Below are 56,951 nucleotides of genomic sequence, written 5' to 3'. Positions count from 1 at the left end.
GCGTGGCGGCGCCACCGGCGGCGGCGGTGCATCGGCCGCATTGATGGAGACCATGTTCTCGCCATCACTGGCCGGCGCCCGCGTCGCCTTGTCGGCGGCGGTCACGTTGCCAGGGTTCTCCAGCTGGCTGCAGCCCGCCAGGGCCAGGCACAACAGGGGCAACCAGCGGAATCTGACGGACATCGGGCAACCGGTTTTCATGGAAACGAGGCCCCCAGTCTACCCGTCCCCGGCGCGTATTCAGCGCGCGCCACTGAACCCCCTCTGACCCCGGGGAAAGCGTGTCGACCAACGGTCGACACCTACCAACAGCAGAGCAGAAGCGTGCCGACCAACGGTCGGCACCCACCAACAGCAGCGACCAACTGTCAGAGGCGGGGCGGTGTGGGCTGGCAGGACCGTTGGCGCCATGGATGGCGCCATCGAGCCCCCATGGACGGGTTTACGGCGTGTCCTGGCAGCCCACACCGCCCCGCCATCCCACGGATAAGCAGCTGTTGACTTGGACGTTGACGTTGAACTCGCGGGTGCAGGGCTGCAAGCCCTGCCAATAACCCCCTCCAACATCCATGTCCGAATCCGGCGAGTATCTGCCCCCGCCCCGCCCTAGACTGGCGCCATGGACACCGCCCCCACCCTCGACCCCGCCGCCTGCGACCGTGCCCGCCTGGCCCGTGACGCGCGCTTCGACGGTGTGTTCTTCACCGCCGTGCGCAGCACCGGCATCTATTGCCGCCCGGTCTGCCCCGCACCGCCGCCGAAGCCGCGCAACATCACCTACTACCCCACGGCCGCTGCGGCCGCCGCCGCGGGCTACCGGCCATGCCTGCGCTGCCGCCCGGAGCTGGCACCGCAGGCGCAGCAGGCGCTGGCCGGGCAGACCGTGCAGCGCGCGCTGGCACTCATCCACGCCGGCTACCTGCAGGAACAGGCCGTGGCCGAACTGGCCGCGAAGCTCGGCCTGAGCGCGCGCCAGCTGCAACGCCTGTTCGTGGACCACCTGGGCGCCACGCCGGGGCAGATCCATGCCACCCATCGCCTGCTGCTGGCCAAGCAGCTGCTGACCGAAACCACCCTGCCGGTGACCGACGTTGCACTGGCCGCCGGCTACAACAGCCTGCGCCGCTTCAACACCGCTTTCCTGCAGGGCTGCGGCATGGCGCCAACCGCGCTGCGCCGCCAGCATGCCCCGTCGGCAGCCGATGACGGCAGCCTGGTGCTGCGCCTGGGCTACCGCCCGCCGCTGGATTTCCCGTGCATGCTCGCCTTCCTGCGCAAGCGCAGCCTGCCGGGCATCGAACTGATCGGCGAAGACAGCTACCAGCGGGTGCTGGGCACGCCCGAGCGCCCCACCCTGCTGCGGGTCACTGCGGACCCGAAGCGCCCCGAACTGCGCCTGCAGCTGGGCGCGGTCGATCCACGGCTGATTCCGGACATCGTGCGCCGCGTGCGCCGCGTGTTCGATCTGGATGCGGACCTGCAGCAGGTACACGCCGCACTGGCCGAAGAGCCGCTGCTGGCTCGCGGCATCGCCGAACGGCCAGGCCTGCGCGTGCCGGGCGGCTGGGATGGTTTTGAAGTGGCCGTGCGCGCAGTGCTGGGCCAGCAGGTGACCGTCGCCGCTGCCACCACGTTCGCGCGCCGCCTGGTGGATGCGTGGGGTGCGCACCTGCCGGGCATGCCGGCCGAGTTCGACCGCCAGTTCCCGGCACCGGAGGTACTGGCCGACGCGCCGCTGGAATCCATCGGCCTGCCGCGTACCCGCGCAGCCACCGTGCGTGCCCTGGCCGCGGCGTGCGCCAGCGGCGAACTGGACTTCGGCCCGGGCCAGGCCCTGGACGATTTCGTCGCCCGCTGCGTGGCCCTGCCCGGCATCGGCCCGTGGACGGCGCAGTACATCGCGCTGCGCGGGCTGGGCCAGCCCGATGCATTCCCCGCCGGCGATCTGGTGCTGCAGCAGGTACTGGGCCACGCCCAGGGCCAGCGCCTGAGCGAACGTGCCACCGAGACGCGCTCGCAGCCATGGCGCCCCTGGCGGGCCTATGCAGTGCTGCACCTGTGGCATCTGTCCGGCACCTTTGTTGGAGAACCGACATGACCTTGTTATTCGATCGTTTCGACAGCCCTATCGGCGAGCTGACCATCGCCGGTGACGAGCATGGCCTGGCCCATGTGCTGTTCCCTGAAAACCGCCACCCGGCACGTGGCCGTGGCGACTGGCGGTACGCACCGGGCGCGTTGCCGGAGGCACGCGCGCAGCTGCTGCAGTTCCTGCACGGCGAGCGCAGCACGTTCGATCTGCAGCTGGCGCCGCACGGCACGCCGTTCCAGCTGCGGGTGTGGCATGCGCTGGCGCTGATCCCGTTCGGGCAGACCTGGAGCTACCTGCAGCTGGCGCAGCATCTGGGCCAGCCGACGGCGACGCGTGCGGTGGGCGCGGCGAATGGGCGCAATCCGTTGCCGATCATCCTGCCGTGCCATCGCGTGATTGGCAGCAACGGCGCGCTGACCGGGTTTGGCGGCGGGCTGGAAACCAAGGCTGCACTGTTGCGGCTGGAGCAGCGGCAGGCACCGCTGTTTGCCTGAGGGTTGGGTTTTCCGGCAGGGCTGCGCCCTGCACCCGCCGAGGCGAAAGCACAAGCAACTGCAACAGCAACAGCGGGCTATCCGTGGGTTGGCGGGGCGGTGTCGGATTGCGGGGACGCCGCAAGTACGTCCTTGTAGGCTTGGCCGCGGCATCCATGCCGCGGACACCCCGCAATCCGACACCGCCCCGCCTTCGACAGGTTCACGCGGCTGTTGGTGGGTGCCGACCGTTGGTCGGCACATCTGTCGCGGCCGTTGGTAGGTGTCGACCTTGGTCGACACGCGCTTTCGCGCGCCGTGTCTTGGGCACGTCATTGCTGCGGCTTATGATTGCCGGATGACTTCCGTACGCCTGACCTGCTCGCTGGCATTGCTGCTGCCCCTGGCGGCCTGCACGACCACGCCTCCTTCGTCCGCGCCGGTCGCGCGCGCCGACGCGCCGCCGCCGAAACTGCTGCTGGTTTCCATCGATGGCCTGCGCGCCGATGCGCTGGACCGGGGGATCACCCCGAACCTGCAGCGCATCATCGATACCGGCGTGCGTGCGCGCTGGATGACCCCGTCCTATCCGTCGCTCACCTTCCCCAACCACTACACCATCGTCACCGGCCTGCGCCCGGACCACCACGGCATCGTCAACAACAGCATGGACGATGCACAGCTCGGCCGCTTCAGCCTGGGCGACCGCGATGCGGTGACCAACAGCGCCTGGTGGGGCGGCGAACCGATCTGGGTCGGCGCCGAGAAAGTGGGCGTGCGTACCGCGACCACGTCGTGGCCGGGCAGCGAGGCCGAGATCGATGGCACCCGCCCCAGCCAGTGGCAGGTCTACAACAGCAAGGAACCGCTGCAGCAGCGCGCGCGCACCGTGCTGGAATGGCTGGCGCAGACCGATGCCGATGCGCCGCAGCTGACCACGCTGTACATGGAAAACGTCGACAAGGCCGGCCACAACCATGGCCCCGATTCGACCGAATACCGCGATGCGATCATGCAGGCCGACCAGATCATCGGCCAGGTGCTCGATGGCCTGGATGCCGGCGGGATGGCAGCCAGCACCAACGTCATCGTGGTCTCCGACCACGGCATGGCCAGCGTCGCCGAAGGCCATGTGGTGTCCACCGAATCGATGGTCGATCCCTCCATCGCGCGCAACGTCAGCCAGGGCCAGTCGGTCGGTTTCGCGCCGGTGGCCGGCCGCGAGGCACAGGCCGAGCGCGCCCTGCTGGGCCGCCACGCGCACTACGAATGCTGGAAGAAGGAATCGCTGCCGGCGCGCTGGCAGTACGGTTCGCACCCGCGCGTGCCGCCCATCGTCTGCCAGATGGATGAAGGCTGGGACGCACTGCACGCCGAGCGGATCGCCAAGCGCGACCACCAGGATCGTGGTTCGCACGGCTATGACAATGCCCTGCCGTCGATGCGCGCGGTGTTCGTGGCGCGCGGCCCCTCGTTCCAGCAGGGGCTGGTGATCGATGGCTTCGACAACGTCGATGTCTACCCGCTGCTGGCCCATCTGCTGCAGGTGCCGGCCGCGCCCAACGATGGCAACGCCGAAACGTTGCAGAAGGCGCTGCGCTGAACCACAACGGCCGCCGGGCATGGCCCGGCGCTACTGCGGTGGGTGGCCGCCCGGGCATGGCCCGGCGCTACCGGCAGGCCCGAAGGTAGCGCCGGGCCCTGCCCGGCGAGCGCAGCGGCACCAAGGCCGGGCACAAAAAAAACGCGGCGCCAGGCGCCGCGTTTTTCTTTGGACCTCTACCCGGCCGGATCAGGCCTTGGCAGCAGCCTTCTTCGCCACGGCCTTCTTGGCCGGAGCCTTGGCCACGGTCTTCTTGGCAACCGGGGCACCGGCGCCTACAGCGACCTTGCTCGCGGTGTGCGAACGGGCGTTGCCGTAGCTGGCGTTGTAGCGCTTGCCCTTGGCGGTCTTGCGGTCACCCTTACCCATGTCTTCAACTCCTAAAGTGTGAAATCTGGTTACCCCGTGCTGACACGGGTTCGGCGGGGCCGTCTTGCTGGACGCCCCCGCGCACGATCGGAAAGCCTAACACGACGCGCCTAGTGCGCGCAGCTGGCGTCATGGACGTGGACGTGGTTCAGGCGCAGGTTGACCAGGTGGGCCACGCCCACCAGCAGGCCGCCGAGGGTCATCACCACCGCGTGCGGCACCGCATTGTGATGCAGCGCGTCGACCAGCACGCCCGCCCACAGGGCGACCAGGCCCGGCAGCAGGAAGCCCAGCGCGCGCAGCGCACCATGGCGGCGGTAGCCCATGACCAGGCTGAACAGCCCGAGCAGGGTGACGAACACCACCAGGGTCATTTCCACCCCGTCGCTCAGCCAGAACGAAAGGCCCAGCGAGGGAGCGATCGCCAGCAGCACCGGGATCACCGCGCAGTGCACGGCGCACAGCATCGAACCAGTGGCGCCGAAGCGGTCGAGCAGGCGGCGGAAGGAGGAGGACAGGGACATGACTTCCAGCAGGGTCGGCGAATCGTTGTGGAATAATATAACATTCGTTCCCGACCCGCACGGTTTCCCTCCCCCTGTCCCACGACGGGATACGTGCGCCACCCGATTGATACAATGTAACAAAGGAAGCACCGGATGCCCTCTCACGCCCCTCGTTTCAAGCCACATTCGCTGGCCATCGCCCTCGCCGCCCTGCTGCCGTCGGCCGCTTTTGCCGCCGCCGACCAGGACACCCATCGTGACCGCCACCTGACCGAGCTGTCGTCAGTGCAGGTCACCGCCTCCCCGCTGCAGGGCGATGCCGAGTCGCTGGCGCGCCCGGTGGACGTGCTGGCCGGCGAGCGCCTGGACGAGCAGAAGGCCGGCACCCTGGGTGACACCGTGGCCAAGCTGCCCGGCGTGCAGAGCACCTTCTTCGGCCCCGGCGTCGGCCGCCCGATCATCCGCGGCCAGGAAGGCCCGCGCGTGGCCGTGCTGTCCAACGGCATGGGCAACATGGATGCCTCCACCGTCAGCGCCGACCACGCCACCAGTATCGAACCGTTCCTGGCTGATCAGATCGAAGTGCTGAAGGGCCCGGCCACCCTGCTGTTCGGCAGCGGCGCCATCGGCGGCGCGGTGAACGTGGTCGACGGCCGCATCGCCCGCGAACTGCCGGACCGCCCGCTGAGCGGCCGCGCCGAACTGCGTGGCAACTCGGTCAACGACGAGCGCAGCGGCATGTTCCGCCTCGACGGTGTCAGCGGCAATGTCGTGCTGCACGTCGATGGCCTGGTGCGCAACGGCGATGACTACCGCATCCCCGGCTACGCGGTGATCGACAGCCTGGAAGACCACCACGAAGACCATGACCACGACCACGCGGGCGAGGAAGGCGAAGAGCCGCGCCGCGGCCGCCTGGACAACAGCTCCATCCGCACCCGTGCCGGTGGCGTCGGTGCCACCTGGCTGGGCGAAGGCGGTTACTTCGGCGTGTCGGCCAGCACGTACCGCACCAACTACGGCATCCCCAACGGCGCCCACGTGCATGCCGATGGCGATGACCACGACCATGACCATGACCACGACCATGGCGACGAGGAGGAGGAAGGCGACGAGCACGACGTCCGCATCGACATGGTGCAGAACCGCTTCGAGACCAAGGCCGGCATCTACAACCCGGTGTCGTTCCTGAAGAACGTCAACGCGCGCGTGGCCTACACCGATTACGAGCACGTGGAACTGGAGGCCGGCACACCGTCCACCCGCTTCACCAACCGTGGCATCGAGACGCGCGTGGAAGCCGTGCAGCAGCAGATCGGCGGCTGGGACGGCGCCTTCGGCCTGCAGTTCGGCAACAGCGATTTCGGCGCCAAGGGTGAAGAAGCCTTCGTGCCGGACACCAACACGAAGAACGTCGGCCTGTTCGTGCTGCAGGAAAAGCAGTTCGGCCCGTTCAAGCTGGAACTGGGTGGCCGCCACGACCAGGTCAAGCTGGACCCGACCGGTGACTACCGCCGCCGCAAGTTCGACGCCACCAACCTGTCCGCCGCCGGCATCTGGAAGCTCAACGATGCGGTCGACCTGCGTATCGGCGTGGACAGCTCCGAGCGTGCGCCGACCAACGAAGAGCTGTATGCCGCCGGTGCGCATATCGCGACCCGCTCGCTGGAAATCGGCGACGCAGACCTGAAGACCGAGCGCGGCCAGCGTGTCGAGCTGGGCATCCACACCCACAGCGATCGCCTGGACTTCTCTGCGGCGATCTACCAGACGAAGTTCAAGGACTTCATCTACCTGGCCGACACCGGCATCACCGAAGGCCTGCCGGTGCGCACCTGGACGCAGCAGGATGCGGTGTTCAAGGGTGCCGAGGCCGAGGCGCTGGTGCACCTGTTTGAAGGCAACGCCGGCGACTGGGACCTGCGCGTGTTCGGTGACTACGTGCAGGCCAAGCTGGACGGCAACGGCAGCCGTACGCTGGACATCGCGGTGCCGCATGGCGACCACAACCACAACTACAGCGTGGACCTGGCCAACACCGGCTACCTGCCGCGCATCGCCCCGGCCCGTGTCGGCGCGGACCTGCGCTGGGCGAAGGACGGCTGGCGCGCGTCGGTCGGCGCGGTGCGTTACAGCCGGCAGAAGGACGTGGCCCAGAACGAGGAGCCGAGCAACGGCTACACCCTGGTCGATGCGCACTTCGCCTACCGCTGGGACCGCAGCGACAGCAACAGCTACGAGGTGTTCCTGGATGGCAGCAACCTGACCAACCGCGAAGTGCGTCCGCATACCTCGCTGCTGCGTGACTACTCGCCGCTGCCGGGCCGTGGTGTCGCCTTCGGCATCCGCGCGTACTTCTGATCGGTCATCCACGCATGGCTTGGATCTACTGACCCCAGCAAGCATTTCCTGGCGACGTCCATCGCCGTTCTCTCCCGGGGGCCTTCATGGCCCCCGTTTTTTATGTGCGCGCTCCCGGCACCTCGATCTTCACGCCGCATTTACAAAGATGTGCGTAGAGCAACAAACGGACAATCCCGTCACTCAACGTCTCGCCACCCGGACATGTTTGTCCGATACTGAAGCCATGACCACCCAACGTGCTGATGCTGCTGCCCGCCGTGCCCTCATCCTCGATGCCGCCGACCATGTGTTCGGCCAACACGGCGTTACCGCGCCACTGGACCTGGTGGTTGAACGCGCCCAGGTGGGCCGCGCGACCCTGTACCGCAACTTCCCCGACCGCACCGCCCTGATCCAGGCGCTGCTGCAGCGGACCGTCGACCGCATCCGCCGCCAGGTGGAACAACTGGGCGACCGCGATGACGCCCTGTTCGAGGTCTTCGAAGGCATGGCCCAGCGCATCATCGACTCGCCGGCGCTGGCCGATTACTGGCGCGCGGTGGATTCGGACGTGGCGGCCATGCGCATCGCCCGCGAAACGGTGCGCGACCTGCTGGAAGCCCCCATCGCTCGCGCCAAGGCCGCCGGCCTGTGCCGGCCCGACCTGGAAAAGACGGATATTTCACTGATCTCGGGCATGCTGGGCGCAGCCCTGCGTGGCAAGACCCGCGAGGAGCGCGCCCACCTGGCCGGGCGCGCCCTGCAGCTGCTGCGTGGCGGCCTCCAGGGAGCAGCCAACCAGGGGCGCTGATGGTCCAGCCGTATCTCAAGCCGGTTCCGGACTGGGAGGAGCACGAGAAGCCGACCATGCCCGGTTCGGCCTCGATGCCCTGGCATCCTCCGTACCGCCGCGCGGCCTACGCGCTGGTGTCACTGCTGGTGGCCATCACCGGTGGCCTGGGCAATGCGCTGGTCACCGCCAACCTGCCCTTCCTGCAGGGCCAGCTCGCGCTGACGCCCACCCAGGGCAGCTGGCTGGTGGCCGCCTACGCCATGGTCAATGTCACCGCCAACCTGCTGGCCTTCAAGTTCCGCCAGCAGTACGGCATCCGCCTCTTCGCCGAGATCGGCCTGGGCCTGTATGCGGCACTGGCGGTGCTGCACCTGTTCGTGGGCAGTTTCGAAACCACGATGCTGACCCGCGCCGCCAGCGGCTTTGCCGGTGCGGCCTGCTCGACGCTGGGCACGCTGTACATGCTGCAGGCGCTGCCGCGGCGCTTCACCGGCAACCTGCTGGTGATCGGCGTGGGCCTGTCGCAGCTGGCGGTGCCGATCGCCTGGATCGTCTCGCCGGCGCTGGTCGATACCGGCCAATGGCACCAGCTGTATTCGTTCGAGGCGGGCCTGGCGCTGTGCGCGTTCGCCGCCGTGGTGCTGCTGAAGCTGCCGCCGGGCGTGCAGATCAAGGCCTTCGAGCCGCTGGATTTCCTCACCTTCGCCCTGCTGGCACCTGCCGTTGCGCTGCTGGTGGTGGTACTGGCGCAGGGCTACACGCGCTGGTGGTTGAACACGCCGTGGCTGGGCTGGGCGCTGGTGGCCTCGATCGCGCTGGCCACCACGGCACTGGTCATCGAGCACTACCGGCGCAATCCGCTGCTGCAGATCCGCTGGCTGTCGACGTTGCCGGTGCTGCACTTCATCGTCGGCGCGTTCCTGCTGCGCTTCCTCACCACCGAACAGTCCTACGGCGTGGTCAACCTGATGCGCACGCTGGGCATGGGCCCGGACCAGATGCGGCCGCTGTTCGTGGTGATCCTGGCCGGGGTGGTCGTCGGCATCGCCGGTGCCTCGCTCACCTTCGGGCCGAAGCGGCTGATCGCACAGCTGCTGATGGCCATCCTGCTGCTGGGCACCGCCGCGTTCTTCGACCAGAGCCGTACCAGCCTGGACCGGCCGCACGACTTCTACATCAGCCAGTTCCTGGCCTCGATCGGTGCCGGCATGTTCATGGGCCCGCTGATCATGCTCGGCATCTCCGCCGCGCTGAAGCAGGGCGTGGACCACATGATCACCTTCCTGGTCACGCTGTCGATCACCCAGACCCTGGGTGGCCTGGCCGGTTCGGCCGTGTTGGGTACGTTCCAGCTGCATCGCGAGCAGCTCTATTCAAGCGCCATCACCAGCCAGCTCGACCCCGCCGACCCGGTGGTCGCGCAGCGCCTGCGCATCCAGCAGCAGATCTACGCCGCGCAGATCACCGATCCGGTGCTGCGCAGCGCACAGGGCACTGCGCAGCTGGCACAGACCGCGCGCCGCGAAGCCAACGTGCGCGGCTTCAATGATGTGTTCACCCTGAGCGGTTGGCTGGCCATCGGCTTCCTGTGCTGGTTGCTGCTGCTGTCGCTGCGTACCGCCATCCTCAAGCAATGGCACAAGCGCCATCCGTCACCGCCCGTTGCGGCCCACGCCGCCCCGCCCCACTGAGCCCGCCGCCATGTCCCCGCTACCGCCCCGCTCCGACAGCGACGCCCCCGACAATGTCAGCCCGCCACCGCCGACCGACGCGGCACCGGCGCCCACGCCCGCCGCACCGGCGGCGGCACCGAAGTACCTCAAGCCCAGCGCGCGCAGCGTGGTGGTGATGGTGGTGGTGGCACTGCTGGGCATCGCGCTGATCCTGCGCGCCTGGAGCCTGTGGCCGTTCACCAGCAGCGTGATGGTCACCGACAACGCCTATGTGCGCGGGCAGATCACAGTGATGGCGCCGCAGGTGGCCGGCTATGTCACCGAGGTGCTGGTGAAGGACTTCCAGCACGTGAAGAAGGGCGAGCCGCTGCTGCGCATCGACGACCGCATCTACGCGCAGAAGGTGGCGCAGGCCGAAGCGGCGCTGGACAGCGCGCGCGCGGCGCTGGCCAACTCGGACCAGTCGCAGGCGCAGAACCGCGCGCAGATCGCCTCGGCGCGCGCCACCCTGTCGTCCGGCCAGGCCGAGCTGCAGCGCTCGCGCAACGAGGCCAAGCGTTACGAAGAGCTGGCGGCGCAGCAGCTGGTCTCGATCAACGACCGCGACAAGTTCCGCACCACCCAGGCCTCGGCACAGGCCAGCGTGCAGCAGTCGCAGGCACAGATCCGCATCGCCGAAGAGACGCTGGTATCGACCCAGGTCGCGCGCAAGAGCCTTGAAGCGCAGGTCGAGAGCGCACAGGCGCAGCTTGAACTGGCACGCATCGACCTGGCCAACACGGTCATCCACGCCCCGCGCGACGGGCAGATCAGCGAGGCCAGCGTGCGCGTCGGCCAGTACGTGGCGGCCGGCTCGCAACTGCTGTTCCTGGTGCCGGAGGCGCTGTGGGTGGTGGCCAATTTCAAGGAAGGCCAGACCTGGCAGATGCGTATCGGCCAGCCGGTGACGTTCTCGGTGGATGCGTTCAAGGGCGAGCGCCTGCACGGGCACGTGGAGCAGATCGCGCCGGCCACCGGTTCGGAGTTCAGCGTGCTGCGCCCTGACAATGCGAGCGGCAACTTCACCAAGGTGGTGCAGCGGTTGCCGATCCGGATTTCGATTGATCCGGGGCAGGAACTGGCGGCGCGGCTGCGGCCGGGGATGTCGGTGATCGCGCGGGTGGATACCGCGGCGGAGCCTGCGGCGACACCGGCACCGGAACCGGCGCGGTAGAGTCGACTGTCAGTCGACTGCTCTGCTGCCCGCCGAACCGCGCGGCTTCGCCGGAGGCTGCGAACGGCGGAGCCCCTCGTGGCTGATCGTTGCGGTTGGATTGCTGGATGGGCCGGGTGGGTGGGGCAGTCGGGACACGCCGTGAACCCATCCATGGGGGCTCGTAGGCGCCATCCATGGCGCCTGCGGTCCCGCCTGCCCCACCCACCCGGCCACGGACATTTTCCGTGCGCGTCAGCCACGCGGATCAAAGGAATAGAATCAAAAGCGGGGCCTGCGGCTCCGCTCTATTTGTAGAGTCGAGCCATGCTCGACTGTTTTTGGTCAGGAACAATCACTCATCATGAAATTCAACGCGCTGGCCAAAAAGGCGGCCAAGGGCACTGCGCCGCTGGAGCATGGCGGCAACGTGGAAGTGGAGGACCTGATCCGCTTCGTGCTGGAGCACGGTGCCGAGGGCGCGGCCGAGATCGAGCGGCTGTGTGCGCTGTACCGCTGGCGCGAGGAATTCCAGTACAACGCCAATGGCACGCACTTCGCACCGATGGCACCGTGGGCGCAGGCGTGTGCGGCATTCGGCCACCAGGGCGTTGCAGGGCTGCTGCCGCTGCTGGAGGATCCGCGCCTGGTGACCTATGCGATCAGCGTGCTGGAGGACGTGCGCAGCGAGGCGTCGGTGGGGGCACTGCTGGCGTTCTGCGAACAGGCCGACTTCAGCCAGGACGATCCGCAGTCGCCACCCTCGCGGGCGCTGGCCGCGCTGAACTCGCTGCTGTCGTTCGACAAGGGCGTGGTGGTGCCAGTGGCCATGCAGCAGGCGCTGCTGCGCCTGGTGCAACGCGCGTGGCAGCAGGCGCCGTCAATGCGGGGCCGGAGCCTGGCGCTGTATGCCGCACGCGGTGCCTGCATGCCCGAGGCGCTGGACTGGGTGCAGTCGCTGGCGCTGCAGGACGACGAGCTGGCTGCTGCGCGCACGCCCGTGCTGAAGCGGCTCAAGGCCCGGGCGTCGCACTGAGGCTGCCGGCCAGCGGCCGGCACTACCGATCCGTTACCCGGCGCAGCGCGCGCAGAGACCGTGCACTTCCAGGGTCTGCGCCTGCGGCTGGAAGCCCAGCTCCTTGGCGCGCTTTTCCAGCTGGGTGACGATTTCGCGGTCTTCCAGTTCCACCGCGCTGTGGCAGCTGTTGCAGATCAGGAACGGCACCGAATGCGCCGCGCTGCTGGGATGGTGGCAGGCCACGAAGGCATTGACCGATTCCAGCTTGTGCACGAAGCCATTGGCCATCAGGAAATCGAGCGCGCGGTACACGGTGGGCGGGGCATCGGCGCCCACGCCCTTGCCGTTGCGCACCCACTCCAGCAGCTCGTAGGCCTTGACCGGCTTGCCGGCCTCGGCGATCAGCTTGAGCACGTTGGCGCGGATCGGGGTCAGGCGCAGCCCGCGCTCACGCGAGACGCGCTCGACCACCGCCACGAAATCCGATGCGTCGTGGACGTGGTGGTGCGGGGCGGTACAGGCAGAAGCTGGTTTGGCGGGCATGCGCGTTCTCCGGTTCAGGTCTGGGCGGCAGGGCTCAGGCCGTTGCTACCTTGGTGATGGCCACATCGATGCGTTTCAAGGCCTGTTCGCGGCCAGCCAGGTACACGGTATGGGAAATGTCAGGGCTGACCTGGGTGCCGGTGATGGCCACGCGCAGCGGCTGGGCGACCTTGCCCATGCCCATTTCCAGGGCGGCGGCAGCGTCGTGCAGGGCCACGCCCACGGCTTCGGCGGTCCATTCCGGCAGGGCGGCCAGCAGCTCGCGGGCCTTGCCCAGCGGCAGTTCGGCGCCGGCCTTGAAGTGCTTGGCCACGGCCGCGTCGTCGTACGCGGTCAGCGGCTGGTACCAGACCACGGCCTTCTCGGCCATTTCCTTCAGGGTCTGCACGCGCTCGCGCAGGGCAATCACCACGTCCACCGGGGCCGGGCCAGCGGCCACGTCCAGGCCCAGCTTTTCCAGCTGGTAGACCAGGTGCGGCACGATGCTGGCCGGCTCCTCGGTCTTGAGGAAGTGCTGGTTGACCCAGCCCAGCTTGGCCATGTCCAGGCGCGAGGCCTTGGAATTGCAGTTGGTCACGTCGAACAGCTCGACCAGTTCCTGGCGGCTGAACAGCTCCTGGTCACCGTGCGACCAGCCCAGGCGGGCCAGGTAGCTCAGCAGCGCGTCGGGCAGGTAGCCGGCGTCCTTGTACTGCATCACGTCGGCCGCGCCGGTGCGCTTGGACAGCTTGGCGCCCTGCTCGTCCAGGATCATCGGCATGTGGCCGAACTTCGGCACCGGCGCGCCGATGCCTTCGTACAGGTTGATCTGGCGCGGGGTGTTGTTGATGTGGTCGTCGCCGCGGATGACCTCGCTGATGCCCATGTCCCAGTCATCCACCACGACCGCGAAGTTGTAGGTGGGGTAGCCGTCCGGGCGGAAGATGACCATGTCATCCAGCTCGCTGTTGGCGATCTCGATGCGGCCCTTGATCAGGTCGTCGAACACCACGGTGCCGTCCAGCGGGTTCTTGAAGCGGATGACGCGGTTCGGGTCGTCCTTGCGCGGCAGGCCCAGTTCACGCGCGGCACCGTTGTAGCGCGGCTTTTCCTGCTTGGCCATGGCGGCCTCGCGCATCGCGTCCAGCTCTTCGCGGGTCTCGTAGGCGTAGTACGCCTTGCCGTCGGCCACCAGCTGCTCGGCCACTTCCAGGTAACGGGCGACGCGGTCGGTCTGGTAGATCGGGCCGACGTCGTAGTCCAGGCCCAGCCAGTCCATCGCCTCCAGGATCGCGTCGATCGCGCCCTGGGTGCTGCGTTCACGGTCGGTGTCCTCGATGCGCAGCACGAACTCGCCGCCGCGGTGGCGGGCCTCCAGCCAGCAGTACAGCGCGGTGCGGGCACCGCCGATGTGCAGGTAACCGGTGGGGCTGGGGGCGAAGCGGGTGCGGCAGATCATGGAGGGCTCGGGGAACGGGAATCCCCCGATTTTACCACCAGCCCCGGAAAGGCAAGGAGGGGCGGACGCAGCCAGCCCCTCCCGCCCGGTTTTTCAGGGCTGCGGTTCAGCCTTGCGCGGGAACGACTGCTCGCGCATCGCCGCGTTGTAGGCGAAGGAGGCGACGATGGCCGCGGCCTGCTTCAGGTCGTCCGGCTCGGCGTGGTCCCAGGTGTCCAGGTGGCTGTGGTGGACGTTGGTGAAGTAGTCCAGCCGGTCCTGGATGAACTGGAAGCCCGGCAGGCCGATGCGGTCGAAGCTGATGTGGTCGGTACTGCCGGTGTTGCGGGTGGCCACGGTGGTCGCGCCGACGTCATGGAACGGGGCCAGCCAGGCTTCGAAGATCGGCATCGCCGCCAGGTTTTCCTGGGCATAGATGCCACGGAAGCGGCCCGAGCCGTTGTCCATGTTGAAGTAGACCTGGAACTTGCCGTAGTCGCGGGTCTTCTGCAGGGCACCGGTCGGGTCGCGCAGCGACGCCGGCAGCGCCTTCTGTGCCGGGTCGGTGGGTTCCGGGAAACGACCGAAGTGCTTGGCCACGTAGGCCTGCGAGCCGACCAGGCCCTGCTCCTCGCCACTCCACAGGGCCACGCGGATCGTCCGCTTCGGCTTGGCGCCGGTGGCCTTGAGGATCCGCATGGCTTCCATCATCACCGCCACGCCGGCAGCGTTGTCGGCGGCGCCGGTGCCGCTATGCCAGGAATCCAGGTGGGCGCCGATCATCACCACTTCATCGGGCTTGCTGCTGCCACGGATCTCGGCCAGCGTGTTGTAGCCCGGCTGGTCGGCCTCATCGGTGAAGCGTGCGGCCACATCCACGCGCAGGCGCACCGGCTGCTTGGCATCCAGCGCGCGCACCAGCGGGTTGAAGTGCTCGGCGATCATCGCCAGTTCCGGGATGCCCACCGATTCGCCTGCCTTGCGCGAGCCGCCGCCGGCAACGCGGATGATGCCGTTGTCCCAGCTGCTGATGCTGATCGCGGCCAGCGCGCCCTCTTCCACGAAGAAGGCATTGACCTTGGCGGCCAGCTCCTGGCGTTCCTTGTATTCCTTCACCCGCTTGGCCCGCTCGGAGGCCACGTCCTTGGGCAGGGTGAATTCCTGCAGGCCCTCCAGCGAGGTCGCGTCGTGCCGGTGCGAATCCGGCTCGGTGCCGCGCTTGTACTCGCGCGCCTCGCCCAGCAGCAGGATCTTGCCGCGCAGCTTGCCGCGGTACGTCTCGATGTCGTCCAGCTTCTTGATGTCCACGTGCACCAGCTCGCCCTCGACCGGGCCGCGGGTGCCGGGCGTCCACGCCTTGGGCAGTGCGTGCAGCGGCAGCACGCGGTCGCCGAGCATTTCCACGCTGGCCGAAGTGAATTCCCAGCCACGGCCGAAGTCGTCGAACGCTTCGTCATGCACGTTGTCCAGCTTCCATTCGCTGAACTTGCCGCGCGTCCACGCATTGGCGCGGCCCATCGCCGGCGAGTTGGTCAGGCGCGGGCCGATGCGCTCGGTGAGGTAGCTGAAGGTATCCATCACCTGCGAACGGTGGAAGGCCTCCTGGCGGATGCGGCTGACCATGTCCAGGTCCACCGGTTCGCGCTGCTGCGCCATTGCATTGCCACCCATCGCCAGCGCTGTGGCCAGCACGCCCCACTTCAGCCCGTTCCACTTCAACACGCCACACCCCTGCCCTTCGGCTCGATCGTCAACCCATCGAGTCTAGCCAGCGGGGGCGCAGCGCCCCCGTCCCATCGGTCATGGACGGGCGCGTCGATCACCCACACCACCCCAGCCACAGCTGCGCCCGCCCTGGCAGCAACAGCAACCAGTGCCGCTGGTCCACGCTGCTGCAGCCATACACCGCCGCATGCGCCGGCCAGTCCGCCGGCAGCCCGTCGATGCCGATCTCCGACAGCGCCGCCGCGCCGGCCTTCCATGGCCGGTAGCGTGGCACCCGCCCGCCCAGCGCGCCGCGTCCCTGCCGCGCGCCGGCCAGCCATTCCAGCCCCTTGCGCTGCAATCCCTCGCAGGTCACCGCTGCCAGCTGGAAGCGGACCAGGCCGGGGGCGATCCGTGCCCCCGGCAGGGCCGCCAGCACACCATGTGCCTGCAGCAGTGCATCCACTTCCAGCAGGGCCGGTATGCCCTGACGTGCCCGTTGCCGCAATCCCTGGCGCCAGCCCATGGTGTGCTCCTTACTTCACGTCCGCGCCCAGCGCGTACCAGTCGACCCGGCGGGTCACCCACATCGCCAGTGCCAGGATCACGAACAGCAGCAACGACCCCATCAGCAGTGCGTTGTTTTCCGACACCAGCAGGCCATACAGCGCGCCGTACAACAGCGTCAGCATCGCGGCGAAGCCCAGGCCACGCTTCCAGTGGCCCAGCACGTGGGCCAGGTACACCGCCTGCAGGCCGATGCAGGCCACGGCCGACACCAGGTACGCCTTCCAGAAGGTGATGTGCTCGGACAGGCTGATCAGCAGCAGGAAGAAGATCGCCAGCGCCAGGCCGACCATCAGGTACTGCAGCGGGTGGATGCGCAGCGACTTGATCAGTTCGAACAGGATAAAGCCGACGAAGGTGAGCACCACGAACAGGATGCCGTACTTGGAAGCGCGGTCGGCCTGGGTGTAGGCATCGACCGGATCGACCAGCGATACGGTCACGGCCTGCGAATCGACTGCACCCTCGGCACGCAGCTGGGCCTGTGCATCGGAGGCCAGCGAGGACACCGCCCAGTGCGCGTTGAAGCCCTGCGCATCGACGCGCCGCTCGTTGGGAAGGAAGGCGCCGCTGAAGGACGGGTGCGGCCAGCGCGAGCGCAGCGCGATCTTCGTGTCATCGCCCACCGGCACCACCGACAGCGCGCGGCTGCCATCCAGGCGCAGCTGCAGGTCGATGCTGCTGCCGGCCAGGGTGCCGCCCTGGCTGTCGCTGAAACCGGCCACCGGCGCATGCAGGCCACGCCCCACCTGGCTGGCCACGCCGACCCCGGGCAGCAGCCGCACCGGCTTGCCGTCCACGCGCAGGTCCGGCGTGCCGACCAGGCCGCGGGCATCGGACACGCCCAGCACCACGTACGGCTGGCCGTAGCTGCGGCCGGGCTTCACCGGGTAATCGTCGGCGGCGAAGGTCGCCTTCAGCTGGCCGTTCCAGCTGTACACCGGCACCTTGAACAGGCCCACTTCACGCTGGCTGGGCAGCATCTCGCCGCCCACGTCCAGCGAGGCCGGCATCTGCAGCCAATGGCCTTCGGTCACCTGCACCTCGGTCTTCTTGTTGCCCTTGGCGTCCACCACCTCGACGTGCTGGCGCTCGACCCACGGCACCACCCGCACCGGGCCCACCAGGCGCTGCGCACCGGCGCGGCTGTCGGCCACCCGTGCGAACGCTTCGTCGCGGTACGCACTGCGCTCGTTGATGACGCCGCGGATCATCGTCAGCGGGATCAGCAGCAGCAGGATCAGTCCGCCGACGATGGCGAACCGCAACAGCATCTTCAGGGATTTCATCGTCCATCCTCGTTGGAGAGGGCTGCAGGATGGACGGCGGCGGTGAGCGGGGTTTGTGGCGAATTTGAAGCGGATGTGAAGTCAGCGGCGGGCGCGCTGCACCGGCCCACCCAGTGGCAGCCACAGGCTGGCCATGGTCCCGCCCGAGGGCCGCGGCTCGAGGCTGGCGCGGCCATCGTGCAGGCGGGCCACTTCCTGCACGAACGGCAGGCCCAGGCCGGAGCTGCGCCGGCCACTGCCCGGGCGGGCCAGCGAATAGAAGCGCTCGAACACCCGTTCGCGCGCGTATTCGGGCACGCCCGCGCCACGGTCAGCGACCTGCAGGCGCACGCCCTGGCCATCGGCAACCGCCTCCAGTTCGACCACGCTGCCGGCCGCCGAGAATGCCACGGCGTTGTCGATCAGGTTGTGCAGCGCCTGCCGCAGCAGATAGGCATCGCCGTGCACGCGCAGGTCCGGGACCGCGCCGATGCGCACTTCCACCCCGGCTGCCCGTGCGCGCACCTGGGCGGCAGCGGCGGCATCATCCAGCAGCGCGCCCAGCGCGATCGGATCGCGGGTCTGCAGCCAGCCGTGCTGTTCGACCTCGGCCAGCGCCAGCAGCTTGTCGATGGTTTCGGTCAGCCGCTCCTGCTGGTCGACGATGCTGCGCGCGAAGTGCGCGCGGTCGGCATCGGGCATCGGTTCCTGCAGCAGTTCGGCGGCACCGCGGATGGCGGCCAGCGGGCTCTTCATTTCGTGCGTCAACGACTGCACGTACTGCTCGACGTAGGCCTTGCCTTCCAGCTTGCGGCGCATGGTTTCCAGGGCCTGGCCGAGATCGCCGATCTCGTCGCGGCGGCGCCGTGGCGGCGGCACCGGCTCGCCGGCGGTGACCGCGCGTGCATAACGGCTGAGCTGGCCCAGGCCGGTGGTCAGCCACATCGTCACGAGTATGCCCACCAGCGCGGACAGGCCGATCAGCCACGCCCCGCGCTCCATGATGGCGCGCTGGCTGGCGGCGATGAACGGATCGATGCTGCGGTTGGGCTGGGCCAGGCTGAGCACGCCGATGAGGGTGTGGCCATCGGCGGGGTCGTAGACCGGCGCGGCCACGTGCATCACCGTGTCGCCCTCGCTGCCGGCGATCTCCGGGCTGGAGCGCGCGCCGTACTCGCCGCGCAGCGTGCGGTAGACATCATTCCAGCGCGAATTGTCGCGGCCCATGTCGCGGCCCAGCGAGTCGTAGATGACGATGCCGCGCGCATCGGTGATCGTCACCCGGTAATCCAGCGAGCGCTTCGGGAAGCGCCAGACCATCGCCTTCAGGTCGCGCTGGCGGGCCTTGGCCAGGCTGCGGGTGAAGCTGCCGCTGCCGATCGTGCCGGCCTTGACGTCGGCGGCGGCCATTTCGGCAAGCACGTTGGCCGCATCGACCAGGGTCGATTCCATCGCCTGGCGCACGCCCGGCTTCACCTCGTTGACGAACACCCGCATCACGAAGAACGCGGCGATGCCGGTGATCAGGAAGAAGCCCAGGAACAGCTTCAGTACCAGGCGCATGGCTCAGGTCTCCAGCGCGTAGCCCAGGCCACGGTGGGTGCGGATCGGGTCGTCGCTGGCACCGGCGGCGCGCAGCTTGGCGCGCAGCGTCTTGACGTGGGTATCGACGGTGCGGTCGGCACTGTCGGCACTGCTGTCCCAGCCGCGGTCCATCAGCTGCGCGCGGCTGAGGATGGCCCCGGGGCGCTGCAGCAGCGCCTCCAGCAGGGCGTATTCGTAGCGGGTCAGGTCCAGCGCATGGCCCTGGTAGCGGATGCGCCGGCCCTCGCGGTCGATGGCGAAGGCCCCGTGTTCGCGCCAGCCGGGCTCGACCACCGCCACGGCCGGGGCGGCGGGCGGCACGCGGCGCAGGCGGGCGCGCACCCGGGCCACCAGCTCGCGCGGCGAAAAGGGCTTGGCCATGTAATCGTCGGCCCCCAGTTCCAGGCCCAGCACGCGGTCCAGCTCATCGTTGCGGGCGGTCAGGAAGATCACCGGCACCTGCGCCTGCGGCCCCGGCAGGGCGCGCAGGCGGCGGCAGACCTCGAAGCCGCTCAGGTCGGGCAGGCCCACGTCCAGCACCACCACGTCCACATCGCCCTCCTGCAGGCGCTGCAGGGCTTCGCCACCCAGCAGGCAGTGGCTGGCCGCGTAGCCTTCGCTGCGCAGGGCGTACAGCACGGTTTCGGCGATGGCGGCTTCGTCCTCGACCACCAGGACTTGGGCAACAGGGTGTGTCATGGCGCGCAGCATAGCCGCTGCGGCCGCCGCCCCGTACACTGCCGCCCATGAACTATCGCCACGCCTTCCATGCCGGCAACCATGCCGATGTCCTCAAGCACATCGTGCAGCTGGCCCTGATCGACAGCTTCAAGCGCAAGGACAGCCCGTTCTTCGTGCTCGACACCCATGGCGGTGCCGGCCGCTACCTGCTGGCCAGCGTAGAGGGCCGCAAGACCCTGGAGGCCGAAGACGGGATCATGCGGCTGATGGCCCAGCCCAAGCTGCCGGAGGTGGTCGAGCGCTACCTGAAGGCCGTGCAGGCCGACAACCCGGTGGGCGCGATGATCACCTACCCCGGTTCGCCGCTGCTGAGCGCCCAGGCCATGCGCGCGCAGGACCGGATGGCCGTCTGCGAGCTGCAGGAAGACGAAGCGGCCTCGCTGAAGGCGCTGTTCGCCCACGACAGCCGCGTCGGCGTGCACCCCGGCGATGGCTATGCCCTGCTGCGCTCGCAGCTGCCGCCGAAGGCCAACGGCACCAAGATCGGCCGTGGCCTGGTCCTGATCGACCCGCCGTATGAAGCGCAGGATGCCGAGTACCAGGCCATCCTGGCCGCCCTGGCCGAGACCCTGGCCCGCTGGCCGCAGGCGACCTGCGCGGTCTGGTTCCCGATCAAGCAGCGCCGCACCATCCTGCATTTCCTGCGCAAGGCTGCCGCCCTGCCGGTGAAATCGGCCATGACCATCGAGTTCCTGGTGCGTCCGGACGATTCCCCGCTGCGCCTCAACGGCAGCGGCATGCTGCTGCTCAATGCCCCGTGGCAGTTCGACCGGGTGGTCGGCCCGGCCCTGCCGGCGCTGCGCCAGCACCTGGGCGAGCCGGGTGCCACGACCCGCCTGGATTGGCTGAAGGCGCCCGAATAGCCCACGCGCAAGCGACGATCAAGCGACGATCTGCCGTCTTCACGAGGCTGTACGCACGTGAGCCTTTCGTTCACGGAATGCAGCCCCGGTGATGCCACAATCGATGGACCACCAAGGAATCACCCGGTATGGCCACTCGCAACCGCATGCCGCCCTGGCATGAGATCTTCAAGGCTCCCAGCGGCCACGAGCTGCTGATCCGCCCCATCCGCCCGGAAGACGGCGCGCCGCTGCAGGCCGCCTTCAGCCTCTTCGGGCCGGAAGAAATCCGTGACCGTTTCCTGCAGTCGGTGACCGAGCTTTCGCCGGACACCACCCAGCGCCTGACCCATCCCAACCCCAAGACCGAAATCACCCTGGTGGCCGCCGAGTCGCTGCCCGCCGGTGAGGCGGTCGTGGGTGCGGTGGCCCGCGCCTCGATCATCCCCGGCACCCGTGAGGCCGAGTACGCGATCCTGATCAGCCGCTTCCTGATCGGCCAGGGCCTGGGCCGGCAGCTGATGCGCAAGCTGGTGAAGTGGGGCCGCGGCAAGTACCTGGACCGCCTGTATGGCGACGTGGCGGCCGAGAACGAGCCGATGAAGCAGCTGGCGGCCTCGCTGGGCTTCAAGCCGGTACCGCACCCCAACGGCGCCGACGGCCTGGTCCGCATGGTGCTGGAACTGGACAACTGAGGGTAGCGCCGGGCCACGCCCGGCGAGCGCAGCGGTGATGTGGCATCCGCCGGGCATGGCCCGGCGCTACCGGAAGTTGCGCACACGGTAGCGACACCCCCTTCTGCTAAGATCGGCGGTCCATGTCGCGTACCTCATACCCCGCCCCGCCGCTGCCGCGCGCCGGCCAGCTCCGCGCCTGGTGGCGCGCCCCCGCTTCGCCGACCGCCCTGGCCTGGTACCTGGCCCAGGCGGCGCGCGCGCATGACGCGCCGCTGCTGGTGATCGCCCGTGACAACCACGGCGCCAACCAGCTCGAAGCCGACCTGCAGACCCTGATCGGCAACGACCCGGACCTGCCGGTGGTCGCTTTCCCGGATTGGGAAACGCTGCCCTACGACCGCTTCAGCCCGCACCCGGACATCATTTCCCAGCGCCTGGCTGCCCTGCACCGCCTGCCCACGCTGAAGCGTGGCCTGGTGGTGGTGCCGGTACAGACGGTGCTGCAGCAGCTGGCCCCGCGCAGCTACGTCATCGGTGGCAGCTTCGACCTGAAGGTCGGCCAGCGCCTGGACCTGGAGACCGAGAAGCGCCGCCTGGAAAGCGCCGGCTACCGCAACGTGCCGCAGGTGATGGACCCGGGTGACTTCGCCGTGCGTGGCGGCCTGCTCGATGTGTTCCCGATGGGCGCCGACGAGCCGCTGCGGGTCGAGCTGCTGGACGAGGACATCGACTCGATCCGCGCCTTCGATCCGGAAAGCCAGCGTTCGCTGGACAAGGTCGAGTCGGTGCACATGCTGCCCGGCCGCGAAGTGCCGATGGACGATGCCAGCATCGCCCGCGTGCTGGGCACGCTGCGCGAGCGCTTCGATGTCGATACCCGGCGCAGCTCGCTGTACCAGGACCTGAAATCCGGGCTGGCCCCGGCCGGCATCGAGTACTACCTGCCGCTGTTCTTCGACCGCACCGCCACCCTGTTCGACTACCTGCCCGCCGGCAGCCTGCCGGTGGTGTGCACCGGTGCGGACGAAGCGGCCGTCGCGTTCTGGGCGCAGACCGGTGACCGTTACGAGCAGCGCCGCCACGATGTGGAACGGCCGCTGCTGCCGCCGTCGTCGCTGTACCTGTCGCCGGAACTGCTGCGCGAGCGCCTGAACGATGCCGCGCGCATCGAGGTGTGGGCGCCTGAGCATGCACGCATTGCCGATGCGCACGCGCTGGGCGACCAGCCGCTGCCGCCGCTGCCGGTGGCCGCGCGCGAGGCACCCGCCGGCGATGCACTGAAATCCTTCCTCGGCCACTACCCGGGCCGGGTGCTGATCGCCGCCGATTCACCGGGCCGCCGCGAAGCCCTGCTGGAAGTGCTGCAGGCCGCCGAACTGAAGCCGCCGGTGGTGGCCGACCTGCCCAGCTTCCTCGCCAGCGATGCGCGCTTTGCCATCACGGTGGCACCGCTGGAAGACGGCTTCGCGCTGGACGAACCGCGCATCGCGGTACTGACCGAGCGCCAGCTGTTCCCCGAGCGCGCCGGCAGCACCCGTCGCACGCGCCGTGCCGGCCGCGAGCCGGAGGCGATCATCCGTGATCTGGGCGAGCTGACCGAAGGCGCGCCGATCGTGCACGAAGACCATGGCGTCGGCCGCTACCGTGGCCTGATCGCGATGGACGTCGGCGGCATGCCCGGCGAGTTCCTGGAAATCGAATACGCCAAGGGCGACCGCCTGTACGTACCGGTGGCCCAGCTGCACCTGATCAGCCGCTATTCCGGCGCATCGGCGGAAACCGCGCCGCTGCATTCGCTGGGTGGCGAGCAGTGGACCAAGGCCAAGCGCAAAGCCGCCGAAAAGGTGCGCGACGTGGCCGCCGAGCTGCTGGAGATCCAGGCCCGCCGCCAGGCGCGTGCCGGCCTGGCGCTGCAGGTGGACCGCGCGATGTACGAACCGTTCGCGGCCGGCTTCCCGTTCGAGGAAACCCCGGACCAGCTGGCCGCCATCGACGCCACCCTGCGCGACCTGGCCAGCAGCCAGCCGATGGACCGCGTGGTCTGTGGCGACGTCGGCTTCGGCAAGACCGAAGTGGCCGTGCGCGCGGCGTTTGCCGCCGCCAGTGCCGGCAAGCAGGTGGCGGTGCTGGTGCCGACCACGCTGCTGGCCGAACAGCACTACCGCAATTTCCGCGACCGCTTCGCCGATTACCCGCTGAAGGTGGAAGTGCTCTCGCGCTTCAAGAGCACCAAGGAAATCAAGGCCGAACTGGAGAAGGTCGCCGCCGGCACCATCGACGTGATCGTCGGTACCCATCGCCTGCTGCAGCCGGACGTGAAGTTCAAGGACCTTGGCATGGTCATCGTCGACGAGGAGCAGCGTTTCGGCGTGCGCCAGAAGGAAGCCCTGAAGGCGCTGCGCGCCAACGTGCACCTGCTGACGCTGACCGCCACGCCGATCCCGCGTACCTTGAACATGGCCATGGCCGGCCTGCGCGACCTGTCGATCATCGCCACCCCGCCGCCGAACCGGCTGGCGGTGCAGACCTTCATCACCCAGTGGGACAACGCGCTGCTGCGCGAAGCGTTCCAGCGCGAGCTTGCGCGTGGTGGCCAGCTGTATTTCCTGCACAACGACGTGGAAAGCATCGGCCGCATGCAGCGCGAGCTGTCCGAGCTGGTACCCGAAGCGCGCATCGGCATCGCCCATGGGCAGATGCCCGAGCGCGAGCTGGAAAAGGTGATGCTGGATTTCCAGAAGCAGCGCTTCAACGTGCTGCTGTCGACCACGATCATCGAATCGGGCATCGACATCCCCAACGCCAACACCATCATCATCAACCGCGCCGACCGCTTCGGCCTGGCCCAGCTGCACCAGCTGCGCGGCCGCGTCGGCCGTTCGCACCACCGCGCGTACGCCTACCTGGTGGCGCCGGACCGTCGGTCGATCACCCCGGACGCGGAAAAGCGCCTGGAAGCGATCGCCTCGATGGACGAACTGGGCGCCGGCTTCACCCTGGCCACCCACGATCTGGAAATCCGCGGCGCCGGCGAACTGCTGGGCGAGGACCAGAGCGGGCAGATGGCCGAAGTGGGCTTCAGCCTCTACACCGAGCTGCTGGAACGTGCGGTGCGCAGCATCAAGCAGGGCAAGCTGCCTGACCTGGATGCCGGCGAGGAAGTGCGCGGCGCCGAGGTGGAGCTGCACGTGCCCGCGCTGATTCCGGAAGACTACCTGCCGGACGTGCACACCCGACTGACCCTGTACAAGCGCATTTCCAGCGCACGTGACAGCGATGCGCTGCGCGAGCTGCAGGTGGAGATGATCGATCGCTTCGGCCTGCTGCCGGATCCGGCCAAGCACCTGTTCGCCATCGCCGAGCTGAAGCTGCAGGCCAATACCCTGGGTATCCGCAAACTGGACCTGGGCGAGAACGGCGGCCGCATCGTGTTCGAATCCAAGCCGAACATCGACCCGATGGCGGTGATCCAGCTGATCCAGAAGCAGCCCAACCTGTATGCAATGGAAGGGCCGGACAAGCTGCGCATCAAGCACCCGCTGCCGTTGCCGGAAGACCGCTTCAATGCGGCCCGCGCGCTGCTGCTGACCCTGGCGGTGCGCTGACGCCACCGCGCACCACCGGTGCCAGCCCGTTACGGGCGATGGGCTGGCACCTACCGAACCTGCGCCCGAGACAAGGAGTGTTTGCGTGAATCGATTTGCCCCCCTTCTGCTGGCCACCAGCCTGGGCCTGCTGGCCGCCTGCAACAGCGGCATGAGCAATCGTGACTATCTGCTGGAGAACGTCGCCAGCTGGAACAGCATGGTGCATACCGTCGAGCAGTGGACCAGTGGCGCGCGTGGCGAAGCGTTCCATGCCGCCCTGCAGGACGGCAAGAGCCTGGAGCAGTACCGCTTCGGCCTGAAGAACGCGCACCAGGAAGCCACCAACCGCCTGACCCACATCGAACAGCTGCCCCACGGCAAGGATGCTGAGCCGCTGCACCAGAACCTGCGTGACTCGGTGCAGAGCACCGCTGCCATGTTCGCGGTGATGGAGCAGATCGCCGCTCTGCCCGACGGTTACAGCGAAGAACAGGTTGCACCGCTGCTGGAACAGCTGGACCAGGCCACGACGAAGATGGACAAGGACATGCAGGTGCTGAGCGATGCGCAGGACGCGTTCGCCAAGGCCAACCGCGTGACCCTGCAGACCAGCGGCTGATCGCCCTGCCCCTGCGCGACTGAACACAGCACCGCATGCCGTAGCCCACGGTACGCGCGTGGCCCTGCACGACGTGCCACGCGCGCTACCCTATGCGTCCCCCACCCATCCGGGCCCGCAGATGCGGGCCTTGTTGTTTCTGCATGCCAAGGCGGCGCCCCACCCCCATGCTCCATTCCAGTCCTCCCGACCTGCTGCACGCCGGTTCCTGCCTGATCGATGCCCTGTCGATGTCGCTGCAGATGCGTGATGCCTATACCCGCCACCACTGCGACCGCGTGGGCCTGCTTGCGCAGCGCCTGGCCCTCCACTGCGACATGGACAGCGAAGGCTGCGCACACACCGCGCTCGCCGCGCGCTTCCATGACATCGGCAAGATCGGCATTCCCGATGACGTACTGCTGAGCGCGCGCCGCCACACCGAAGAGGACCGCGCAGTGATGCGCGAGCACCCGGTGCGCGGCGAGCATATTTTCCTGGCCACCGGCCGCAGCGATGCGGTGGCGGTGGCGCGGCTGATCCGCGCCCACCACGAGGCACACGATGGCAGCGGCTATCCCGATGGCCTGCAGGGCGAGTCGATCCCGCTGGGCGCACGCATCCTCACCGTGGTCGACGCCTACGATGCCATGACCAGCGCACGCCCCTATCGCCAGGCGATGGAACATGAGGCGGTGCTGCGCATCCTTGATGACCAGGCCGGCGGCCTGATCGATCCATACGTGCTGGGCCGGTTCCGCGGCATGCTGGCCGGGTAGAGTCGACCGTTGGTCGACTGCCCTTCGCGCAGACCGCGAAAACCCCGCGCTGCGCGCGATAGTCGACCAGCGGTCGACTCTACCGGGTCACCGTTCCGCCAGACAGGTACAGTCGACCGTTGGTCGACTGCCCTTCGCGCAGACCGCGAAAACCCCGCGCTGCGCGCGATAGTCGACCAGCGGTCGACTCTACCGGGTCACCGTTCCGCCAGACAGGTAGAGTCGACCGTTGGTCGACTGCCCTTCGCACAGACCGCCAGAACCCCGCGCTGCGCGCGATGGTCGACCAGCGGTCGACTCTACCGGGTCACCGTTCCGCCAGACAGGTAGAGTCGACCGTTGGTCGACTGCTCTTCGCGCAGACCGCGAAAACCCCGCGCTGCGCGCGATAGTCGACCAACGGTCGACTCTACCGGGTCACCGTTCCGCCAGACAGGTAGAGTCGACCGTTGGTCGACTGCCCTTCGCGCAGACCGCGAAAACCCCGCGCTGCGCGCGATAGTCGGCCAACGGTCGACTCTACCGGGTCACCGTTCCGCCAGACAGGTAGAGTCGACCGTTGGTCGACTGCCCTTCGCGCAGACCGCCAAAACCGCGCGCTACGCGCGATAGTCGACCAACGGTCGACTCTACCGGGTCACCGTTCCGCCAGACAGGTAGAGTCGACCGTTGGTCGACTGCCCTTCGCGCAGACCGCCAAAACCGCGCGCTACGCGCGATAGTCGACCAACGGTCGACTCTACCGGGTCACCGTTCCGCCATGCAAAAGGCCCGGCTTTCGCCGGGCCTTCTGCATCACGCATCACGTGCGATCGATTACCAGATCACGACGCGCTTGTCGTCGGCGCGCACCATCGCATCACCTGCCTTGCACTGGAACGCAGCGGCGAAGGACGGCATGTTCGACGGCGCACCGTTGGCGCGGAAGTTGGCCGGTGCGTGCGGATCGGTGTTCAGGCGCACGCGCAGTTCGCCATCGGTGAAGTTGCGGCGCCACACGGTGGCCCAGTTCATGAAGAAGCGCTGGTCCTGGCTGTGGCCATCGACGTCGACATTCGCCTTCGGATCTTCCTTCAGGGCCATCTGCAGTGCGTCGTAGGCCACGGTCAGGCCGCCCAGGTCACCGATGTTCTCGCCCAGGGTCAGCTTGCCCTTCACGAACACGCCCGGCACCGACTCGTAGCCGTCGAACTGCGCGACCAGCTTGTCGGTACGCTCGGTGAAGGCCTTGCGGTCGCCGTCGGTCCACCAGTTGTCGAAGTTGCCGTTGGCGGCGAACTGGCTGCCCGAATCATCGTAGCCGTGCATCATCTCGTGGCCGATGACCGCACCGATGCCGCCGTAGTTCAGCGCCGGATCGGCCTTGGCGTCGAAGAACGGCGCCTGCAGGATCGCCGCCGGGAACACGATCTCGTTCTTGGTCGCGTTGTAGTAGGCGTTGACGGTCTGCGGGGTCATGCCCCACTCGGTCTTGTCCACCGGCTTGCCGATCTTGTCCAGCATGTAGCGGTAGTTGAACGCGCGTGCCGCCTGCATGTTGCCCAGGTAGCTGTCACCGTTGGTCTGCAGGCCGGCCCAGTCACGCCACTTGTCCGGGTAACCGATCTTCGGGGTGAAGCTGGCCCACTTTTCAATGGCCTTCTTCTTGGTTTCCTCGCCCATCCACGGCAGCTGCTCCAGGCGTGCCTTCAGCGCCTGCGACAGGTTCTCCACCAGGTGCTGCATGGCGACCTTCGATTCAGCCGGGAACACCGCATCGACGTACAGCTGGCCCAGGGCTTCACCCATGCCACCGTTCACCGATTCCAGCACGCGCTTCCAGCGCGGCTGCATTTCCTTCTGGCCACGCAGGGTGGTGCCGTAGAAATCGAAGTTGGCCTTCTCGAACTGGCTGCTCAGGTACGGCGAGGCGTCGTCGATGGTGTGGAAGCGCAGGTACGCCTGCCAGGTGCTGGCCGGCACGTCGGCCAGCATCTTGTCCATTTCACCGAAGAAGCCCGGCTGGGCCAGCGAGAACTTCTGCGCGGCCGGCACCTTCAGGGTGTCAAACAGCGCGGTCCAGCTGAAGTTCGGGGTCAGCTTGTCGGCGTCGGCGGCGCTGAGCGGGTTGTAGCGCTTGGCCGGGTCGCGCATTTCGATACGCGACATCGATGCCTTGGCCAGGCGGGTTTCAAAGGCCATCACGGCCTTGGCCTGCTCGGCGGCCTGCGCAGCGTCCATGCCCGACAGGGTCAGCACCTGGGCGATGTAGGCCACGTAGGCGTCACGGATCTTGGCCTGCGATTCGTCGAAGTAGTAGCCCTTTTCCGGCAGGCCCAGGCCGCCTTGGCCGACGTAGGCGATGACGTTGGCCGAATCCTTGTAGTCGGCGTTGCCGAACAGCGAGAACAGCACGCCCTTGCCTTCAGCCTGGCTGTCGCGCAGGTACTGGGTGATGGCGGCGGTGTCGTTCAGCGCGGCGATCTTGTCCAGCTGCGGCTGCAGCGGGGTCAGGCCGGCGGCCTCGATCTTGGCTTCGTCGTTGCCGGTCTTCCAGATGTCACCGATCTTGGCTTCCACCGAGCCGGCCTTGGCCTGGCTGGCGGCGGCCTGTTCGACCAGCGCGTGCTGCACTTCCAGCGAGCGCTCGCGCAGGATCTCGAAGCTGCCCCAGGTGGTCTGGTCGCCCGGCACCGGGTTGGCCTGCAGCCACTTGCTGTTGACGAAGCCGTTGAGGTCGGTACAGGCGGCGATGGACGGATCCAGGTCGGCGCTGTTGAGCGAGATCAGCGGGGTCTTGATCTGCGACTGATCGAAGGCCGGCTTGGCATCGGCGGTGGCGGCCGGCGCGGTTTCGTTCTTGCCACAGGCAGCCAGCGACGCAGCGATGGCGATGGTCAGGCCCAGCGGGACCAGGTTGCGGACGTTCATGGAGTCTCTCTCCGACGGCGAATCGTCCAGCGTAGCGGCCACGGCGGTGCGGGGGACCGGCCAAAGGTCACAGGGGCCGTGGCATCGCCAACCAACTGCATGCCGGTACTCTTGTCTTCCCGATCACCGGACCTCGCGCCCATGGACGAAGCTGCGCTGCTACAGGCCCTTGACACCTGCGATTATCTGTTCCTGACGGATATTGGCGAACCGGAGGTCAACTGTCTGCGGCTGGTCATCGAGGAGGGACGGGTGACAGGAGAACCCCGCCGCGTGAATTTCGGCCAGGGACATTGGATCGATGACGTGCGCGCGATAGAGATAACCTCCGATTCGCAGCGCTTCGAGCTGGTATGGGATGACTACATCAGCTATGTCGTGCACAACGAGTGTTACCAGAGCGGCGATGACTCCGAAGATTGGAGCGGCAACCGGTTCCGCCGCTACAGCCGGTCGAAGTTCCTCGATTATCTGGACCATGCCACCTTCGCCGACACCCGTTACCCCGGCCCATTCGCGCACTATCAAGTGATATGCCAGGACCACGTCATCGACATTGCTGGATTGCAGCCTCCGAGGGTGCGCCTGCTGGGTCCTTCGTAGCCGACGGATGCAGCCACCCATGGGGTGGCTCTACTGGGTTGCGACAGCGGCAGTCGAGCATGGCTCGACGCTACAAAAGGAAAGGCCGGCTTGCGCCGGCCTTGTGCTTTACTTTGCCTTGCCCTGGTTGGCCACGGCTTCAGCGGCCTTGCGGGCGGCTTCCGGGTCGCCCAGATAGCGGAACGACTTCACGGTCAGGTCGTCGTTCAGTTCGAACAGCAGCGGGATGCCGGTCGGGATGTTCAGCTCGAGGATCTCCTCGCGCGAGACGTTGTTGAGGTACTTGTACAGCGCGCGCAGCGAGTTGCCGTGGGCGGTGACCAGCACGGTCTTGCCCTCCTTCAGCTGCGGCGCGATGGCGTCATGCCAGTACGGCAGCACGCGGTCCAGCGTGGTCGCCAGCGATTCGGTACCCGGCAGCGCGTTGCGGTCCAGGCCGGCGTAGCGGCGGTCGTGGATCGGGTGGCCCGGGTCTTCCAGCTCCATCGGCGGCGGCGGGATGTCGTACGAACGACGCCACACCTTGACCTGCTCCTCGCCGTGCTTGGCGGCGGTCTCGGCCTTGTCCAGGCCCTGCAGGCCACCATAGTGGCGCTCGTTCAGGCGCCAGGACTTGTTGACCGGCAGCCAGTCCTGGCCCAGTTCGGCCAGCGCGCCCTGCAGGGTGTGGATGGCGCGCTTGAGCACCGAGGTGTGGGCGACGTCGAACTGCAGGCCCTCTTCGCGCATCAGGCGGCCGGCGTTGGCGGCCTCGCTGCGGCCCTGGTCGGTCAGGTCGACATCGACCCAGCCGGTGAAGCGGTTGTCCAGGTTCCACTGGCTCTGGCCGTGGCGCAACAGTACGAGTTTACGGGTCACTGCAGGATCTCCAACGCGAGGGTAGGCAGGCGGACATTGTAGCCCCGGCCACGCTCACCGCGCCGTGGCAGCGGTCATGCCATGCTCCGGGCCGATGAAGACCGTGATCGATCCGGGCCACTGGCAAGGCAGCGTCGCCGCCGCCCGCGCACACCAGGTGCAGCTGGCCAGCCGCGTCGAGCGCCAGGACCGGCTGCTGGCCGCGCCGCGCTGGCTGGCCGGGCTGGACGTGGGCTTCGAGGACAACGGGGCGACCACCCGCGCGGCCGCCGTGCTGCTTGATGCCACCACCCTGCAGCCGGTGGCGCAGGAAATCGCGCGCATTCCCACGGTGATGCCCTACATCCCCGGCCTGCTCAGCTTCCGCGAACTGCCGGCACTGCTGGCCGCGTTGGCGCAGCTGCCACGCACCCCGGACCTGGTGTTCGTCGATGGCCATGGCATCAGCCACCCGCGGCGCCTGGGCGTGGCCGCACACCTGGGCGTGGTGACCGACCTGCCGAGCATCGGCGTGGCCAAGTCGAAGCTGGTCGGCCAGTACGTCGAACCCGGCGCCGAGCCCGGCGCGCATGCGCCGCTGCTGCAGGGGGATGAACAGCTGGGCTGGGTGCTGCGCAGCAAGGCCCGCTGCAAGCCGTTGTTCGTGTCGGGCGGCCACCGGGTCAGCGCCGATACCGCGCTGGCCTGGGTGCAGCGCACGCTGCGCGGCTATCGCCTGCCCGAACCGACCCGCCTCGCCGACCGCCTGGCCTCGCGCCGCGATGAGGGTAGAGTCGACTGTTAGTCGACTACCGCGCGCAGCGCGGGGTTTTCGGGGTTTTCCGCCAAGAGCAGTCGACTAACAGTCGACTCTACCCAGTCGACTCTACCCAGCCGACGCGACCCAGTCGGGATCTGTCACCGGTGCACGTGGCCATGATGACCCTGCACATCATGGTCATGGTCATGGTCATGTTCGTGCCTGGCCGGCTCCCCGCACGCTTCGCCGCAGTGGTCAGCCTCGATCTGCAGGGTCACATGATCGATGCCGAACTCCTCGTGCAGGCGTGCGCCCAGTTCACGGCGCAGCGCGTCGGCGTCGGTGCCATCGCGCATCACCACGTGCGCGGTCAGCGCGGGGGTGCTTGATGCCAGTGCCCACACGTGCAGGTCGTGCACGTCCAGCACGGCGGCATGCGCACTCAAGCCTGCGCGCACCTTGGCCACATCGGTCCCCTTGGGCACGCCTTCCAGCAGCACGTTGATGGCTTCGCGCATCAGCACCCAGGTGCGCGGCAGCACCCACAGGCCGATCAGCACGGCAAGGATCGGATCGATCGGCTTCCAGCCGGTCCAGCGGATCAGCAGCGCGCCAACGATCACCGCCACCGAGCCCAGCATGTCCGCCCACACTTCCAGGTAGGCGCCTTTCACGTTGAGGCTTTCACCGCTGCCGGCCTGCAGCAGGCGCATCGAAATGAGGTTGATGACCAGGCCGATCGCTGCGATCACCAGCATGCCGGTCGATGCGATCTCCTGCGGCTGGCGGAAGCGCGCAATGGCTTCCCACAGGATGTAGCCGGCAACGACGAACAGCATCGCGCCATTGATCATCGCGCCCAGCGCTTCCAGCCGCGCATAGCCGTAAGTGCGTCGCGCATCCGGCGGGCGCCGGCTCAGCCGCACCGCCACCAGCGCGATCATCAGTGCCAACGTATCGGTGGCCATGTGCGCGGCATCGGACAGCAGGGCCAGGCTGTTGGTCCAGAACGCACCCACCACCTCCACCACCAGGAACGTGGTGGTCAGGCCGAGCGCCCACCACAACGGTTTCTCGTGGCGGATTTCCGATGGCAGGTGGTCGTGGTCGTGGCCCATGGCAAAGCTCCTGTGCAATGCGGTCAGGCTACGCGCGGTGGCCGCGGGAGACTATTACGCTGTTTATAACATTGCAGGCGTCGCCGCCCTGCCATCGATGCAGGCACGCTGCATGCCGCTTAAACTGCCGGCTCGCCCCCCATCAACCGTACACCCGCGCTGCCGATACCGGTGGTTTGCCGTACGCCGCTGGATACCGACGTGGACACACCCCAACTGGATGAGGCCAGCAAACCGCTGGCCGACGCCTGGCAGTACTGCCTGCTGCAGGCTGGCCCCGCAGCGACCGCGCTGCTGCGGCAGGTCGCGCAGGATGCACCGCCCGCGCTGGCACAGCGCTTCTACGACGTCCTGCTGCAGGATGCCCGTGCGCGCCGCTTCCTGTCCCACGAGCAGGTGAAGGATCGCCTGCAGCCCGCCATGCAGCGCTGGCTGAACCAGCTGCTGTGCACCGATGCCGGAGGCGTGGCCATGGCGGTGGCCGCGCAGCGTGTGATCGGCGATGTCCATGCACGGGTCGGCATTCCCGTGGACCTCGTCACCCGCGGTGCGCGCGTGCTCAAGCACGAACTGTTCGTGCGCCTGCGTGGCCTGGCCAGTGATGCGGATACGGCGTTCGCCGCCATCGATTGCCTCAGTGCAACCATGGACATCGCCATGGAAGGCATGACCCTGGCCTATACCCATGCCCGCGAGCGCTCATCGCGTACCGATGCGGCATATCGCCTGTTCTCGCTGGTGCAGAACGTGAGCACCGAACGCGAGCGCCAGCGTGCACTGCTGCTGGACTGGGAAAACACCCTGTTGTACACCTTGGCCGGCCACACCTGCGATGGCGAAGGCGCGAGCCTGGCCACGTCCGAGTTCGGCCTGTGGTTCACCCACAAGGGCGTGCCCAGCTTCGGCGAAAGCAGCGAGACCCAGCAGGTGTCCCGCCTGGTCGCGCGCATCGACGCCTGCCTGGTGCGCGCCAAGAGCGATGACACCGCACAGCGGCTGGCCGTGCTGCCGCCCATCCGCGAAGACCTGGCCACCATCCGCAGCCTGATGACGCTGCTGTTCGAGCGCATCGGCGAACTGGATGCGGGCAGCGATGCACTGACCAACCTGCTCAACCGCCGCTTCCTGCCGACCGTGCTGCGCCGGGAAATTGAGCTGGCCACGCGCAACCAGACGCCTTTCTCGCTGCTGTTGCTGGACCTGGACCACTTCAAGGCGATCAACGATGGCCATGGCCACGACGCCGGTGACCGCGCGTTGCAGCACGTGGCCGCCCTGCTGGGGCAGCTGACCCGTGGCAGCGATTACCTGTTCCGCTACGGCGGCGAAGAGTTCGTGGTGGTGCTGGTGGCCGCCAGCGAATCGCAGGCGATGGTGATCGCTGAAAGCCTGCGGCGACAGATCGCGCAGTCGCCGGTCAGCCTGGCCAACGGCCAGCAGCTGGACCTCAGCGCCAGCATCGGCGTGGCCGCCCACGATGGCCACCCTGACTACGAGCGGCTGATGGCGCGTGCCGATGCAGCGATGTACGCCGCCAAGCGTGGCGGACGCAACCGGGTGGTGCTGGCTGATGCCACCCTGCCCGACGCACCCGGGCGCCGTGCCCTGCAACGCTGAATATTCCCTCGCGCCGCACGGCTGGCGGCGCAGGCGGCACAGCGCCCACCACAACAGCGCCAGCGCCGCGATGCCGGCCCCCAGCAGGCACACCGCGCCCCAGCCATGGCGCGCCTGCATCCAGGTGCCGGCCGCCGCGCCACTGCCACTGCCCACCGCATAGAACAGCATGTACAGCGCCACCAGGCGCCCATGCTGTTCAACCGGTGCGCGCAGCAGCAGCGCCTGGTTGGCTACGTGCAGCGCCTGCCCGCCCAGGTCCAGCAGCACCACGCCCAGCAGCAGCAACGCCAGCGAGTGCGGCAGCCCCAGCAGCGGCCACCACGCCGCCAGCATCAGCAGCAGCGCGGCCAGGCTGACACGCACCGCGAAACCACGATCCATCCAGTGGCCCACGCGCGCGGCCAGCAGCGCGCCGACAATGCCTGCCACGCCCAGTGCACCGATCGCGGCGGTGGACCAGTGCAACGGTGGCGCCGACAGCGGCAACGGCGCCGCCGCCCAGAACACGTTGAGGCCCGCAAACAGCAGCAGCGCCAGCGGCCCGCGCTCACGCAGCGCGCGGTCGTCGCGCAGCAGCGTGGCCATCGACGCCAGCAGCGCCCGCCATGACGGTGGCGTTGCCGGTACTGGCAAGGCCGGCAGCCGCCGCCACAGCAGCAGTGCCAGCAGGGCCATCAGCACTGCCGACAGCAGGTAGACCGCACGCCATCCGCCCACCGCGGCCACGCTGCCGGACAGCACGCGCGCCGACAGCAGGCCGATGAACACCCCGCCCTGCACCACGCCCACCATGCGACCGCGCTGCGCGGCCGGCGCCAGCGTGGCCGTGTAGGCGATCAGGCCCTGGGTGAGTGCCGTACCCAGCAGCCCGGCCAGCAGCATGCCCGCCAGCAGCCAGGGGGCCGTGCGGGCGCTTGCCAGCAGGACGAGGGCGGCCACCAGGGCCAGCAACTGCACGCGCAGCAGGCGCCGCCGGTCACCGCGGTCAGCCAGCGGCAGCAGGCCGAGCAGGGCCAGCACGCTGCCCACCTGGGTCGCGGCCAGCACCCCACCGGCGACGGCCGTATCCAGCGCGAACGCCTGCGCCAGCCGCTCCAGCAGGGGCTGGGCATAGTAGACATTGGCCACGCTGGCGCCGGCGGCGACGGCCAGCAAGCCCAGCAATGGCCGCGATACGGGAGTGCTCATCAATGTGGTTGCATATCGAAACTGGATGCACGGTAGCGCCAGCGGTTTTAAACTGCAACCACATTCCACACCCCGGACGCCGCCATGCACGCCGACAGCCCCTGCCCCGTGGCCCGCAGTGCCGATCTGCTCGGCGACCGCTGGGCGCTGCTGGTCATCCGCGATGCCTTCGACGGCATCACCCGCTTCGGTGATTTCCAGCGCAGCCTCGGCGCCGCCCGCAACATCCTCAGCGACCGCCTGCGCCGGCTGGTGGAGGCCGGCCTGCTGGTGCAGCAGCCCGCCGCCGATGGCAGCGCCTACCAGGACTACGTGCTGACTGCGGCCGGGCGCGACCTGTTCCCGCTGCTGGTGGCCCTGCGCCAATGGGGCGAACGCCATCGCTTCAGCCCCGGCGAGGCCCACTCCACCCTGGTCGAGCGCGGCACCGGCAGCGCCCTGGCTTACATGCAGCCGCAGAACGCGGCCGGCCACGCCATCGGCGCGGAGCAGGCCGTGGTGCGCAAGCTCTGAAACAGCGCCTCCCCCGAATGGGGGACTCGACAGCGCTACCGGTGTCAAATAGCATTCGCTCGCAATTGCAGACGATTCCTATTGACATCGGCTATGGCCGCACCCTCTTCCTCTCCTGCTGCCGGCACCGCGCCGGCCAAGCGCGTGCCGCGCGGTAACGGCCATGGCCTGCTGTGGGCCCGTGGCCTGCTCGGCCTGCTCGGTGGCTATGCCGTGGCCGCCGGCTGGGCCGCCGCACTGGCGCGCCTGCTGCCCGGCGCCAAGGCCGATGCCACCCTGGTCGCCACCATGGCCGCCTTCGTGGTCTACGTGCTGGCCGCGATCTGGGCCTATGCCGCACGCAGCACCCTGCGCGCCACGTTGGGCCTGCTGGTTGCCGGTGGCCTGGGCGCGCTGCTTGCCTGGCTGCTGCGCGGGGGCGTGGCATGAGCAATCTGGGTGGCATCCGCCAATCGCAATCGGTACTGCATACCTGGTCGGGCCTGGTGGTCGGCTGGGTGCTGTTCCTGATCTTCATTGCCGGCACGGCTGCGTACTGGAAGGAAGAACTGACCCGCTGGATGCAGCCGGAAATCGGCCTGCCCGCCAGCAGCGCCACGGCTGTCAGCCAGGCCCAGCAGTTCCTCGCCCGCACCGCGCCGGATGCGCAGCGCTGGAGCATCGAACTGCCCGACTCGCGCAGCAGCGCGACCGCCGTCAGCTGGCAGCCACAGGGCGAGAAGGAACGCCGCCGCGGCCAGCGCAACCCGAACCAGGCCACGCTGGATGCCGACGGCAAGCCGGTGCAGGTGCGCGAGACGCGCGGCGGCAACTTCTTCTATCGCCTGCACTTCGACCTGCACTACGTGCCGGTGCTGTGGGCACGCTGGTTCATCAGCGCCTGCTCGATGCTGATGCTGATCGCGCTGATCAGCGGGGTCATCACCCACAAGAAGATCTTCACCGACTTCTTCACCTTCCGCCGGGGCAAGGGCCAGCGCAGCTGGCTGGACGGCCACAACGCACTGGCCGTGCTGTCGCTGCCGTTCCACCTGATGATCACCTACACCGGCCTGATCACCCTGATGACGCTGTACATGCCGTGGGCGGTGGATGCCAACTACCCCGGTGGCCGCGATGCGTTCTTCGCCGAACTGTTCCCGCGTGCGGAAAAAGTCGAAGCCAGCGGCACCGCCGCGACCCCGCCGGCGCTGGCCGAGGTACTGCGCCGTGCCGAAGTGCAGTGGGGCGGCGGCCATGCGGCCTCGCTGCAGATCGAACAGCCTGGCGATGCGGCGATGCGCATCAGCGTGCACCGCCAGCAGGGCGACCAGATCGCTGGCGCTGCCGACACGCTGGCCTTCGATGCGCGCGGCAACCTGCTGGATGCGGCGCCGCCGCGTTCGGCCGCCGTCATCACCCGCGACGGCATGATCGGCCTGCATGCCGCGCGCTTCGCACCCACCACGATGCGCTGGCTGTTCTTCCTTTCCGGCGTGGCCGGCACGCTGATGGTGGCCACCGGGCTGGTGCTGTGGACGGTGAAGCGGCGCACCCAGCTGCCGGATCCGGCGCGGCCGCACCTGGGCTTCCGCATCGTCGAACGCCTGAACATCGGCTTCGTCACCGGCCTGCCGGTGGCGATGATCGCCTTCCTGTGGGGCAACCGCCTGCTGCCGCTGGACGTGGCCAACCGCAGCGATGCCGAGGTGAAGGTGTTCTTCTACGCCTGGGCCGCCTGCGTGGTGCACGCGATGCTGCGCGCGCCGCGTCGCGGCTGGGTCGAGCAGCTGGCGCTGGCCGGCGTGCTGGCGCTGGGCCTGCCGCTCTACAACCTGGTGGCGTGGCACGGTGGCCTGCTTTCCGCGCTTGCTGCCGGGGATGGCGCCAAGGCCGGCATCGACATCGGCCTGCTGCTGATCGGCGCCGGCCTGCTGTGGGCCGCGCGCAAGGTGCACCGTTTCGTGCCGGCGCAGCGCAAGCCGCGCACCGCACGCGCCACCACGCCGGCCGAGGCGGGCGCATGAGCGTGCTCGCCCTGCTGTTGGCGGCCGCCGCCTTCGCCTGCCTGGCCATGGCAATGGAACGCCACCACCGCGATGTGGCCGGCCATGCGCCGCCGACGCCGCGCCGTCGCCTGCTGCAGGGGCTGGGCGTGCTCGGGCTGCTCGCCAGCCTGCTGGCCAGCATCGCCGCCTGGGGCATTGCACAGGGCTTTGTTGGTTGGTGCGGCGTGCTCGCCGCCGGTGCCGGGGCGATGGTGCTCTGGCTCAGTTTCCGCAGCCCGGCCAAGCCGGCGCCACGCCCGTCTTCCCGTTCCTGATCCAGAAACAGAGGTTCCATCATGAAGCAGCCTTCGCCTGGCGCCCTGCGCCGGAACGCCCTCGCCTTGTCGCTCGCCTGCGCGGCCGCGCCGGCCTTCGCCCAGGACAGCGCGCCGACCACCACTGAGCTGGACCGGGTGATGGTCACCCAGCGCACCGAGGGCTACCAGGTCTATGGCACGAACACCGCCACCAAGCTGCCGCTGACCCTGCGCGAAACCCCGCAGTCGCTGACCGTGTTCACCCGCCAGCGCATCGAGGATTTCAACCTCATCACCATTTCCGAGGTGCTGCAGCAGACCCCGGGCGTCACCATCCAGTCCTATGACAGCAACCGCACGCTGTTCAACGCGCGCGGCTTTGCCATCAACAACTTCATGTTCGATGGCATCCCCACCAACTACACCACCGGCTCGGGTGGCAACTCGATCCTCAGCGACACCTCCATCTACGAGCGCATCGAAGTGGTGCGCGGCGCCAGCGGCCTGGTCACCGGCTCGGGCAATCCGTCGGCCACGGTGAACATGGTGCGCAAGCGCCCGACCGAAACCTTCCAGGCCAGTACCAGCCTCAGCGCAGGCTCGTGGGACTACAAGCGCGCGGAAGTGGATGTGTCCGGTCCGCTCAGCAAGGGCGGCCGCGTGCGCGGTCGCTTCGTCGGCGCCTACACCGACAAGGAAAGCTGGGTGCGCTTCCAGCATGACAAATCGCCCAGTCTGTATGGCGTCATCGAAGCCGACCTGACCGACAGCACCCGCCTGCGCGCCGGCATCGACTACCTGAAAACCGGCTCCGATGGCGGTGCGTGGAGCGCCTCGCCGCTGTACTTCCGCGACGGCACGCGTGCGCACATGCCGCGTTCCTACAGCGCCGCGGCGCGCTGGAACGAGTGGAACCGCCAGAGCACCAACTACTTCGCCACCCTCGAACAGCAGCTCGGCGCCGGCTGGAGCGGCCGCCTGGCCTACAACCACCGCGCCACCGACACCGACTCGCTGCTGCTGGCCGGTTCCAACACCGGCAACTGGGCCGATGCCGTGACCGGCCTGGGCCTGCGCATCGCCGATACCTACTCGGTGTCCGAGACGCGCGAGGATGCCTTCGACCTCTACGCCTCCGGCCCGTTCCAGCTGTTCGGCCGTTCGCATGAGCTGGTGGTGGGCATCAACCACTACGACCGCGACCTGGACACCATCCGCGCCGGCATCACCTCGCGCCCGTACAACGTCAACGCGTTCCCAAGCATCTACGAGTGGGACGGCAACATCGGCAAGCCGACCACCTACAACTACGGCATTCCGTCGAACACGGTGAACACCACCGAGACAGGCTACTACGCCGCCGTGCGCCTGAACCCGATCGACCCGCTGAAGATCATCGCCGGTGCGCGCTATTCCGATTACCGCACCACAACCGACAACTACGACGTCAACGGTGTGTTCACCAGCCGCAGCGCACGCACCACCGCGCACGAGCTGACCCCATACGTGGGCGTGCTGTACGACCTCAGCAGCAGCATCACCGCCTTCGCCAGCTATTCGGACGTGTTCCAGGCCACCGCGCGCCGCGACATCAACAACCAGCTGCTCGACCCGACCACCGGCGGCAACTACGAGTATGGCCTGAAGGGTGAGTTCTTCGGCGGACGCCTGTACACCGCGTTGAACGGCTTCTACATGAAGCAGGACAACGTAGCCGTTGTGGATCCGGCAGGCATCAACGTCGAGCTTCCAGGTGGCGGCTCGCCGTACATCGCCAGCAAGGGCATCACCACCCAGGGCGGCGAGTTTGAAGTGTCCGGCTCGATCAACGACCACTGGAGCATGACCGGCGGCTACACCTACAGCTACAGCAGCAGCCCTGATGGCAGCCGCTTCGCGACTTTCAGCCCGATGCACCTGGCACGCTTCAACACCACCTACAGCCACGGCCAGTGGACGGTCGGCGGTGGCGTCAGCGTGCAGAGCGAGATCTACCAGATGCAGCCGATCCCCACCGGCCGCTTCAACCCCAACGGCACCCCGGTCACCGCCACCGGCAAGATGAGCCAGGGTGGCTACGTGCTGTTCGACCTGATGGGCCGCTACCGCATCAACGACAACCTGAGCGTGGGCGTGACGGTCACCAACCTGTTCGACAAGGTCTACTACCGCAACGTCGGCTTCTTCAACGCGGGCTACTGGGGCGAGCCGCGCCGGGTGCTGTTCAACCTGCGCGCGAAGTTCTGATGCCACCGTGCGGCGCCGGCCACCCGACTCCGCACAGTGACCCCCACCTTCGGCGCATGCTGCCGGGGTGGGCATCGGCGTAGCATCACGGGCGGGCCTTCGGGCCCGCCTTTTTGTTGCCCACCGAGGAACCGCCCATGCTGCACCGCCGCCTGCTCCACCCTGCCCTGCTGCTGTTGCCGCTGACCCTGCTGGGCGCGCCGTCGCTGCAGGCACGCGAGGTGGCCGCGCCGGCCGAGCATGTCGATGCCGATGGCCCCTATGTGTTCCGCGTCGGCGACCAGCTGCGGGCGAAGTGGATCTGCGGCGACCAGGTGCAGATGCGCACCCTGCCCGCCCAAACCAGCGGTACGGACATCACGCCGCAGTGCGGCTACGGCCACAGCGTGCATGTGCTGCCGCCGGCGGCGCCCTCGGTGTCGGTGCTGCCGGCCACGCCGCGCATCGTTGCGGTGTCAGACATCCATGGCCAGTACGGCCTGCTGGTGCGCCTGCTGCGCGCCAACAAGGTGATCGATGCGCAGGACCAGTGGGCGCTGGGCAAGGACACGCTGGTGATTGCCGGTGATGTGTTCGACCGTGGCCCGCAGGTGACCGAGGCGTTCTGGCTGCTGTACGGGTTGCAGCAGCAGGCCGCAGCGGCCGGTGGCGCGGTGCATTTCGTGCTGGGCAACCACGAAACCATGGTGCTGTACGACGACCTGCGCTACGTCAATCCCAAGTACCTGCGCAGCGCGCAGCTGCTGGGCCGCAGTTATCCGCAGCTCTATGGAGCCGATTCGGTGATCGGCCAGTGGCTGCGCACCCGCCCGGTGCTGCTGAAGATCGGCGACACCCTGTTCCTGCACGGTGGCATCTCGCCTGACGCCGTGCAGCTGGCGCTGCAGCCGGCCGCGACCAATGCCGCCTACCAGGCCTCGCTGGGCACGCCCAAGGCCGAGGTGAAGGCCAACCCGGCCACCGCGCCGCTGTATGACGGCAAGACCAGCCCGATCTGGTACCGCGGTTACTTCGATGGACGCCTGGACAGCAACGGCGTGCAGGCCGTGCTCGACCAGCTGCAGCTGAAGCGGATCGTGGTCGGCCACACCTCGATGCCGCACGTGAGCAGCTTCCATGGTGGCCGCGTGATCGCCATCGACAGCAGCATCAAGAACGGCGAGAACGGCGAACTGCTGTTCATCGAGAACGGCACGCTCAGCCGCGGCCTGCTGGACGGTACGCGGGTGCCGCTGGCTGAAGGCGTGCCCGGCGTGGATGACTGACCCCGAGCAAGCTCAACTGCCGTGGCATTGGTAGAGTCGAGCTTGCTCGACTACCGTTGGCGCGATCTCAAAGCCAGTCGAGCAAGCTCGACGCTACCCATCAGGAACCGCCGCCATGCCCCAGACCGTCATCCCGCAGCTGCGCATGCTGCACGCCGACACCACCTTGCCGTTCTACGTGCAGGGCCTGGGCTTCTCCGTCGACTGGGAACACCGCTTCGGGCCGGGCATGCCGCTGTTCGCCCAGCTCACCCGCGATGGCCAGACCCTGTTCCTCAGCGAACATGCCGGTGACTGCCAGCCCGGCGGCGCGGTGTACTTCAAGGTCGATGACGTGGACGCGGTGTTCCGCGCGTTCAGTGCCGCCGGCGTGCCCATCCCGCAGCCGCCGCACGATACCGACTGGGGCACCCGCGAAATGCTGCTGGTCGACCCGGACGGCAACCGCCTGCGCTTTGCCGCCCATCCGCGCGATGGAGACTGATGCACGCGCTGGCCTGCGCGCGATGGGCCAACTTCTGGAGGATCGGCTGGCCCAGGATCGCATCGCGATGGTCCTGGACCTGCTGGATCGCAATGAAGTGCCGCTGGCACTGGACCAGCTGTGTGCCGACATCGACGAGTCCGGCGTGACACTGCACCCGACCGAGTACCTGCAGCTCTGCGAGCTGAACACGCTGCTGGGACAGCCCGCCGCCCCAACGCTGATGCGCCGGCTGCGTCCGCCACGCTGAGGGCCTCTTGAGCGGGAATATATGAATCATATATGCTTCATATATTCCCCATCGAGAACCCGCCATGGGCATCGTCAACATCGATGACACCCTGCACGACCAGCTGCGTCGTGCCTGCACCGTCTCCAGCCGCTCCATCAACGCCCAGGCCAACTTCTGGATCCGGGTCGGCATGCTGTGCGAACTCAACCCGACCCTGAGCTTCCAGGACATCGTCGCCAGCGAGCTGCGCGCGGCCGGCGTGCAACCGCCGCTGCTGCCAGCGGGCCAGGCCTGAGCCGATGGCCATCATCAAGCGCCCCGACGAGATCGCGCTGATGGCCGAGTCCGGGCGGCTGCTCGCGCAGGTGTTCGCCGCACTCGACGCGCTGCCGCTGGAAGGCCGCAGCACGATGGACATCAACGACTTCGTTGAACGGATGATCGTCGACGAACTGCACGCGCGACCCGCCAGCAAGGGCCAGTACGGCTTTCCGTACGTGCTCAATACCTCCATCGACAACGTCATCTGCCACGGCGTGCCCAGCCACGATGACGTGCTGCGCAGCGGGCAGATCGTCAACCTCGACATCACCCTGGAAAAGAACGGCTACATCGCCGATTCCAGCACCACCTACCCGGTGGGCGAGATCGACTACGCCGCACGCAAGCTGGTGAAGGTGGCCTACCAGGCCATGTGGAAGGGCATCGCCGAAGTGCGTCCCGGCGCGCGCCTGGGCGACATCGGCCATGCCATTGCCCGCCATGCGCGCAGCCACGGCTACAGCGTGGTGAAGGAGTACTGCGGCCACGGCATCGGCCAGGAGATGCACGAAGACCCGCAGATCCTGCACTACGGCCACGCCGGCACCGGCATGGAACTGCAGGAGGGCATGGTGTTCACCATCGAGCCGATGCTCAACCAGGGCAAGCCGGCCATCCGCCAGCTGCCGGACGAATGGCCGGTGTACACCCGCGACGGCAAGTTGTCGGCGCAGTTCGAACACACCGTGGCGGTGACAGCACAGGGCGTGCGCGTACTGACCCTGCGCCCGGGCGAGACGCCACTGTGCGTGATTGACCAGGCAGAGCACTGACACCCCAGGGTGGCGGAAGCGGCCGGGGAACCCTCAGAACGTGCGCGTACAGACCAGGATCGAACGATTGGCATCGGCCGGGTCGGCCATCAGCTCAGGGGCCGTGCCAGCGTCGGAGGCGGCCGAGGACGGGAAGCCGCCGCCCAGCTGCTGGCGCAGGATGGATCGCGCGGTTGCGGCGTCCTGCTGCAGGTAGAGCGCCACGCTGGGCAGGCCGCCGGTGCCGGGCAGCGCCATGCGCTGCACCGTAAGCCCACGGTAGCGTTCGTCCATGCAGAAATAATAGAAGTCATCGTCACGCCCACAGGCGGCCCCGGGATGGGCGCGGAACCAGTCCGTATCCGGCGCCGTGGCCACCTGCCCCAGAAGATCGTTGACGAAAAGGCCTTCATAGCGGCACTGATGGAAGCCTGCCAGCATGCGCGCGAAAGCGGGATCACCTGCCGCCGCAGCCACCGTATCGGCGGGCACGGAAACAGGCGGCGGTGGGTGCGCGCCGCACGCCGACAACAGCGCACCGGCCAGCAGCATCAGCGGCAGCGCACGCCGCGACGACGGACCCCGCATGCCGCCCATCCCGGAAGCAACGTCCGGATGCATCAGAACACCTCCCTCGGGCAGACACCGGGTCGAATGGATGACCCGGAGCATCCGGGCTGTGGATGCAGCCTAAAGCGGACGTAGCAGCAACAGCAATGCCAGGCCCGCCATGAACAAGGCAATGCCGGCATCCAGCACGCGCCACGCGTTCGGGTTGCGGAACAGCGGCTGCAACAGGCGCGCGCCATAGCCCAGCGCGCAGAACCAGAGCACGCTGGCCACGCTGGCGCCGGCGGCGAATGCCCAGCGCAGGTCGCCGGGGTAGCGCGTGGACAGGCTGCCCAGCAGCACCACCGTATCAAGGTAGACGTGTGGGTTGAGCAGGGTGAAGGCCAGGCAGGCCAGCAGCACCTGGCGCCGGTTGCCGCCGTCGCTGCGGGCGGCCGCCAATGCGCTGCCGCCGCGCCACGCGCGCACGCCCGCCTGCAGGCCATACCAGCCCAGGAACGCCGCACCGCCGAAGCGCAGCACCTGCAGCAGCAGCGGCCACTGCAGCACCAGCGCGCCCATCCCGCCGACACCGGCCAGTATCAGCGCGATGTCCGCTCCCATGCACGCCAGCACCACCGTGCCCACGTAGCGGCGCTGCAGCCCCTGGCGCAGGACGAAGGCATTCTGGGCGCCGATGGCGATGATCAGGCCGGCGCCTGCGAACAGGCCGGCCAGGGCCGCGGTGAACCACATGGGGACAGGTATCCAGCAGGAAGGGACGCGCAGGGTGCAGCCCACCGCCGATTAAGGCCAGCTGGTTTTTCTTTATCCTGTGCAGCAAAACTGAAGAGGCCCGGCATGGACCTGGTACACCCGCAACTGGCCGCCTTTGCTGCGGTGCTGGAAGAAGGCAGTTTCGAGGCCGCCGCGCGCCGCTTGGCGATCAGCCCGTCTGCGCTGTCGCAGCGGATCAAGGCGCTGGAGGACCGCCTGGGCCAGGTGCTGCTGGTCCGCCAGGCGCCGTGCCGGCCCACCGCGGCCGGTGAAATCCTGCTGCGCAGCGTGCGGCCCATGCAGGCGCTGCAGAGCGAAGCGCTGGCCGAGCTGCTGCCCGAGCGCGGCAACGATGCCACCCGCACGCCGATCCCACTGGCGGTCAACGATGATTCGCTGGATACGTGGTTCGTCGCCGCCATCGCCGACCTGCACCAGCGCCATGGCTACCTGTTCGACCTGCGCATGGACGACCAGGACCACACCCTGGAACTGCTGCGCGATGGCAGCGTGCTTGGCGCGGTCACCGCCGAGGGGCGCGCACTGAAGGGCTGCAACGTGCATCCGCTGGGCGCGATGCGCTACCACGCCATCGCATCACCGGCCTTCGCACGCCGCTGGTTCGGCAAGGGCATGCAGGCCGATGCGTTGGCCGTGGCGCCGATGATCGTGTTCAACCGCAAGGACGAACTGCAGGCACGCTTCATGCGCCGCCTGACCCGCGCACGGCTGCAGCCGCCGGTGCACTACCTGCCTTCCTCCACCGGCTTCGTCGAAGCCGCCGGGCGTGGACTGGGCTGGTGCCTGGCCCCGGAAACGCTGATCGCGCCGGCGCTGGCCGAGCGCAGGGTGACCGTGCTGGAACCACGCCGCTGGCTGGACGTCCCGCTGTTCTGGCAGCACGCCGCCGTGCGCTCGAGCACGTTGCAGCACATCACCCAGGCCCTTCGCAGCGCAGCGGAAGGCAATCTGCGCTGAGCCCATGGCACGCACGCCGCAGGCTCAGCAGGCGATCCAGTAGTCGATCTGGAACAGGCGTCCCTCGCCGTCGAAGCGCAGGTCGTAGCGCTCCTCGGTCAGCCCGCGCGGGTCCGGGGTGACATGCACCGTGTCACCGCTGCGGTGCGCGCGTGGCACACGCTGCAGCACATCGGCAGGCGAGGTGCGCGCGCCGATCTGCGTCCCATTGGCCAACAGCAGCGCGCCCTCCCGGCCCACGTCGAAGCGACGCAGCACCGCGGTGCGGCCGTCGCTCTCCCACGCCTGCCCCGCCCAGCTCAGCAGCTGGATATCGCCCTCGTCGTAGGCGCTGCCGCACTCGTAGGGTGAGGGTTCGCGCTGCGAGGGCGTGCCCAGCGCCTGCAGCACGCGTGGCAACGGCACGCGTTGGCCATGCGCCAGCCGTCCGCTGCCCTGCACCTGCATGCCGATGATGGCCGGGCCGGTGCGCGCCGCCACATCCGTGGCAGCGGCCCACCCCCATGGCAGTGCGAGCAGCAGCGCGCAGGCCAGCCACAGGTGGGCACGTCGGCATTTCCAGTGGCAATCCTGCATCGCGCGCTCCTGTCCGCGTGGCGGCAGCCACTGTAAAGCGCGCCGCACCTACAACGGCTTCACGGCGTATCCACTAGTTTTTGCCGGACTCTTTACGGATGACGGACCCGACGTGCACCTGCAACGCCCTTCCCCGCGACCGCACCGCGCACGTTGGCTACTGGTCTGCGCGACGCTGCTGCCGGCCGCCGGCTACGCCCAGGCGGGTGCGGACAGCAGTGCAGTGGCCGCGCTGCAGTGGGAACAAGCGCGGCAGCGGCTGGAACAGGTTTCCGACGCACTGGCCGCTGCCGATGCCGGCGTGCGCAACAAGCAGGAACTGCAGGACGCCACGCGCCTGCTGCGCCTGCCGGAAATCACCGGTGAGGTGCGCCGCCTGCAGTTCCAGAAGACCCTCACCCTGCCGCTGGGCTCGCTGGAACCGGTGGCCGAGGCGTATGGCATCGACTCGCCCCTGACGTTCACCGAACGCGACTGGCGGACCCGCCCCGTGGTGACCGCCGTGCTGCCGCTGTACACCGGTGGCGTCATCCCCGCGGCGCAGCGCGCGGCCAGCGCCGCCAGCGAACAGGCCAGCGCGGAGCGCGAGGCGCAGCGGCAGTCGCTCACCGTGCAGCTGGCCCAGGCCTACTTCGGCCAGCGCCTGGCCGAACAAGCGGTGGACGTGCGCCGCGATGTGCGCGATGGCCTCGACCGCCACCTGTCCGATGCGCAGAAGCTGGAACGCGAAGGCTTCGCCACCCGCGCCCAGCGCCTGCAGGCCACCGTGGCCCGCGACAAGGCCGAGCGCGAGTACCAGAAGACCCTCAACGACCTGGCCACGCTGAAGGCCGCGCTGGCCACCCTGCTGCGCAGCGGCGGCGAGGTGCAGCCACTGTCGCCGTTGTTCGTGCAGCGCGCACCGCTGGAACCGGTGGCCAGTTTCGAGCGCACCGCGCAGGCGCGGCAGCCGCAGATCCGCCGCCTGCAGGCCATGGTGGCCCAGGCCGAACAGGGCGTGCGCGTGCAGCAGGCCAAGCTGAAACCGCAGATCTTCGCCTTCGGCCAGTACGACTTCCGCCGCCGCGATGAAATGCTGACCGACCCGGACTGGGCCTTCGGCATCGGATTGAAATACACCTTCCTGTCGCCCAGTTCGCGGCCGGCGCAGATCAGTGCGGCCCGCGCGCAGCAGGAACAGGCCGAGGCCGGCCTGCGCGAAGCCGAGAACCAGGTGGCGCTGGGCGTGCGCAAGGCCTGGAACGAACTGGACAGCGCGCGGCAGCAGTTCGTGCTGCTGGACAGCAGCATCGCCCAGGCCCAGGAGAACCTGCGCCTGCAGGAGCTGGCCTTCCGCGAGGGCCAGGCCACGTCGCTGGATGTGATCGATGCGCGGCTCGGCCTGGGCGGCGCCCGCGTCGAACGCGCGCAGGCGGCCTACCAGTACGACATCGCGCTGGCGCAGCTGTTGGAGATCAGTGGACAGATGGACCGTTTCGAAGACTACCGGCGCCGTGCGGACGAGGTGATCGACCATGAGTGATGTGCTGCACGACGACGCCACCACGCCTCCGGGCAAGCGCCGCCTCGGTGTGATCCTGGTGCTGGTGCTGCTGGTCGTGGTGGTGCTGGGCCTGTGGCTGGCCTGGCGGCGCCCGGCCGACCAGATCCAGGGCATGGCCGACGCGGACACCCTCAACGTGGCCGCCAAGATCACCGCGCGCGTGGCCGAACTGAAGGTCCGCGAGGGCGACCGCGTGCAGGCCGGGCAGATCCTGTTCCTGCTCGACAGCCCGGAAGTGGCCGCCAAGGAACAGCAGGCGCAGGGCGCCCTCGCCGCCGCCCAGGCAGTGGCCGACAAGGCCGACGCGGGCGCACGCAGCGAAGACATCCGTGCCGCCGAGGCCAACTGGAAGCGGGCCGAAGCCGGTGCCACCCTGGCCGAAGCCACCGCCCGCCGCGTGCAGAACCTGTTCATCGAAGGGGTGATGACCCGGCAGAAGCGCGACGAAGCGCAGGCCCAGGCCACCAGTTCGCGCGAGCTGGCACGCGCCGCACGCGCGCAGTACGACATGGCGCTGGCCGGCGCCCGCGAGCAGGACAAGCGGGCGGCACAGGGCCAGGTGCAGCAGGCGCAGGGTGCGGTGGCCGAGGTCAACGCCGCGCGCGCCGAAGTGGAAGGACGCGCGCCGGTGGCGGGCGAGATCAACAAGCGCATGGCCGATCCGGGCGAACTGGTGCCGGCCGGCTACCCGGTGTTCACCCTGGTCGACATCGACCGGATGTGGGTGTCGATGAACCTGCGCGAATCGCAGATGCAGGGCCTGAAGGTCGGCAGCACGGTGCGCGGCCGCATCCCGGCGCTCGACCAGGACGCCGAATTCAAGGTGTATTTCATCAACCCCGCAGGCGACTACGCCACCTGGCGCACTACCCGCCAGTCATCGGGCTACGACGTGCGCAGCTTCGAGGTGCGGGTGCGTCCGGCAGATCGCATCGAGGGCTTCCGCCCCGGCATGAGCGTGCTGTTCGCGTGGCCCCAGCACTGAACCCGGGCAAGGCCGGCTTCGCTGCATCGTGGCGGCGCGAACTGCGCACGCTGCGTGGCAACCGCGCCGACCTGCTGCTGGTGACGGTGCTGCCGCTGCTGATGCTGGCGCTGATGGCCTGGATGTTCAGCCCCTCGGTGATGCGCGACGTGCCCATTGCCGTGGTTGACCTGGACCACAGCAGTGACAGCCGCCTGCTGCTGCGCATGCTCGACGCCAGCCCTGGCGTGCGCGTGGCCAGCCAGCCGGTGGGCATCGATGACGCCCGCGCGCAGCTGCGCCGACTGCAGGTGTATGCCATCGTGCTGGTGCCGCGCGATGTCACCCGGCAGGCGCTGCGCGGCCAGCAGGGCACGGTATTTGCCTATTACAACGCCACCTACATGACCACCGGCCAATCGGCTGCGCGCGACATCGGCGATGCCGTGGCCGCCTGGAACGCGCGCCTGCTGCGCGAGCGCATCGCCCTGCAGGTCGGCCCCGGCAAGCTGCGCGCAGCGCCGATCGCCGTGCAGTCGGACATCCTCTACAACCCTGCGCGCAGCTACGAGCTGTTCCTGCTGCCGTTGATCTTCCCCGCCGTGCTGTCGCTGGTGCTGGCGCTGGCAGTGGCCGGCAGCTTGGGCCGCGAGATCCGCGATGGCACCCTGCGCGGCTGGCTCGGCCATACGCCGTGGCCGGCGCTTGCCGGCAAAATCGCGCCTTACGTCCTGCTGTTCTCCGTGTATGGCGCGCTCGGCGTCGGCTACCTGGCCTGGCTGCGCGGCGATGGCATCGCCGGCAGCGTGATCCTGCTGCTGCTCGGCCAGCCGCTGTTCTACCTGGCCACCGCAGCCTATGCCCTGTTCTTCGTCGGCATCACCCGGGACATGGGCACGGCGCTGTCGGCCGTTGGCCTCAGCATCGGCACCGCGCTGGCCTTTTCCAGCGCCACCTTCCCGGTCATCGATGCACCGTTGTTCACCCGCATCTGGCACCTGCTACTGCCGCTCAGCGCGTACATCAAGCTGCAGACCCAGCAGCAGTTCGTCGGTGCGCCGCTGGCGGTCACGCTGTGGCCGCTGGGCACGCTGCTGCTGATGATCATCCTCGCCGGTGGGCTGGGTGGCTGGCGTCTGCTGGCCTTTGCCCGCAGCACGCAGGCCGTGCAGCCCGCGGGGGCCGACGCATGAGCGGGGTCTGGGCCAGCCTGCGGCAGACCCTGCTGGCGGTGCTGCTGGACCGCTATGCCATCGTGGTGATGGTCGGTGCGGTCATCCTGTACTCGTTCTTCTACCCGGCCGCGTACCGGCACCAGGTGGCCGGCAACCTGCCGATCCTGGTGGTGGACGAAGACCACAGCGCCACCAGCCGCGAACTGCTGCGCAAGCTGGATGCGCTGCGCGTGGCGCGCGTGGTCGGCCAGCCCGCCGACATCGACAGCGCGCGCCGCCAGCTGGAAGCCGGAGATGCCGAAGGCATCGTGCTGATCCCAGCCAACCTGGAACGCGACATCCTGCGTGGCCATCCCGCCAAGCTGGTCCTGCTCGGCAACGGTGCCTACCTTGGCCGCGCAAGCTGGGTGCTGGGCAGCGTGGCCGATGCGCTGGGATCATTCGGGCGCGAGGCGGCCGTCACCCAGGCGGCCTTCATGGGCGCCCCGCAGGCGCCGCCGGTCAACCTCGTGCAGCGGCCACTGTTCAACACGCACGAAGGCTATGGCAGCGCCATCGTGCCCGGCGTGGCCGAACTGATCGTGCACCAGACCCTGCTGATGGGCATCGGCGTGCTGCTCGGCGGGCGCCGCCTGGCGCTGGGTCGGCGCCTGCGCTTCGACCTGCCCACGCTGGCCGGCATGGCCCTGGGCTTCGGCCTGATCGGCCTGTTCGGGCTGTTCTACTACGCCGGGTTCACCGCCTGGGTGCAGGACTATCCGCGCGGCGGCAATCCCCTGGGCCAGCTGCTGGGCGGCACGCTGTTCATCGCCGCCACGGTGGCATTCGGCCTGTTCGTCGGCAGCTTCTTCCGCACGCGCGAACGCGCCTTCCAGTACATCATCGCCACGTCCATCCCGCTGTTCTTCCTGGCCGGCCTGTCCTGGCCCACGGTGATGACGCCGCAGCCGCTAGTCTGGCTGGCGCAGCTGCTGCCCACCACCTCCGGCATCAACCTGATGGTGCGGCTGACCCAGATGGATGCCGGCCTGGCCGACGTCAGCCATGAATTGATCACGCTTGGTGTCCTGCTGGTGCTCTACGGTGCCCTCGCCTTCTGGCGCCTGCACGGCCCCTCGATCAGGGATCGGGGGCGTACCAGAACGGAATGAAGTATTCGCGCCGGCGGTCGCCGCCGCGCGTCGGACCGCCGGCATTCCACAGCAGATGCAGGTCATGCCGGCCCGGTGCCAGCCCGGCCATCGGCAGGTAGCCGGCCAGGCCGCGCATGTCCAGGTCACGCCGCTCCATCGGCACGAAGGCGTGCAGGTCCACCGGCTTGCCGTCCAGCTGTACCGTCCAGAGCTGGGCCAGGCAGTCCACCGCCGCAGTGGCAGCCGCCGCGCCGCGGGCGTCATTCTGCCCCCCCGGCAGCTGCGTGCAGCGCTCACGCGCCAGGGTGTTGTCGCGCTGCGGGCGGTGCGGGATGAACAGCCGCAGCTGGGTCGCGCTGACGGTGTCGGAGGGGATCATCGGGTACGGCAGCAGCTGGTCGTGCGCCGAACGCATCGATTCGTAGTGCGCACTCAGCATGCCGTGGTCGACGGCTTCCTCGGTGACCACCTGGTAGCGGTTGAACAGCGAGAACTTCACCGAACCCGCCACCTGCAGGCCCCCCAGCAGCATCGCAACCAGGATCGCGGACATGTACCCCACGATGAAGAACCGCGAGCGCAGGTTGCTCTGCATCGTCAGCTGCATGGTCTGGATCAGGCGCATCAGCGGCACCCGCTGCAGGCCACCCAGCACCCCCTGCAGCATGCGCTGCTGGCGCGCCGTCGACTGCCCGCGCGCCTGCCGCCGCGCGATCGACTTTTCCAGCATCGCAGGCAGCAGGCCCAGCATCAGCAGGCCCGCCATCACCACGCCCATGAAGATCAATGCCGCGGTGTCCGAACCGCCGGACAGCGCAGCCACCACCATCGCCAGGCCGAGAATGAGGATCGCCATCACCAGAGTGCCGGCCAGCGTCTGCACGCACATCAGCGTGCTGGAGAACAGCATCGTCGCCAACCGGTCGGCGCGCTGGATGCTGCCATCCAGGCCGCCATCGCGCGCACGCATGAAGGCCCGCGACACCGGCCCCATCTGCGGCAGGTGGTCCCAGTCGATGCCCTTGGGGAAGTGTGATTTCAGACCGACCAGGCCGATCCAGTAGCCGCGCACGGTCAGGTGCGCGATCAGCGCCACCGCCAGCACGTAGCACATGCCCACGCTGATGCTGAAGACGAACCACAGCACCTGGAAGTACATGCCTTCGGTATGCAGGCTGCTGCGCGCCCAGATGTCGAACAGATAGCCCGGCACAGCCAGCAGTGCGAAGGCCAGCAGGCCGGAGATGAACAACTCCAGCTCATCGGTGCGCTCGCGCAGGCGGCCGAAGCGCGTGCTCGCCCCCTGCTCGGGTTCGGCGTGGCTGGCAGGCACGACGGGTTCGGCAGCAGGCGATTCGTTCACAGGGCGTTCATCCATTGAAGTCGGCGCAGTATAGGGGCCGCGCCGTTGCCTGCGATACGCCCGCCCACAACGACGAACGCCGACCCTGGGGCCGGCGTTCGAGGTACCGCGTCGTGGAAGGGAGCGGGTATCAGGTCCTGCAGTGGCTCAGCGGTAGACGCGCTCGCAGCGGCGCTCGACCACGCGGTCACCGGTCTTGTTCTGGTGGTTGCCCTGGATCTGGCGGCCGGCTGCACCGCCGGCGACAGCACCCGCAACGGTGGCGATCTTCTTGCCGTTGCCGCCGCCGACCTGGTTGCCGAGCAGGCCACCCACAACCGCACCGGTGGCGGTACCGGCGATGCGGTTGGGATCGCGCGAGTTGCGCTGCACTTCCACGTTCTTGCAGACCACGCGGCTGCCATCGTTGAACTTGCGGCCTTCATCGCGCGGGCCATAGCTCTGTGCGCTGGCTACCGACGACGCCGCAATCAGGCTGCCCAGCAGCAGTACGCGAAGGGACGTGTTCATGGCGATCTCCTGTGATCCGGTGTGCGCCCAGTCTCCCGCTGGCAACGCCAACCGAAGGTGAAATACCGGTCGTCACCACCTGAAGGGCCATGCAGCGTTCAGCGATGCGACGCCGGTGTTGGCACCGCGTGCCCTACAGTGCATGCATGACCCTGTACCTGCAGATCGAAGGCCGCGCGATCACCGGCATCGACAGCCTCTATGCCGAGTTCAACCGTGTGTTCATGGTGGGCGAGGACTGGCAGCTCGGCCCCAGCCTGGATGCGCTGGACGACCTGCTGTACGGCGGCTACGGCACGCTGGCCGGTCACGCCACGGCCACCGTGGCCTGGCGCGATGTCGAGCTCAGCCGCGTCGCACTGGGCGTGGACGCGACCTGCGCCTGGCTGCAGGCGAAACTGCAGCACCCCGGCACGTTCAATACCGATGTGATCCGCCGCCAGCTGGATGCACTGGAACGCGGCGAAGGCCAGACCTACTTCGAGATCGTGATGGAAATCTTCTCGGGCCATCCGCAGATCACGTTGCGGCTGGAATAGGTGCCCTCGGGCGATGTCGCATTCCGCCCTCACTGCACGCGCTCAGTTGACGCAATTGGCCTGCACACGCATCCGGATGATGTCAAGTTGATCGTTGCTTCAGCACGCCTTCGGGCGTGCGGAGCGGGAGCTTTCGCATCAGAGCGAGCTCATTGCAAACCCGCCATTTTACGCCTGAAAGCAGGTGTTTGCAGGCCTGACCTCACAGTGAGCGATCAATGAAGCGCGTCTGCCGGCGCAGCGATGCTCCAGTCATTTTCGATGCCTGCCCCACCACATTGGGCGCCGAGCCAGAGCATGGAAATGGTTGACTGCGCGAAGTGGCAGGACACAACTGATATCAACAGCTCGGCCGAGTCTGTCGTGACCCATGAAGGAGTATGGCGATGCAGGGACTTCTGGCGATACAACGCGTGGCGGTGCGCTTCGGTATGGCGTCCACGCTTCTGCTCAGCTTCGCGGTGCAGGCCGAGACCTACTGGCTCGACTCCCGCTTCAACGACAGCGAGCCCCACTACCCCACAGCAGAAGAGGCCTGCGTCACCGGCGAACTGGAACGCCGCCTGGATGGCCATCGTGCAAAGAGCGCGTTACCGCATCGCTACGCCGCTGTTTCCGTCGGACCGTACCTCGATGGCGAAGCCATATGCCGGGGCCAACTGCAACGCCGCCAGTTCAATTCGTGGCTGCCCGTCGAAATTGTGAACACGTTCGTCTACGGCCCACGCGGTGCAAGACCGCCCTGCCCGCTCGGCGGCCTCGCCGACCCGGACACCGGTCAGTGCGGCATACCCAAGTGCGACAGCAACTGCCCCGCCGACGGAGGCAATGCATCCAACCCCATAGCCAGCGCTACCGGCAACAAGCGTCAGCAGGAGACGGACTACGTTGGAGCGGGAGCATTCCCACTGCAGTTCGTTCGCGTCTACAACAGCCATCGCGTGCCGGACAGCCGAGCGCTTCCTATCGGCATTGGCTGGAGCCACAACTATGCAACCCGACTCGAGCCGGTCACCGACGCCGCCGGATCGGTCGTACGCCTCCGAGCTCATCGAGCCAATGGCGCTATTCAGACCTTCAGCCTTGTCAATGGCGAATGGACTGCAGGTAGCGATGTTCCGGAAAGACTGACCGTCATCCTGACAGGAGGGTCACTGGCTTCGGCAAGCTATCGCCGTGCGGACGATTCCGTCGAAGCCTATAACGAACTCGGCCGCCTGCACTCCATCACCTCGCGCGACGGGCTCGTGCAGACGCTTTCCTATGCTTCCGGCGCGGGCATCTCGCCGTACGTTCAACGCGTTACAGACCCGCAGGGACGGTCACTGGTGTTCGGCTACACAAGCGATCGCCTGACGAGTCTGACCGACAGCGCCGGGGCGGTCATCACCTACGCCTACACCGGCAGCGACCTGACCAGCGTGACCTATCCCTCGCCACGGTCCGGCCCGGCGACGCGTCTCTATCACTACAGCGAGCCAGGCCAGACCGGAGGGGTGGCGCAGCCGCACCTGCTAACCGGCATCACTGATGAGGACAATAATCGCTATGCAAGCTGGGCCTATGACGCCCAGCGGCGTGCCGTGCTCAGCGTGCACGGTCCCTTCGCTTCCGGAACCGCAGATCGGGTCGAACTGCAGTTCAACAAGGACGGCAGCACCACGATCACCGACAGCCTCGGCAATGCCAGACGCTACGCGTTTGGCGTCGATCACGGAGTAGCGCGACTCGCATCGCTGGATGCGCCTTGCGACGACTGTGCCAGTGTTGCCGCGGCACGCACTTACGACAGCAACGGATATCCCGCCAGCCGGACGGACTTCAGGGGCAACGTTACCACCTATGCCTACAACGCCCGCGGACTGCAGACCCAGCGGATCGAGGCAGCCAACGACTTCGGCGGCAGCAAGCGCACAATCCAGACAGACTGGCATTCAACCTTCCGCCAGCCCATAGCGCGGCGAACCTATGACGCGGCGGACACGCTCGTTGCTGAGACCAGCTTCACTTACAACAGCCGTGGCCAGGTGCTCAGCGAGACTCGCAGGGATCCGGAAACATCCATCAGTCGCACAACGACGACGACCTACTGCGAGCCCGCTGACGCAAGCGCCGGCACCTGTCCGCTGGTTGGCTTGCCGATCAGCACCAAGGGCCCGCGTACCGACATCAGCGATACGACGACCTACGTCTACCACCAGACCGACCACGGCGATTGCAAAGTTGCCCCGACGGGATGTGCCTATCGCAAGGGTGATCTGTGGAAGATCATCGATCCGCTGGGGCGCATCACAGCCTTCCCGACCTACGACGGCGCGGGGCGACGATTGTCCTCCGTCGATCCGAACGGTGTAGAGACGAACTACGAATACCATCCGCGCGGCTGGATGACAGCGGAGAAAGTGCGAGGTCCGGATGACAGCACCGAGAGTGATGACCGCATAACGCGCACCGACTACCGGCCAACCGGCCTGGTCGAGCAGATCACCCAGCCCGACGGCGACTCGCTGGCGTTCTCCTACGATGCCGCGCATCGACTGGTACGCCTCACCGACAACAGTGGCGGCTACATCGCCTACACCCTGGATGCGGCGGGCAACCGCATTGCAGAGGAGACCCGGGACCCAGCCCAGAGAGTGCAACGCAGCCTGTCGCGCATCTACGACCTGAACGGGCGGCTTGCGACCGTCGCCGATGCGTCCAGCAACCCGACGGATTTCACGTACGACGACAACGGCAACATTACGGCGGTGACGGATGCATTGGGCCGCACTGAACGCCGTGAGTACGACGCACAGAACCGCCTCAGGCAGACCACGCAGGATGCCGGCGGAATCGCCGCCGCTACGCATTACCTCTACAACCCGTTGAATCGGCTCGTACAGGTCACTGACCCAAAGGGGCTGCAGACACACTACGCATACAACGCACTAGGCGACCTGCTGCAGCTGAGCAGTCCAGATACAGGCACGACCCGTTACAGCTATGACAGCGCAGGCAATCGCGACGGACTCACAGATGCCCGTGGACAGAGATTGGCGTATCGCTATGACGCGCTCAAACGACTGACCCGCGTTGCAGTTGCCGGTGCGCCTGCGCTGGACACGTCCTACCTCTATGATGCCGGGCCAACTGAGTGTGCAACGGGCGAGGCCTTTGCGTCTGGCTATCTGAGCCAAATTGTGGATGCCAGCGGCACGACGGGATACTGCTACGACCGCTTCGGCCGCATCGTACGCAAGACCCAGGTAACCGGCAGCCATAGCTTCGCAGCTCGCTACGCCTACAGCTTGGGTGGAAAGCTCCAAGCCATCACCTACCCAGATGGCACCTCGGTTGAT

At 68.0% G+C, this 56,951-nt stretch carries 51 protein-coding genes and 1 pseudogene (2 of these 52 cut by a window edge); 33 read left to right on the top strand and 19 right to left on the bottom strand.

The window, feature by feature from the left end; all coding sequences use genetic code 11:
• Positions 1–183, bottom strand: the beginning of a protein-coding gene (locus C1927_RS06885) for a hypothetical protein (RefSeq protein WP_079221215.1). The gene continues 984 nt to the left of window position 1, outside the view; only the first 183 of its 1,167 coding nucleotides appear in the window; it begins with the start codon at positions 181–183; its stop codon lies beyond the left edge, outside the window.
• A gap of 436 nt (positions 184–619) precedes the next feature.
• Here C1927_RS06885 and C1927_RS06880 point away from each other — a divergent pair, with 436 nt between their 5' ends.
• From C1927_RS06880 to C1927_RS06865, 3 genes are all read left to right on the top strand, one after another.
• On the top strand, positions 620–2,098 hold the full coding sequence (locus C1927_RS06880; protein ID WP_108746269.1) for a DNA-3-methyladenine glycosylase 2: 1,479 nt from the start codon (positions 620–622) through the stop codon (positions 2,096–2,098).
• Entirely contained in the window at positions 2,095–2,586 is a 492-nt protein-coding gene (locus C1927_RS06875) for a methylated-DNA--[protein]-cysteine S-methyltransferase (protein ID WP_108746268.1), read from the top strand. The genes C1927_RS06880 and C1927_RS06875 overlap by 4 nt, the downstream gene beginning before the upstream one ends.
• A 337-nt stretch (positions 2,587–2,923) precedes the next feature.
• Positions 2,924–4,168, top strand: a complete 1,245-nt coding sequence (locus tag C1927_RS06865; RefSeq protein ID WP_108746267.1) for an ectonucleotide pyrophosphatase/phosphodiesterase — start codon at positions 2,924–2,926, stop codon at positions 4,166–4,168.
• A 189-nt stretch (positions 4,169–4,357) separates the two neighbouring features.
• Here the strand turns inward: C1927_RS06865 and C1927_RS06860 are convergent, their stop codons facing one another.
• Positions 4,358–4,537: a 30S ribosomal protein THX gene (locus C1927_RS06860; protein ID WP_079221211.1), complete on the bottom strand. Its 180-nt coding sequence runs from the start codon at positions 4,535–4,537 to the stop codon at positions 4,358–4,360.
• 110 nt (positions 4,538–4,647) lie between these two features.
• Entirely contained in the window at positions 4,648–5,061 is a 414-nt protein-coding gene (locus C1927_RS06855; RefSeq protein ID WP_079221210.1) for a MerC domain-containing protein, read from the bottom strand.
• Between the two features lie 135 nt (positions 5,062–5,196).
• On the opposite strand from C1927_RS06855, the gene C1927_RS06850 reads away from it, so the two are divergent.
• From C1927_RS06850 to C1927_RS06830, 5 genes are all read left to right on the top strand, one after another.
• Complete coding sequence (locus tag C1927_RS06850) at positions 5,197–7,404, top strand: TonB-dependent receptor (protein WP_108746266.1); 2,208 nt, start codon at positions 5,197–5,199, stop codon at positions 7,402–7,404.
• A gap of 226 nt (positions 7,405–7,630) precedes the next feature.
• Positions 7,631–8,197: a TetR/AcrR family transcriptional regulator gene (locus tag C1927_RS06845; RefSeq protein WP_079221208.1), complete on the top strand. Its 567-nt coding sequence runs from the start codon at positions 7,631–7,633 to the stop codon at positions 8,195–8,197.
• Positions 8,197–9,870: an MFS transporter gene (locus C1927_RS06840; RefSeq protein WP_108746265.1), complete on the top strand. Its 1,674-nt coding sequence runs from the start codon at positions 8,197–8,199 to the stop codon at positions 9,868–9,870. Before C1927_RS06845 ends, C1927_RS06840 begins: the two co-directional genes overlap by 1 nt.
• A gap of 10 nt (positions 9,871–9,880) precedes the next feature.
• A complete protein-coding gene (locus tag C1927_RS06835) occupies positions 9,881–11,065 on the top strand; it encodes an HlyD family secretion protein (RefSeq protein WP_108746264.1) in 1,185 nt (394 codons plus the stop codon).
• A 343-nt stretch (positions 11,066–11,408) separates the two neighbouring features.
• A complete protein-coding gene (locus C1927_RS06830) occupies positions 11,409–12,080 on the top strand; it encodes a hypothetical protein (RefSeq protein ID WP_108746263.1) in 672 nt (223 codons plus the stop codon).
• Positions 12,081–12,113: 33 nt separating this feature from the next.
• Here C1927_RS06830 and C1927_RS06825 read toward each other — a convergent pair whose 3' ends face one another.
• The 7 genes from C1927_RS06825 to creB all read right to left on the bottom strand — a co-directional run bounded on the left by C1927_RS06825 (position 12,114) and on the right by creB (position 19,856).
• Entirely contained in the window at positions 12,114–12,605 is a 492-nt protein-coding gene (locus tag C1927_RS06825) for a Fur family transcriptional regulator (protein ID WP_079221204.1), read from the bottom strand.
• 34 nt (positions 12,606–12,639) lie between these two features.
• Positions 12,640–14,043 (bottom strand): glutamate--tRNA ligase, encoded by a 1,404-nt coding sequence (gene gltX, locus C1927_RS06820; protein ID WP_108746262.1) that lies wholly within the window; start codon positions 14,041–14,043, stop codon positions 12,640–12,642.
• Positions 14,044–14,136: 93 nt separating this feature from the next.
• Positions 14,137–15,693, bottom strand: coding sequence for a M20/M25/M40 family metallo-hydrolase (locus C1927_RS06815; protein ID WP_108747787.1), 1,557 nt, complete (start codon positions 15,691–15,693; stop codon positions 14,137–14,139).
• Positions 15,694–15,841: 148 nt separating this feature from the next.
• Positions 15,842–16,252 (bottom strand): hypothetical protein, encoded by a 411-nt coding sequence (locus C1927_RS06810; protein ID WP_079221202.1) that lies wholly within the window; start codon positions 16,250–16,252, stop codon positions 15,842–15,844.
• Positions 16,253–16,262: 10 nt separating this feature from the next.
• Positions 16,263–17,582, bottom strand: coding sequence for a cell envelope integrity protein CreD (gene creD / locus C1927_RS06805; RefSeq protein ID WP_108746261.1), 1,320 nt, complete (start codon positions 17,580–17,582; stop codon positions 16,263–16,265).
• Positions 17,583–17,663: 81 nt separating this feature from the next.
• Positions 17,664–19,124: a two-component system sensor histidine kinase CreC gene (gene creC / locus C1927_RS06800; RefSeq protein ID WP_079221200.1), complete on the bottom strand. Its 1,461-nt coding sequence runs from the start codon at positions 19,122–19,124 to the stop codon at positions 17,664–17,666.
• A 3-nt stretch (positions 19,125–19,127) separates the two neighbouring features.
• Complete coding sequence (gene creB, locus C1927_RS06795) at positions 19,128–19,856, bottom strand: two-component system response regulator CreB (protein ID WP_108746260.1); 729 nt, start codon at positions 19,854–19,856, stop codon at positions 19,128–19,130.
• Between the two features lie 35 nt (positions 19,857–19,891).
• On the opposite strand from creB, the gene rlmJ reads away from it, so the two are divergent.
• From rlmJ to C1927_RS06770, 5 genes are all read left to right on the top strand, one after another.
• Complete coding sequence (gene rlmJ, locus C1927_RS06790) at positions 19,892–20,749, top strand: 23S rRNA (adenine(2030)-N(6))-methyltransferase RlmJ (RefSeq protein ID WP_079221198.1); 858 nt, start codon at positions 19,892–19,894, stop codon at positions 20,747–20,749.
• A 128-nt stretch (positions 20,750–20,877) separates the two neighbouring features.
• The gene (locus C1927_RS06785) at positions 20,878–21,423 is read left to right on the top strand and encodes a GNAT family N-acetyltransferase (protein WP_079221197.1); all 546 of its coding nucleotides are present in this window, start codon (positions 20,878–20,880) and stop codon (positions 21,421–21,423) included.
• A 122-nt stretch (positions 21,424–21,545) separates the two neighbouring features.
• The gene (gene mfd, locus C1927_RS06780) at positions 21,546–25,010 is read left to right on the top strand and encodes a transcription-repair coupling factor (protein WP_108746259.1); all 3,465 of its coding nucleotides are present in this window, start codon (positions 21,546–21,548) and stop codon (positions 25,008–25,010) included.
• Positions 25,011–25,095: 85 nt separating this feature from the next.
• The gene (locus tag C1927_RS06775; protein WP_108746258.1) at positions 25,096–25,611 is read left to right on the top strand and encodes a hypothetical protein; all 516 of its coding nucleotides are present in this window, start codon (positions 25,096–25,098) and stop codon (positions 25,609–25,611) included.
• A 167-nt stretch (positions 25,612–25,778) separates the two neighbouring features.
• Complete coding sequence (locus C1927_RS06770) at positions 25,779–26,369, top strand: HD domain-containing phosphohydrolase (protein ID WP_079221194.1); 591 nt, start codon at positions 25,779–25,781, stop codon at positions 26,367–26,369.
• Between the two features lie 816 nt (positions 26,370–27,185).
• On the opposite strand, the gene C1927_RS06765 is transcribed toward C1927_RS06770, so the two are convergent.
• Positions 27,186–29,279 (bottom strand): M13-type metalloendopeptidase, encoded by a 2,094-nt coding sequence (locus C1927_RS06765; RefSeq protein WP_108746257.1) that lies wholly within the window; start codon positions 29,277–29,279, stop codon positions 27,186–27,188.
• Between the two features lie 141 nt (positions 29,280–29,420).
• On the opposite strand from C1927_RS06765, the gene C1927_RS06760 reads away from it, so the two are divergent.
• Positions 29,421–29,882: a hypothetical protein gene (locus C1927_RS06760; RefSeq protein WP_108746256.1), complete on the top strand. Its 462-nt coding sequence runs from the start codon at positions 29,421–29,423 to the stop codon at positions 29,880–29,882.
• 108 nt (positions 29,883–29,990) lie between these two features.
• Here C1927_RS06760 and gpmA read toward each other — a convergent pair whose 3' ends face one another.
• The gene (gene gpmA, locus C1927_RS06755; protein ID WP_079221191.1) at positions 29,991–30,740 is read right to left on the bottom strand and encodes a 2,3-diphosphoglycerate-dependent phosphoglycerate mutase; all 750 of its coding nucleotides are present in this window, start codon (positions 30,738–30,740) and stop codon (positions 29,991–29,993) included.
• Between the two features lie 94 nt (positions 30,741–30,834).
• Here gpmA and nfi point away from each other — a divergent pair, with 94 nt between their 5' ends.
• Positions 30,835–31,524, top strand: a complete 690-nt coding sequence (nfi, locus tag C1927_RS06750; protein WP_108746255.1) for a deoxyribonuclease V — start codon at positions 30,835–30,837, stop codon at positions 31,522–31,524.
• 113 nt (positions 31,525–31,637) lie between these two features.
• Here nfi and C1927_RS06745 read toward each other — a convergent pair whose 3' ends face one another.
• Positions 31,638–32,597 (bottom strand): cation diffusion facilitator family transporter, encoded by a 960-nt coding sequence (locus tag C1927_RS06745; protein ID WP_079221189.1) that lies wholly within the window; start codon positions 32,595–32,597, stop codon positions 31,638–31,640.
• 201 nt (positions 32,598–32,798) lie between these two features.
• Between C1927_RS06745 and C1927_RS06740 the strand changes: the two genes are divergently transcribed.
• Positions 32,799–34,214, top strand: a complete 1,416-nt coding sequence (locus C1927_RS06740; protein WP_108746254.1) for a GGDEF domain-containing protein — start codon at positions 32,799–32,801, stop codon at positions 34,212–34,214.
• A gap of 42 nt (positions 34,215–34,256) precedes the next feature.
• Here the strand turns inward: C1927_RS06740 and C1927_RS06735 are convergent.
• Positions 34,257–35,405 (bottom strand): annotated as a pseudogene (locus tag C1927_RS06735) (MFS transporter); the annotation flags it as partial.
• An 84-nt stretch (positions 35,406–35,489) separates the two neighbouring features.
• Here C1927_RS06735 and C1927_RS06730 point away from each other — a divergent pair.
• The 10 genes from C1927_RS06730 (at position 35,490) to map (ending at position 43,524) form a co-directional block, all read left to right on the top strand.
• Entirely contained in the window at positions 35,490–35,918 is a 429-nt protein-coding gene (locus tag C1927_RS06730) for a helix-turn-helix domain-containing protein (RefSeq protein WP_079221186.1), read from the top strand.
• 93 nt (positions 35,919–36,011) lie between these two features.
• Positions 36,012–36,347 (top strand): hypothetical protein, encoded by a 336-nt coding sequence (locus C1927_RS06725; RefSeq protein ID WP_216821175.1) that lies wholly within the window; start codon positions 36,012–36,014, stop codon positions 36,345–36,347.
• Positions 36,344–37,924 carry a PepSY-associated TM helix domain-containing protein gene (locus C1927_RS06720; RefSeq protein WP_108746253.1) on the top strand — a complete coding sequence of 527 codons (1,581 nt, stop codon included), beginning with the start codon at positions 36,344–36,346 and terminating at the stop codon, positions 37,922–37,924. Before C1927_RS06725 ends, C1927_RS06720 begins: the two co-directional genes overlap by 4 nt.
• Positions 37,921–38,220 carry a DUF3325 domain-containing protein gene (locus tag C1927_RS06715; protein WP_108746252.1) on the top strand — a complete coding sequence of 100 codons (300 nt, stop codon included), beginning with the start codon at positions 37,921–37,923 and terminating at the stop codon, positions 38,218–38,220. Before C1927_RS06720 ends, C1927_RS06715 begins: the two co-directional genes overlap by 4 nt.
• 21 nt (positions 38,221–38,241) lie before the next feature.
• Complete coding sequence (locus tag C1927_RS06710; protein ID WP_108746251.1) at positions 38,242–40,449, top strand: TonB-dependent siderophore receptor; 2,208 nt, start codon at positions 38,242–38,244, stop codon at positions 40,447–40,449.
• A gap of 137 nt (positions 40,450–40,586) precedes the next feature.
• Positions 40,587–41,714 (top strand): metallophosphoesterase, encoded by a 1,128-nt coding sequence (locus tag C1927_RS06705; protein ID WP_108746250.1) that lies wholly within the window; start codon positions 40,587–40,589, stop codon positions 41,712–41,714.
• A gap of 115 nt (positions 41,715–41,829) precedes the next feature.
• Positions 41,830–42,198 (top strand): VOC family protein, encoded by a 369-nt coding sequence (locus tag C1927_RS06700; protein WP_108746249.1) that lies wholly within the window; start codon positions 41,830–41,832, stop codon positions 42,196–42,198.
• A complete protein-coding gene (locus tag C1927_RS06695) occupies positions 42,188–42,448 on the top strand; it encodes a MafI family immunity protein (protein ID WP_108746248.1) in 261 nt (86 codons plus the stop codon). The genes C1927_RS06700 and C1927_RS06695 overlap by 11 nt, the downstream gene beginning before the upstream one ends.
• 64 nt (positions 42,449–42,512) lie before the next feature.
• Positions 42,513–42,725: a ParD-like family protein gene (locus tag C1927_RS06690; RefSeq protein WP_079221179.1), complete on the top strand. Its 213-nt coding sequence runs from the start codon at positions 42,513–42,515 to the stop codon at positions 42,723–42,725.
• A gap of 10 nt (positions 42,726–42,735) precedes the next feature.
• Positions 42,736–43,524: a type I methionyl aminopeptidase gene (map, locus tag C1927_RS06685; protein ID WP_174208720.1), complete on the top strand. Its 789-nt coding sequence runs from the start codon at positions 42,736–42,738 to the stop codon at positions 43,522–43,524.
• Between the two features lie 33 nt (positions 43,525–43,557).
• Here the strand turns inward: map and C1927_RS06680 are convergent, their stop codons facing one another.
• A complete protein-coding gene (locus tag C1927_RS06680) occupies positions 43,558–44,175 on the bottom strand; it encodes a hypothetical protein (protein WP_159095316.1) in 618 nt (205 codons plus the stop codon).
• Positions 44,176–44,193: 18 nt separating this feature from the next.
• The gene (locus C1927_RS06675) at positions 44,194–44,808 is read right to left on the bottom strand and encodes a LysE/ArgO family amino acid transporter (protein ID WP_108746245.1); all 615 of its coding nucleotides are present in this window, start codon (positions 44,806–44,808) and stop codon (positions 44,194–44,196) included.
• 105 nt (positions 44,809–44,913) lie between these two features.
• On the opposite strand from C1927_RS06675, the gene C1927_RS06670 reads away from it, so the two are divergent.
• A complete protein-coding gene (locus C1927_RS06670) occupies positions 44,914–45,807 on the top strand; it encodes a LysR family transcriptional regulator ArgP (RefSeq protein ID WP_079221175.1) in 894 nt (297 codons plus the stop codon).
• A gap of 24 nt (positions 45,808–45,831) precedes the next feature.
• Here the strand turns inward: C1927_RS06670 and C1927_RS06665 are convergent, their stop codons facing one another.
• Positions 45,832–46,383: a hypothetical protein gene (locus C1927_RS06665; RefSeq protein ID WP_108746244.1), complete on the bottom strand. Its 552-nt coding sequence runs from the start codon at positions 46,381–46,383 to the stop codon at positions 45,832–45,834.
• 175 nt (positions 46,384–46,558) lie between these two features.
• Here C1927_RS06665 and C1927_RS06660 point away from each other — a divergent pair, with 175 nt between their 5' ends.
• From C1927_RS06660 to C1927_RS06645, 4 genes are read left to right on the top strand one after another with little or no spacing between them, the layout of a single operon-like run.
• Complete coding sequence (locus C1927_RS06660; RefSeq protein ID WP_254051582.1) at positions 46,559–47,905, top strand: TolC family protein; 1,347 nt, start codon at positions 46,559–46,561, stop codon at positions 47,903–47,905.
• Positions 47,898–48,911, top strand: coding sequence for an efflux RND transporter periplasmic adaptor subunit (locus tag C1927_RS06655; protein ID WP_108746242.1), 1,014 nt, complete (start codon positions 47,898–47,900; stop codon positions 48,909–48,911). The genes C1927_RS06660 and C1927_RS06655 overlap by 8 nt, the downstream gene beginning before the upstream one ends.
• Positions 48,896–50,083 carry an ABC transporter permease gene (locus C1927_RS06650; protein WP_079221171.1) on the top strand — a complete coding sequence of 396 codons (1,188 nt, stop codon included), beginning with the start codon at positions 48,896–48,898 and terminating at the stop codon, positions 50,081–50,083. Before C1927_RS06655 ends, C1927_RS06650 begins: the two co-directional genes overlap by 16 nt.
• Complete coding sequence (locus tag C1927_RS06645; protein ID WP_079221170.1) at positions 50,080–51,216, top strand: ABC transporter permease; 1,137 nt, start codon at positions 50,080–50,082, stop codon at positions 51,214–51,216. Before C1927_RS06650 ends, C1927_RS06645 begins: the two co-directional genes overlap by 4 nt.
• Here the strand turns inward: C1927_RS06645 and C1927_RS06640 are convergent.
• Positions 51,185–52,561: a hypothetical protein gene (locus tag C1927_RS06640; RefSeq protein ID WP_108747785.1), complete on the bottom strand. Its 1,377-nt coding sequence runs from the start codon at positions 52,559–52,561 to the stop codon at positions 51,185–51,187. The genes C1927_RS06645 and C1927_RS06640 overlap by 32 nt on opposite strands.
• 147 nt (positions 52,562–52,708) lie before the next feature.
• On the bottom strand, positions 52,709–53,071 hold the full coding sequence (locus tag C1927_RS06635; protein WP_079221169.1) for a glycine zipper 2TM domain-containing protein: 363 nt from the start codon (positions 53,069–53,071) through the stop codon (positions 52,709–52,711).
• A 146-nt stretch (positions 53,072–53,217) separates the two neighbouring features.
• On the opposite strand from C1927_RS06635, the gene C1927_RS06630 reads away from it, so the two are divergent.
• Together C1927_RS06630 and C1927_RS06625 are read left to right on the top strand one after the other, a co-directional pair.
• Positions 53,218–53,610 (top strand): ribonuclease inhibitor, encoded by a 393-nt coding sequence (locus tag C1927_RS06630; protein WP_108746241.1) that lies wholly within the window; start codon positions 53,218–53,220, stop codon positions 53,608–53,610.
• Positions 53,611–53,996: 386 nt separating this feature from the next.
• Positions 53,997–56,951, top strand: partial view of an RHS repeat-associated core domain-containing protein gene (locus C1927_RS06625; RefSeq protein WP_159095315.1) — the 5' portion only. The gene runs 1,575 nt beyond the window's last position; the window shows 2,955 of its 4,530 coding nt (coding positions 1–2,955); it begins with the start codon at positions 53,997–53,999; the stop codon falls past the right edge of the window.

Origin of the sequence: Stenotrophomonas sp. ZAC14D1_NAIMI4_1 (genome assembly GCF_003086775.1) — a bacterium.
In the GTDB taxonomy this organism is placed as follows: Bacteria; Pseudomonadota; Gammaproteobacteria; order Xanthomonadales; family Xanthomonadaceae; genus Stenotrophomonas.
This window is presented reverse-complemented; position numbering and strand designations above follow the sequence as displayed.

What these genes read in the sequence shown, in the direction of transcription:
- C1927_RS06880 (WP_108746269.1), top strand. Translation starts at nt 620, where the DNA reads ATGGACACCGCCCCCACCCTCGACCCCGCCGCCTGCGACCGTGCCCGC.
- C1927_RS06875 (WP_108746268.1), top strand. Translation starts at nt 2,095, where the DNA reads ATGACCTTGTTATTCGATCGTTTCGACAGCCCTATCGGCGAGCTGACC.
- C1927_RS06865 (WP_108746267.1), top strand. Translation starts at nt 2,924, where the DNA reads ATGACTTCCGTACGCCTGACCTGCTCGCTGGCATTGCTGCTGCCCCTG.
- C1927_RS06860 (WP_079221211.1), bottom strand. Translation starts at nt 4,537, where the DNA reads ATGGGTAAGGGTGACCGCAAGACCGCCAAGGGCAAGCGCTACAACGCC.
- C1927_RS06855 (WP_079221210.1), bottom strand. Translation starts at nt 5,061, where the DNA reads ATGTCCCTGTCCTCCTCCTTCCGCCGCCTGCTCGACCGCTTCGGCGCC.
- C1927_RS06850 (WP_108746266.1), top strand. Translation starts at nt 5,197, where the DNA reads ATGCCCTCTCACGCCCCTCGTTTCAAGCCACATTCGCTGGCCATCGCC.
- C1927_RS06845 (WP_079221208.1), top strand. Translation starts at nt 7,631, where the DNA reads ATGACCACCCAACGTGCTGATGCTGCTGCCCGCCGTGCCCTCATCCTC.
- C1927_RS06840 (WP_108746265.1), top strand. Translation starts at nt 8,197, where the DNA reads ATGGTCCAGCCGTATCTCAAGCCGGTTCCGGACTGGGAGGAGCACGAG.
- C1927_RS06835 (WP_108746264.1), top strand. Translation starts at nt 9,881, where the DNA reads ATGTCCCCGCTACCGCCCCGCTCCGACAGCGACGCCCCCGACAATGTC.
- C1927_RS06830 (WP_108746263.1), top strand. Translation starts at nt 11,409, where the DNA reads ATGAAATTCAACGCGCTGGCCAAAAAGGCGGCCAAGGGCACTGCGCCG.
- C1927_RS06825 (WP_079221204.1), bottom strand. Translation starts at nt 12,605, where the DNA reads ATGCCCGCCAAACCAGCTTCTGCCTGTACCGCCCCGCACCACCACGTC.
- gltX (WP_108746262.1), bottom strand. Translation starts at nt 14,043, where the DNA reads ATGATCTGCCGCACCCGCTTCGCCCCCAGCCCCACCGGTTACCTGCAC.
- C1927_RS06815 (WP_108747787.1), bottom strand. Translation starts at nt 15,693, where the DNA reads ATGGGTGGCAATGCAATGGCGCAGCAGCGCGAACCGGTGGACCTGGAC.
- C1927_RS06810 (WP_079221202.1), bottom strand. Translation starts at nt 16,252, where the DNA reads ATGGGCTGGCGCCAGGGATTGCGGCAACGGGCACGTCAGGGCATACCG.
- creD (WP_108746261.1), bottom strand. Translation starts at nt 17,582, where the DNA reads ATGAAATCCCTGAAGATGCTGTTGCGGTTCGCCATCGTCGGCGGACTG.
- creC (WP_079221200.1), bottom strand. Translation starts at nt 19,124, where the DNA reads ATGCGCCTGGTACTGAAGCTGTTCCTGGGCTTCTTCCTGATCACCGGC.
- creB (WP_108746260.1), bottom strand. Translation starts at nt 19,856, where the DNA reads ATGCTGCGCGCCATGACACACCCTGTTGCCCAAGTCCTGGTGGTCGAG.
- rlmJ (WP_079221198.1), top strand. Translation starts at nt 19,892, where the DNA reads ATGAACTATCGCCACGCCTTCCATGCCGGCAACCATGCCGATGTCCTC.
- C1927_RS06785 (WP_079221197.1), top strand. Translation starts at nt 20,878, where the DNA reads ATGGCCACTCGCAACCGCATGCCGCCCTGGCATGAGATCTTCAAGGCT.
- mfd (WP_108746259.1), top strand. Translation starts at nt 21,546, where the DNA reads ATGTCGCGTACCTCATACCCCGCCCCGCCGCTGCCGCGCGCCGGCCAG.
- C1927_RS06770 (WP_079221194.1), top strand. Translation starts at nt 25,779, where the DNA reads ATGCTCCATTCCAGTCCTCCCGACCTGCTGCACGCCGGTTCCTGCCTG.
- C1927_RS06765 (WP_108746257.1), bottom strand. Translation starts at nt 29,279, where the DNA reads ATGAACGTCCGCAACCTGGTCCCGCTGGGCCTGACCATCGCCATCGCT.
- C1927_RS06760 (WP_108746256.1), top strand. Translation starts at nt 29,421, where the DNA reads ATGGACGAAGCTGCGCTGCTACAGGCCCTTGACACCTGCGATTATCTG.
- nfi (WP_108746255.1), top strand. Translation starts at nt 30,835, where the DNA reads ATGAAGACCGTGATCGATCCGGGCCACTGGCAAGGCAGCGTCGCCGCC.
- C1927_RS06745 (WP_079221189.1), bottom strand. Translation starts at nt 32,597, where the DNA reads ATGGGCCACGACCACGACCACCTGCCATCGGAAATCCGCCACGAGAAA.
- C1927_RS06730 (WP_079221186.1), top strand. Translation starts at nt 35,490, where the DNA reads ATGCACGCCGACAGCCCCTGCCCCGTGGCCCGCAGTGCCGATCTGCTC.
- C1927_RS06725 (WP_216821175.1), top strand. Translation starts at nt 36,012, where the DNA reads ATGGCCGCACCCTCTTCCTCTCCTGCTGCCGGCACCGCGCCGGCCAAG.
- C1927_RS06720 (WP_108746253.1), top strand. Translation starts at nt 36,344, where the DNA reads ATGAGCAATCTGGGTGGCATCCGCCAATCGCAATCGGTACTGCATACC.
- C1927_RS06715 (WP_108746252.1), top strand. Translation starts at nt 37,921, where the DNA reads ATGAGCGTGCTCGCCCTGCTGTTGGCGGCCGCCGCCTTCGCCTGCCTG.
- C1927_RS06710 (WP_108746251.1), top strand. Translation starts at nt 38,242, where the DNA reads ATGAAGCAGCCTTCGCCTGGCGCCCTGCGCCGGAACGCCCTCGCCTTG.
- C1927_RS06705 (WP_108746250.1), top strand. Translation starts at nt 40,587, where the DNA reads ATGCTGCACCGCCGCCTGCTCCACCCTGCCCTGCTGCTGTTGCCGCTG.
- C1927_RS06700 (WP_108746249.1), top strand. Translation starts at nt 41,830, where the DNA reads ATGCCCCAGACCGTCATCCCGCAGCTGCGCATGCTGCACGCCGACACC.
- C1927_RS06695 (WP_108746248.1), top strand. Translation starts at nt 42,188, where the DNA reads ATGGAGACTGATGCACGCGCTGGCCTGCGCGCGATGGGCCAACTTCTG.
- C1927_RS06690 (WP_079221179.1), top strand. Translation starts at nt 42,513, where the DNA reads ATGGGCATCGTCAACATCGATGACACCCTGCACGACCAGCTGCGTCGT.
- C1927_RS06680 (WP_159095316.1), bottom strand. Translation starts at nt 44,175, where the DNA reads ATGCTCCGGGTCATCCATTCGACCCGGTGTCTGCCCGAGGGAGGTGTT.
- C1927_RS06675 (WP_108746245.1), bottom strand. Translation starts at nt 44,808, where the DNA reads ATGTGGTTCACCGCGGCCCTGGCCGGCCTGTTCGCAGGCGCCGGCCTG.
- C1927_RS06670 (WP_079221175.1), top strand. Translation starts at nt 44,914, where the DNA reads ATGGACCTGGTACACCCGCAACTGGCCGCCTTTGCTGCGGTGCTGGAA.
- C1927_RS06665 (WP_108746244.1), bottom strand. Translation starts at nt 46,383, where the DNA reads ATGCAGGATTGCCACTGGAAATGCCGACGTGCCCACCTGTGGCTGGCC.
- C1927_RS06655 (WP_108746242.1), top strand. Translation starts at nt 47,898, where the DNA reads ATGAGTGATGTGCTGCACGACGACGCCACCACGCCTCCGGGCAAGCGC.
- C1927_RS06645 (WP_079221170.1), top strand. Translation starts at nt 50,080, where the DNA reads ATGAGCGGGGTCTGGGCCAGCCTGCGGCAGACCCTGCTGGCGGTGCTG.
- C1927_RS06635 (WP_079221169.1), bottom strand. Translation starts at nt 53,071, where the DNA reads ATGAACACGTCCCTTCGCGTACTGCTGCTGGGCAGCCTGATTGCGGCG.
- C1927_RS06630 (WP_108746241.1), top strand. Translation starts at nt 53,218, where the DNA reads ATGACCCTGTACCTGCAGATCGAAGGCCGCGCGATCACCGGCATCGAC.